General features: G+C 72.0%; 40 protein-coding genes. 17 read left to right on the forward strand and 23 right to left on the reverse strand.

Features of this window, described 5'->3' with window-relative positions:
* Both ACSIH6_RS30720 and ACSIH6_RS30725 read left to right on the forward strand, forming a co-directional pair.
* On the forward strand, nucleotides 1-1079 hold a 1079-nt coding region (locus tag ACSIH6_RS30720; protein WP_435111830.1), incomplete at its 5' end, for a tartrate dehydrogenase.
* 162 nt (nucleotides 1080-1241) lie between these two features.
* Nucleotides 1242-1628 (forward strand): pyridoxamine 5'-phosphate oxidase family protein, encoded by a 387-nt coding sequence (locus tag ACSIH6_RS30725; protein WP_435111831.1) that lies wholly within the window; start codon nucleotides 1242-1244, stop codon nucleotides 1626-1628.
* 98 nt (nucleotides 1629-1726) lie between these two features.
* On the opposite strand, the gene ACSIH6_RS30730 is transcribed toward ACSIH6_RS30725, so the two are convergent.
* Nucleotides 1727-3160 carry an MFS transporter gene (locus ACSIH6_RS30730; protein ID WP_435111832.1) on the reverse strand — a complete coding sequence of 478 codons (1434 nt, stop codon included), beginning with the start codon at nucleotides 3158-3160 and terminating at the stop codon, nucleotides 1727-1729.
* A gap of 107 nt (nucleotides 3161-3267) precedes the next feature.
* Between ACSIH6_RS30730 and ACSIH6_RS30735 the strand changes: the two genes are divergently transcribed.
* Nucleotides 3268-4191, forward strand: coding sequence for a LysR family transcriptional regulator (locus ACSIH6_RS30735; protein WP_435111833.1), 924 nt, complete (start codon nucleotides 3268-3270; stop codon nucleotides 4189-4191).
* Here the strand turns inward: ACSIH6_RS30735 and ACSIH6_RS30740 are convergent.
* The 4 genes from ACSIH6_RS30740 to ACSIH6_RS30755 all read right to left on the reverse strand — a co-directional run bounded on the left by ACSIH6_RS30740 (nucleotide 4136) and on the right by ACSIH6_RS30755 (nucleotide 8251).
* Nucleotides 4136-4519 carry an LbetaH domain-containing protein gene (locus ACSIH6_RS30740; RefSeq protein ID WP_435111834.1) on the reverse strand — a complete coding sequence of 128 codons (384 nt, stop codon included), beginning with the start codon at nucleotides 4517-4519 and terminating at the stop codon, nucleotides 4136-4138. The two genes, ACSIH6_RS30735 and ACSIH6_RS30740, sit on opposite strands and share 56 nt — an antisense overlap.
* A gap of 333 nt (nucleotides 4520-4852) precedes the next feature.
* Nucleotides 4853-7021, reverse strand: coding sequence for a heavy metal translocating P-type ATPase (locus ACSIH6_RS30745; RefSeq protein WP_435111835.1), 2169 nt, complete (start codon nucleotides 7019-7021; stop codon nucleotides 4853-4855).
* 3 nt (nucleotides 7022-7024) lie between these two features.
* A complete protein-coding gene (locus ACSIH6_RS30750) occupies nucleotides 7025-7390 on the reverse strand; it encodes an ArsR/SmtB family transcription factor (RefSeq protein WP_435111836.1) in 366 nt (121 codons plus the stop codon).
* A gap of 213 nt (nucleotides 7391-7603) precedes the next feature.
* Complete coding sequence (locus ACSIH6_RS30755; protein ID WP_435111867.1) at nucleotides 7604-8251, reverse strand: TetR/AcrR family transcriptional regulator; 648 nt, start codon at nucleotides 8249-8251, stop codon at nucleotides 7604-7606.
* A gap of 353 nt (nucleotides 8252-8604) precedes the next feature.
* Between ACSIH6_RS30755 and ACSIH6_RS30760 the strand changes: the two genes are divergently transcribed.
* Nucleotides 8605-10083: an MFS transporter gene (locus tag ACSIH6_RS30760; RefSeq protein WP_435111868.1), complete on the forward strand. Its 1479-nt coding sequence runs from the start codon at nucleotides 8605-8607 to the stop codon at nucleotides 10081-10083.
* Between the two features lie 325 nt (nucleotides 10084-10408).
* The gene (locus ACSIH6_RS30765; RefSeq protein ID WP_435111837.1) at nucleotides 10409-11431 is read left to right on the forward strand and encodes a zinc-dependent alcohol dehydrogenase family protein; all 1023 of its coding nucleotides are present in this window, start codon (nucleotides 10409-10411) and stop codon (nucleotides 11429-11431) included.
* A gap of 154 nt (nucleotides 11432-11585) precedes the next feature.
* Here the strand turns inward: ACSIH6_RS30765 and ACSIH6_RS30770 are convergent, their stop codons facing one another.
* From ACSIH6_RS30770 to ACSIH6_RS30785, 4 genes are all read right to left on the reverse strand, one after another.
* A complete protein-coding gene (locus tag ACSIH6_RS30770) occupies nucleotides 11586-12479 on the reverse strand; it encodes a helix-turn-helix transcriptional regulator (RefSeq protein ID WP_435111838.1) in 894 nt (297 codons plus the stop codon).
* 98 nt (nucleotides 12480-12577) lie between these two features.
* Nucleotides 12578-13204, reverse strand: coding sequence for a GyrI-like domain-containing protein (locus tag ACSIH6_RS30775; RefSeq protein WP_435111839.1), 627 nt, complete (start codon nucleotides 13202-13204; stop codon nucleotides 12578-12580).
* On the reverse strand, nucleotides 13188-13721 hold the full coding sequence (locus ACSIH6_RS30780) for a PadR family transcriptional regulator (protein ID WP_435111840.1): 534 nt from the start codon (nucleotides 13719-13721) through the stop codon (nucleotides 13188-13190). The genes ACSIH6_RS30775 and ACSIH6_RS30780 overlap by 17 nt, the downstream gene beginning before the upstream one ends.
* 169 nt (nucleotides 13722-13890) lie before the next feature.
* Nucleotides 13891-14196 (reverse strand): hypothetical protein, encoded by a 306-nt coding sequence (locus tag ACSIH6_RS30785; protein WP_435111841.1) that lies wholly within the window; start codon nucleotides 14194-14196, stop codon nucleotides 13891-13893.
* A 691-nt stretch (nucleotides 14197-14887) separates the two neighbouring features.
* Between ACSIH6_RS30785 and ACSIH6_RS30790 the strand changes: the two genes are divergently transcribed.
* Both ACSIH6_RS30790 and ACSIH6_RS30795 read left to right on the forward strand, forming a co-directional pair.
* On the forward strand, nucleotides 14888-16039 hold the full coding sequence (locus tag ACSIH6_RS30790; protein WP_435111842.1) for a serine hydrolase domain-containing protein: 1152 nt from the start codon (nucleotides 14888-14890) through the stop codon (nucleotides 16037-16039).
* A gap of 325 nt (nucleotides 16040-16364) precedes the next feature.
* On the forward strand, nucleotides 16365-17891 hold the full coding sequence (locus tag ACSIH6_RS30795) for an FAD-dependent monooxygenase (RefSeq protein ID WP_435111843.1): 1527 nt from the start codon (nucleotides 16365-16367) through the stop codon (nucleotides 17889-17891).
* 253 nt (nucleotides 17892-18144) lie between these two features.
* Here the strand turns inward: ACSIH6_RS30795 and ACSIH6_RS30800 are convergent, their stop codons facing one another.
* Together ACSIH6_RS30800 and ACSIH6_RS30805 are read right to left on the reverse strand one after the other, a co-directional pair.
* Nucleotides 18145-19008, reverse strand: coding sequence for a SigB/SigF/SigG family RNA polymerase sigma factor (locus tag ACSIH6_RS30800; RefSeq protein ID WP_435111844.1), 864 nt, complete (start codon nucleotides 19006-19008; stop codon nucleotides 18145-18147).
* A gap of 389 nt (nucleotides 19009-19397) precedes the next feature.
* Entirely contained in the window at nucleotides 19398-19808 is a 411-nt protein-coding gene (locus tag ACSIH6_RS30805) for a RidA family protein (RefSeq protein ID WP_435111845.1), read from the reverse strand.
* Nucleotides 19809-19890: 82 nt separating this feature from the next.
* Here ACSIH6_RS30805 and ACSIH6_RS30810 point away from each other — a divergent pair, with 82 nt between their 5' ends.
* The 3 genes from ACSIH6_RS30810 to ACSIH6_RS30820 all read left to right on the forward strand — a co-directional run bounded on the left by ACSIH6_RS30810 (nucleotide 19891) and on the right by ACSIH6_RS30820 (nucleotide 23571).
* Complete coding sequence (locus ACSIH6_RS30810; protein ID WP_435111846.1) at nucleotides 19891-20274, forward strand: winged helix-turn-helix transcriptional regulator; 384 nt, start codon at nucleotides 19891-19893, stop codon at nucleotides 20272-20274.
* 322 nt (nucleotides 20275-20596) lie between these two features.
* Nucleotides 20597-21649: a hypothetical protein gene (locus tag ACSIH6_RS30815; RefSeq protein ID WP_435111847.1), complete on the forward strand. Its 1053-nt coding sequence runs from the start codon at nucleotides 20597-20599 to the stop codon at nucleotides 21647-21649.
* Between the two features lie 299 nt (nucleotides 21650-21948).
* Nucleotides 21949-23571 (forward strand): alpha/beta hydrolase, encoded by a 1623-nt coding sequence (locus ACSIH6_RS30820; RefSeq protein WP_435111848.1) that lies wholly within the window; start codon nucleotides 21949-21951, stop codon nucleotides 23569-23571.
* A gap of 189 nt (nucleotides 23572-23760) precedes the next feature.
* Here the strand turns inward: ACSIH6_RS30820 and ACSIH6_RS30825 are convergent, their stop codons facing one another.
* The 7 genes from ACSIH6_RS30825 to ACSIH6_RS30855 form a co-directional block, all read right to left on the reverse strand.
* On the reverse strand, nucleotides 23761-25158 hold the full coding sequence (locus ACSIH6_RS30825) for a hypothetical protein (protein ID WP_435111849.1): 1398 nt from the start codon (nucleotides 25156-25158) through the stop codon (nucleotides 23761-23763).
* Nucleotides 25155-25868, reverse strand: coding sequence for a class I SAM-dependent methyltransferase (locus ACSIH6_RS30830; RefSeq protein ID WP_435111850.1), 714 nt, complete (start codon nucleotides 25866-25868; stop codon nucleotides 25155-25157). The genes ACSIH6_RS30825 and ACSIH6_RS30830 overlap by 4 nt, the downstream gene beginning before the upstream one ends.
* Complete coding sequence (locus ACSIH6_RS30835) at nucleotides 25865-26533, reverse strand: TIGR04282 family arsenosugar biosynthesis glycosyltransferase (RefSeq protein WP_435111851.1); 669 nt, start codon at nucleotides 26531-26533, stop codon at nucleotides 25865-25867. The genes ACSIH6_RS30830 and ACSIH6_RS30835 overlap by 4 nt, the downstream gene beginning before the upstream one ends.
* The gene (locus ACSIH6_RS30840) at nucleotides 26530-27300 is read right to left on the reverse strand and encodes a glycosyltransferase family 2 protein (RefSeq protein WP_435111852.1); all 771 of its coding nucleotides are present in this window, start codon (nucleotides 27298-27300) and stop codon (nucleotides 26530-26532) included. Before ACSIH6_RS30840 ends, ACSIH6_RS30835 begins: the two co-directional genes overlap by 4 nt.
* Nucleotides 27301-27318: 18 nt before the next feature.
* Nucleotides 27319-28440 carry an NAD-dependent epimerase/dehydratase family protein gene (locus tag ACSIH6_RS30845; RefSeq protein ID WP_435111853.1) on the reverse strand — a complete coding sequence of 374 codons (1122 nt, stop codon included), beginning with the start codon at nucleotides 28438-28440 and terminating at the stop codon, nucleotides 27319-27321.
* 133 nt (nucleotides 28441-28573) lie between these two features.
* Nucleotides 28574-29260, reverse strand: a complete 687-nt coding sequence (locus tag ACSIH6_RS30850) for a DsbA family protein (protein WP_435111854.1) — start codon at nucleotides 29258-29260, stop codon at nucleotides 28574-28576.
* A gap of 128 nt (nucleotides 29261-29388) precedes the next feature.
* Complete coding sequence (locus ACSIH6_RS30855) at nucleotides 29389-29850, reverse strand: hypothetical protein (protein WP_435111855.1); 462 nt, start codon at nucleotides 29848-29850, stop codon at nucleotides 29389-29391.
* A gap of 1056 nt (nucleotides 29851-30906) precedes the next feature.
* On the opposite strand from ACSIH6_RS30855, the gene ACSIH6_RS30860 reads away from it, so the two are divergent.
* Nucleotides 30907-31092: a hypothetical protein gene (locus ACSIH6_RS30860; RefSeq protein ID WP_435111856.1), complete on the forward strand. Its 186-nt coding sequence runs from the start codon at nucleotides 30907-30909 to the stop codon at nucleotides 31090-31092.
* An 8-nt stretch (nucleotides 31093-31100) separates the two neighbouring features.
* Complete coding sequence (locus tag ACSIH6_RS30865; protein ID WP_435111857.1) at nucleotides 31101-31880, forward strand: hypothetical protein; 780 nt, start codon at nucleotides 31101-31103, stop codon at nucleotides 31878-31880.
* A gap of 410 nt (nucleotides 31881-32290) precedes the next feature.
* On the opposite strand, the gene ACSIH6_RS30870 is transcribed toward ACSIH6_RS30865, so the two are convergent.
* The gene (locus ACSIH6_RS30870; RefSeq protein ID WP_435111858.1) at nucleotides 32291-32896 is read right to left on the reverse strand and encodes a TetR-like C-terminal domain-containing protein; all 606 of its coding nucleotides are present in this window, start codon (nucleotides 32894-32896) and stop codon (nucleotides 32291-32293) included.
* 243 nt (nucleotides 32897-33139) lie between these two features.
* Between ACSIH6_RS30870 and ACSIH6_RS30875 the strand changes: the two genes are divergently transcribed.
* Complete coding sequence (locus ACSIH6_RS30875) at nucleotides 33140-34150, forward strand: aldo/keto reductase (protein ID WP_435111859.1); 1011 nt, start codon at nucleotides 33140-33142, stop codon at nucleotides 34148-34150.
* 44 nt (nucleotides 34151-34194) lie between these two features.
* Here ACSIH6_RS30875 and ACSIH6_RS30880 read toward each other — a convergent pair whose 3' ends face one another.
* A complete protein-coding gene (locus tag ACSIH6_RS30880; RefSeq protein WP_435111860.1) occupies nucleotides 34195-35385 on the reverse strand; it encodes a mycothiol transferase in 1191 nt (396 codons plus the stop codon).
* A 178-nt stretch (nucleotides 35386-35563) separates the two neighbouring features.
* Entirely contained in the window at nucleotides 35564-36166 is a 603-nt protein-coding gene (locus ACSIH6_RS30885) for a helix-turn-helix domain-containing protein (protein WP_435111861.1), read from the reverse strand.
* A 371-nt stretch (nucleotides 36167-36537) separates the two neighbouring features.
* Between ACSIH6_RS30885 and ACSIH6_RS30890 the strand changes: the two genes are divergently transcribed.
* Nucleotides 36538-37113 carry a snapalysin family zinc-dependent metalloprotease gene (locus ACSIH6_RS30890; protein ID WP_150254507.1) on the forward strand — a complete coding sequence of 192 codons (576 nt, stop codon included), beginning with the start codon at nucleotides 36538-36540 and terminating at the stop codon, nucleotides 37111-37113.
* A 322-nt stretch (nucleotides 37114-37435) separates the two neighbouring features.
* On the opposite strand, the gene ACSIH6_RS30895 is transcribed toward ACSIH6_RS30890, so the two are convergent.
* The gene (locus ACSIH6_RS30895) at nucleotides 37436-37654 is read right to left on the reverse strand and encodes an Imm32 family immunity protein (protein WP_435111862.1); all 219 of its coding nucleotides are present in this window, start codon (nucleotides 37652-37654) and stop codon (nucleotides 37436-37438) included.
* 451 nt (nucleotides 37655-38105) lie between these two features.
* On the opposite strand from ACSIH6_RS30895, the gene ACSIH6_RS30900 reads away from it, so the two are divergent.
* Both ACSIH6_RS30900 and ACSIH6_RS30905 read left to right on the forward strand, forming a co-directional pair.
* Nucleotides 38106-38351, forward strand: coding sequence for a hypothetical protein (locus ACSIH6_RS30900; protein WP_435111863.1), 246 nt, complete (start codon nucleotides 38106-38108; stop codon nucleotides 38349-38351).
* Nucleotides 38290-38559: a hypothetical protein gene (locus ACSIH6_RS30905; protein WP_435111864.1), complete on the forward strand. Its 270-nt coding sequence runs from the start codon at nucleotides 38290-38292 to the stop codon at nucleotides 38557-38559. The genes ACSIH6_RS30900 and ACSIH6_RS30905 overlap by 62 nt, the downstream gene beginning before the upstream one ends.
* Before the next feature lie 274 nt (nucleotides 38560-38833).
* Here ACSIH6_RS30905 and ACSIH6_RS30910 read toward each other — a convergent pair whose 3' ends face one another.
* On the reverse strand, nucleotides 38834-39310 hold the full coding sequence (locus tag ACSIH6_RS30910) for a MarR family winged helix-turn-helix transcriptional regulator (RefSeq protein ID WP_435111865.1): 477 nt from the start codon (nucleotides 39308-39310) through the stop codon (nucleotides 38834-38836).
* Nucleotides 39311-39527: 217 nt separating this feature from the next.
* Between ACSIH6_RS30910 and ACSIH6_RS30915 the strand changes: the two genes are divergently transcribed.
* On the forward strand, nucleotides 39528-41345 hold the full coding sequence (locus ACSIH6_RS30915) for a flavin-containing monooxygenase (protein ID WP_435111866.1): 1818 nt from the start codon (nucleotides 39528-39530) through the stop codon (nucleotides 41343-41345).
* The last annotated feature ends 7 nt before the right edge of the window (nucleotides 41346-41352 follow it).

Here is a 41352-nt window from a genome sequence, read left to right on the forward strand (position 1 = left end):
CCCAGACCCGCCACTTCCGCATCGCCTCCATCCCCGGTGACGGCGTCGGAAGCGAGGTGGTCGACGCGGGCCGCCAGGTACTCGACGCCCTGGCCTCGGCCTCGCACGGCACCCTCGGCTTCACCTGGCAGGAGTTCCCGTGGGGCTCGGACTTCTATGCCCGCACCGGCAAGATGATCGACGACGACGGCCCCGAGCGGCTCAGGGAGTTCGACGCGATCTACTTCGGCGCCGTGGGCTGGCCCACCGTCCCCGACCACGTCAGCCTGTGGGGCCTGCGGCTGCGCCTGTGCCAGGGCTTCGACCAGTGGGCCAACGTCCGGCCCGTCCACTTCCTGCCCGGCGTCACCAGTCCCCTGCGCAAGGCCGACACCACCGAGCTGGACTGGGTCGTGGTCCGGGAGAACTCCGAGGGCGAGTACGGCGGGTTCGGCGGCCGCAACTTCTCCGCCCGCGGCCAGGGCGGCGAGGTGGCCGTGCAGTCGGCGGTCTTCACCGAGGCAGGCTGCGAGCGGATCGTCCGCTTCGCCTTCGACCTGGCCCGCACCCGCAGCCGACGCAAGGTGTCGTCGGTGACCAAGAGCAACGCCCAGCAGTACGGCATGGTGCTGTGGGACGAGGTGTTCGCGCGCGTGGCCGCCGACTACCCCGACGTGGAGACCGAGAGCGTGCTGGTCGACGCCATGTCCGCCAAGTTCGTCCTGCGCCCGGAGGACCTGTCGGTGGTGGTGGCCTCCAACCTCAACGCCGACATCCTCTCCGACCTGGGCAGCGCGCTGGCCGGGAGCCTGGGCCTGGCCGCCAGCGCCAACCTCAACCCCGAGCGCCGCTACCCCAGCATGTTCGAACCGGTCCACGGGTCGGCCCCCGACATCGCCGGAAAGGGCGTGTGCAACCCGATCGGCGCCATCGGCAGCGCCGCGCTCATGCTGGGGCACTTCGGCCTGGACGAGGAGGCCGCGCGGGTCCAGCGGGCGATCCGGGCGACGTGCGCGCAGGGCGTGCTGACCGCGGACGTGGGCGGCGGCGCCTCCACCAAGGACGTCACCTCCGCGCTGATCGACAACCTCGCCGACTGAGCGGAACACCCCGGAACGCGGTGGTCCCGGGCGCGGTGGTCCCGGCCGGGGCCACCGCGCCCGACCGTCAGCGCCGCGCAGGTCACAGCGGTGATCCCGCCCCGGCGGAGGATCGGAAAGGGGCGGTGGGATGCTGGGGTCGACCGGACCAGGAGGGACAGGATGGACAAGGACGAGTTCACGCGGTTCTGGGCGCAGCGCCGACTGTGCGTGTTGGCCTCACCGCGCCCGGACGGGTCCATCCACCAGGTCCCCGTGGGGGCGACCTACGACGCCGACGCGCGCCTGGTGCGGGTGATCTCCTCGGGCAGCAGCTACAAGGCGCGCAACCTCGCGGCGCACCCCGGCGCCAGGGTGTCGGTGTCGCAGGTGGAGGGGCGCTCCTGGTGCACGCTGGAGGGCTCCGCGACGGTCTCCGACGACCCCGAGCGGGTGGCGGAGGCGGTGCGTCGCTACGGCGAGCGCTACAAGGCGCCGCGGGAGAACCCGGGCCGGGTGGTCATCGAGATCGCCGTCGAGCGGTTCCTGGGCAACGTGCGTCCGGGCTGAGGGGCGGCAGGCCCAGCGGCGAGGAGAGCGAACGGTTCCGTGCACGCCGGTCCGCCTCCGCGCGTGCGGAACTCTGGCTGCGACTTTCCCGACAGGACCTATCCCTTGCGCGAGAGGCCGACGTGCTCTCCGCTGTGACGGTTTCCGGTGGTGCTGAGGAGGAGGACGCTGGCAGTGAGAGCGAAGCACGCGTAGAAGAAGGCGGCGACTCCCAGGGCGCTGTCGGTCCCGGCTCCGTAGACCGCTTCCGCGGAGGGAGCCCCGGTGGACGGTGCGTAACGGACGGCCATGACCCCGAGAACCGCGATACCGGTGCCTGCACCGAGCGCGAAGGCGCTTTCCTGGACAGCACCGGCGTCAGCGGTACGGTTCTCCGGCGCAGTGCTCATGACGGCGTTGGCTCCGATCACCATGACGATTCCGGACCCGAGCCCGAGGGTGGTCATCCCCGCCGGTCCACCGGTTCCCGGGGTGGTGGCCAACAGCAAAAACCCGACAGCGGCCAGGAACAGGCCGCAGATGATGACGTGCTGCTGGCGGAACCGCCCCTGCAACGCGGGGCCGACGAGTCCACCGGCGGCCATCGCGGCGGCCAGGGGGACGAGCGCGATTCCGGCCTCGACGGCCGAGAGACCGTCGACGGTCTGGTAGCGCAGCGTCAGCAGGTAGAGCGTGCCGTTGAACACGCCAAGGGTCGTCGCGATCGCCACTGCCGAGTTCGCCAGCAGGCCGTCGGCCAACAGGCGCACATCGAGGAACGGGCGCGGCAGGCGCAGCTGTCTGACCACGAACAGCACCGCGGCGACCGCGCCCGCGGCGACCGCCGTGGGGCCCAGCCACGGGGTGGCTTCGGGTTGCGCCAGGCCTTTCAGCCCGGCGATGGTCAGACCGACCGCTGCTGCCGACAGTCCCGCGCTCAACGCGTCAAGGCTCGGCGGGTCGGGATTGGTCGTCTCCCGCAGCACTGTCCAGGCCCCGATGAGGCATACCAGCAGTACCGGCACGTTGATCCAGAACACCCACCGCCACTGGGTCAGGTCGACGAGGACTCCCCCGAGCAGTGGCCCCAGGGCGGAGCCGGTGCTGAAACCAGCGGTCCAGACCCCATAGGCCAGGGCACGCAGCCGGATCCCGGGAAACGAGACCCGGATGATGGCGACCGTTCCGGCGATCAACAGGGCGGAGCCGGTTCCCTGCCCGATCCGCGCGGCGACCAGCACCGCACCGGTCGTCGCCAGACCCGCGAGTGCCGCGCTGACGACGGCCACGCCCAAGCCGAGCATGTAGACGCGTTTGCGGCCGAAGCGGTCTGCCGCCACCGCGCTGGGAACCAGGGCGACTCCGGCGGCGAGAGCGTAGACGTCGGCGATCCACAGGGCCTGCACCGTGTCCAGGTGCAGAGCATCGGTCAGCGTCGGCAACGCGACGGTGACCCTGGTCATGTCCGCACCGCCAACGAGCATCACCGTACCGAACACCGCCAGAACCCCGTACAGGTTGCGGTTCAGTGCGCGAGAGGTCGCATCGGTCATCGTGAACGCCGTCCAGTGGTGGAGATCAGGGATGTACTCCAGTTCTAGGAGCGACGATCACTGGCGTCCAGGTTCAACTTTTCACCGAATCCGTGCACCATGGGTGCATGATCGATCCCCGGCTACAGCTGTTGATCGCCGTGTGCGAGTACGGCACCGTCACCGCAGCGGCGGAAGCGCTGTACCGCAGTCCGTCCGGTGTCTCCAAGCAGCTCAAGGAACTGGCCGCGGAGTTGGACGTGGACCTGCTCGAACGTCACGGTCGCCGCGTCAGGCTGACTCCCGCGGGGCAGCGTCTGGTGACCCACGCCCGCAGGCTCAACGCTCATTGGGAGACGGCTCTGAGCGACACCACCGCCGCGGCCAGGCAACTCTGCGGACCGGTCACCATCGGCGGGTTTCCCACGGCGATCCCGTCGATCCTCACTCCCGCCGCGCTCCGGATGCGGGCCCAGCACCGCCTGCTGAGACCGGTCATCAAGGAGATCCACTCCAGCGAGATCCTCACCGCTCTGGAATCCGGGGCCATCGATCTGGGGCTCTTCGTCGCCGACGAGTCCACCAGCCACATCGCGGACAGCCACATCGAGGTGATCGGTGTCCTTGACGACCCCATCGACCTGCTCGTACCCGAAGAACACCGGTTCGCCGCCAACGACCGGATCCGCCTGGAAGACGCCGCGCAGGAGGAGTGGATCTCGGGCCATCCGCATCAGGACGCCTACATCGAACTCCTGGCCGCGACCCGAGCGGTCGGATACGCCCCTCGCGTGGCCCACTACGCGCAGGAACTCACCGCTACGACCGCCCTGGTGGCCGCCGGACTCGGCATCGCCGCGGTTCCCAGGATCGCCATGACCGTCCCCCACCCGAGGGTGGTCCAGATTCCCCTGTTCGGCGGCCAGACACCCCGACGCAGAATCCTGCTCGCCCTGCGCCGCGGCTCACATGACAACCCCCGCATCGCGGCGGCGGTCACCGCCGTGCGGGAGGTCCCACCCGCTCCGACCGCGTCGACAGGACGACGGTGAGCCCGCGCTTCATCACACCGAGGGCCGTGGCCGCCTCCGGGCCCTGGGGAACCGCGACAACCCGAGCGGGGCGGATTCCTGGACTGAGGGCGCCGAGTCCGCCGGAACCGGTGTCAGCGCGGTCCGGCGCTACCAGCGTCGGCGCACCGTGCCCTTGGACCCGGCCACCAGGCTCGCGGCCGATGCTGACGCCGGGCAGGATCGTCGCACCGGCACCGATCCACACGTTCTCCGCCACGTCGATGGGCGCGCCGCTGAGGAACCGGCGCCGCTCGCCGGGGTCCACCGGGTGGCCCACCGTGATGAACGTGGCCTTCGGGCCGACCATCACGCCCTCGCCCAGCCGGATGCCCGCGTAGTCGAGGAACGTGCAGCCCTGGTTGACGAAGACGCGCTCGGCCAGGTCCAGGCGAAGGCCGTGGTCGGTTTGACATCCTCTCCTGCCTGAAGGCGGGAGAATCCAGCTACCGGAACGTGTCCGCCGCTGGTGGTCTACGCTTCACAGCCCGCCTGACGGCGAGGGCTCCACGTCCTGGCACCCACCATGTCCTAGGTGTATTGACCTGAGACGTCGGTGACGCGCGAGACCGGCGAGGCCTTGGCGGTGGCCCACACGGCCGAGGCGGTCAGTCGGTCGGGTGGAGCAGGAGCGCGGTGGCGCTCATGCCCGCTCCGGCGTCCGCACGGCTTCCGTGTCCGAAGCCATGGGAGAGGAGGCGCTGCTCGCAGCGCGGCGACCGGCGCGCACCCCGTTGGCGATCACCAGGACCTCGGCCAGCTCGTGGGTGAGGATGACCGCCGCCAGGCCCAGCACCCCGAACGCGGACAGCGGGATGAGGACCAGCAGAATGGCCCCCGACAGCAGCAGGCTCTGGAGCATGATCCGCCGAGCCCGTCGGGCGTGGGCCAGGGCCCGGGGCAGCGCCCGCAGGTCCTCACCCATGAGGGCGACGTCGGCGGTCTCGATCGCGACGTCGGTGCCCATGGCGCCCATGGCCACGCCGGTGTCAGCGGTGGCCAGGGCGGGGGCGTCGTTGACACCGTCGCCGACCATCGCCACCGGCCCGTGGCGACGCAGACCGGTGACCAGGGCCGACTTGTCCTCGGGGCGCAGGTCGGCGTGGACCTCGTCGACGCCGACCCGGGCCGCCAGGGCGCGGGCGGTGCGCTCGTTGTCGCCGGTGAGCATCACGGTGCGCACGCCCATGCGGTGCAGGGCGGCGACCGCCTCGGCGGCCTCGCGGCGCAGCTCGTCGCGGATCGCGACGGCGCCGACCAGGCGGCCGTCGGCCTCGACCAGGACGATGGTGGCGCCCTCCTCCTGGAGGCGGGCCACCTCCGGCGCCAGCGGCCCAGGATCGATGTAGCCAGGGCGGCCGAGCCGCAGGGGCGTGCCGTCGGCCGAGGTGCCGGTCAGGCCGCTCCCGGCCACGGCCTCCACCTCCCGGGCGGGTACGGGGTCGGGGTGAGCGGCCAGGATCGCGGCGGCCAGCGGGTGTTCACTGCGCGCCTCCAGTGCGGCGGCCAGGGCCAGGACCTCCTCGCGGGTGCGCCCGTGCGCGGGCTCGACGGCCACCACGGCGGGCGCGTTGCGGGTGAGGGTGCCGGTCTTGTCCAGGGCGACCACCCGCACCGTCGCGAACACCTCCAGTGCGGCCCCGCCCTTGACCAGTACGCCCGACCGGCTCGCCGCGCCGATCGCGGCGACCACGGTGACCGGGACGGCGATGGCGAAGGCGCACGGGGAGGCGGCCACCAGCACCACCAGGGCGCGCTCGACCCACACTCCCGGGTCGCCGAACAGGGAACCGACAACGGCGATCAGGGCCGCCGCGACGAGGATGCCGGGCACCAGGGGGCGGGCGATCCGGGCGGCCAGGCGCTGGGCGGAGCCCTTGCGGGCCTGCTCGCGCTCGACGATGTGCACGACGCGGGACAGGGAGTTGTCGGCCACCCGGGCGCTGGCCTCGACCTCCAGGGCGCCACCGCCGTTGACGGTCCCGGCGAACACCTCGGCCCCCTCGACGGCCTCGACGGGGACGGACTCACCGGTGACGGTGGAGGTGTCCACGGTGGAGCGACCCGAGCGGACGACGCCGTCGGTGGCGATCCGCTCGCCGGGCCGGACCAGGAGCAGGTCCCCGACGCTGAGTTCGGCGGGGTCGACGGTGGCCTCGCGGCCCTCGCGCAGCACGGTGGCGCGGGGCGGGACCAGGTCGAGCAGAGCGCGCAGACCGTGGCGGGTACGGGCCACGGCATGGTCTTCCAGCGCCTCGGCCAGGGAGAACAGGAAGGCGAGCATGGCGGCCTCGCCCACCTCGCCGAGCAGGATCGCACCCACCATGGCCACGGTCATCAGCGTGCCCACGCCCAGCTTTCCGCGGACCAGGGCCCGCAGGGTGCCGGGGACGAAGGTCCATCCGCCCGCCGCGACCGCCCCGGCGAACAGGACCGTCTCGACCACGGGGATCCCGGTCAGCCATCCAGTGAGCATCCCGGCCAGCCAGAGTGCTCCGGCCAGGCCCGCCCATCGGACGGTGGCCGAGTCCCACCACGCACCCGGGTTCTCCTCCGGTTCCGGAGCACCGGCTCCGCAGGTGGGGTCGCCGCAGCCGTCGGCGTCGGCCGTCGCCCCGCTACCGGCGTGACCGCCGTCGGGAGCGCCATCGGTGGCGATCGGGCGGGGGCGCCCGCGGGCGTCGCCGCCCGAGCAGCAGGAGCACGTGACCGAGGCGGGTGCCTGGGACGGGGGTGCGGGTGTCAGGTTCAGCGTCGGGCGGTCCCGGCGGGGCTCAGGTGCCTCGCCGCCGCCGCAGCACAGGTCGGACACGGTTCAGCCCTCTCTGACAGCCGGTTCGGGGTCGGGCAGCAGCAGTGCCAGCAGGGCGTGTCCCGTGTCGGTGAGGCGGTACATGACGAGCTTGCCCTCGCGTCGGGAGGACGCCAGACCGGCGGTCCGCAGTTGGCGCACGTGGTGGGAGACGAGGTTCTGCGCGGCGGAGCAGACCCAGGCCAGGTCGCACACGCACAGTTCGTCGCCGACCGCCAGAGCGCGGGCGATGCGCAGCCGGGTGGGGTCGGCCAGGGCCCGGGCGCGGTCGGCGGCGAGCCGGACGTCCTCGTCGGCGGGCACGCGGGCGCGGACCGCCTCGGCCTGGGGGAGGTCGAGGCAGAGGAGTTCACAGGAGTCGGAAGACATACCAACAAACTAACGCTCGTTGATATGTTGGGTCAACAGGAGGCCCCGGCCCGAGCCGACGTGCGGGAATTCCTCATCCCACGGCGCGCCAAGGTCAGCCCGGAGCAGGTCGGGCCGCCGGCGAGTACGGGGACACCGCCTCGTCCGCGCCCGCCAGGACACGCGCCGACGGCTCGTAGGCACAGGGCCCGCCCTCCACGGGCGCGTCTCCCGTCAGGCCCGCGCCGCGGGCTCGGTGACGGGGGCGAGCCAGAGGCCGGTGAGGGCGTCGGTCAGTCCGACGGCGGCCCGGTGCCAGGAGTCCCTGGGGGTGTCGGCCCCCTCGGCCAGGGCGCGCTCGCGCTCGGCGATCATGTGGACCATGAGCTGACGCGCCATGTCCTGGCGTTCCCTGCGGACCTCGGTCGGCAGCTCGGGAAGGCACCTGAGCAGTTCCTCCCCCACCCGGACCAGGGAGGGGGAGTTGAGGGCCTCACCGGCCACGGTCTCCCGGTAGGCGGGGTCGCTCATGGCCTGGGCGCTGAACCTTCCGTACCAGCTGGGCGTGCCCAGGTCGGCGAGGTGCTGGGCGAGGGGTTCCACCATGCAGGCGATCCAGTCCCTCACCTGGTCGGACCCGTCGAACCTCAGCACCATGCGCAGGCGCAGCTTCTCGATCTGTTCGTTGTGCCTGCGCACGATCGCGCGCACCAGGCCGTCCCTGGAGCCGAAGTGGTAGCTGACCGCCGTGTTGTTCCCCTGCCCCGCCTCCTGGCTGATCTGGCGGTTGGAGACACCGGCCAGTCCGTGCTCGGCGAAGAGCCGCTCCGCCGCCGCCAGGATCGTCTCCCGCGTCGCGGCGACCCGCTCCGACCTCGCCACCCTGCCATTCACAGGGACCACCGTACCGATCCCGGGTTCCGTCCGCCCACCGGCTCCGGCCGCGCCGGGGCCTGACCCCGTCCCCGGCACCGGCCACGGCCCCGGGCACGGTCAGCACGGACGCTCCCCGCCGGGACGCGGGAGCCGTCGCCGAACGATCCGCCCACTGTGGCCCTCCTCACCTCTCCACCTGGCAGCGGGCGCTGTCCAGGTACGTACTGTTATCGTAAGTCATGCGCCTGACTTAAAAGTGGGCGCTTTCGTACGTCCGGAAACGGGGACCCACTCCTATGACCCATGCCCCTGGCGGAGCAGCAGCGCCCGGTGACGCCGCTCCTCCCGTGCGGCCGAACGTGATCGTCGCCGTCCTGGCCTTCGGCGGGATCGTCGTCTCGCTCATGCAGACCCTGGTCATCCCGCTCGTGCCCGTCCTGCCCGACCTGCTGGGCGCCACGCCCGGGGACACCGCGTGGGCGATCACCGCCACGCTGCTCGCGGCCGCGGTCGCCACCCCGACGGTCGGCCGCCTGGGCGACATGTACGGCAAGCGCCGCATGCTGCTGTTCAGCCTCGCCGTCCTCGTGGTCGGCTCGGTGCTGTGCGCCCTGGCCGACAGCCTGGTGCCGATGGTCGTCGGCCGCGCCCTCCAGGGCCTGGCGGCCGGGGTCATCCCCCTGGGCATCAGCATCATGCGCGACGTGCTGCCCCCCGAACGGCTCGGCGGGGCGACCGCGCTGATGAGCGCCTCGCTCGGGGTGGGCGGCGCGCTCGGGCTGCCCGCCGCCGCCCTCGTCGTGCAGAAGGCGGACTGGCACGTGCTGTTCTGGGTCGCCGCGGCGCTGGCGGCCGTCGCCGCCGTGCTGGTGCGCACCCTGATCCCGAACTCCGGTGTCCGTACCGGCGGCAGGTTCGACCTGCCCGGGTCGGTGGGCCTGTCCGTCGCGCTGCTCCTGCTGCTGCTCGCGGTCTCCAAGGGCTCGGACTGGGGCTGGGGCAGCGGTGTCCCCGGCACCATGCTCGCCGTCGCGGTCGCGGTGCTCCTGGTGTGGGGCTGGTGGGAGCTGCGCTCGCCGCACCCGCTGGTCGACCTGCGCGTCAGCGTGCGGCGCCAGGTCCTGCTCACCAACACCGCGTCCCTGGTGTTCGGCTTCTCCATGTTCGCCATGTCCCTGGTCGTCCCGCAGCTGCTCCAGATGCCGCAGGTCACGGGGTACGGCTTCGGGCAGACGATCCTGGTCGCGGGCCTGGTGATGGCGCCCAACGGGCTGGTGATGATGGCGATGTCCCCGGTCTCGGCGCGTATCTCCCGGACCCTGGGGCCGAAGACGACCCTGATGGTCGGCGCCCTGCTGGTCGCGCTCGGCTACGGCCTGAGCCTGGTGTTCATGTCCACCATCTGGCAGCTCGTGATCGCCTCCACCATCATCGGCGCGGGCGTGGGCCTGGCCTACGGGGCCATGCCCGCCCTGGTCATGGCGGCCGTCCCCCGGACCGAGACCGCGGCGGCCAACAGCCTCAACACCCTGATGCGCTCCATCGGCACCTCCGTGGCCAGCGCCGTCGCTGGCGTGGTCATCGCCAACGTGACCATGACCGCGGGCGGAGAGGTCTTCCCCGCCCGGGAGGCCTTCACCCTGGTCCTGGGCCTGGGCGCCCTCGCCGCGCTCACCGCCTTCGCCGTCGCCGCCTTCCTGCCCGGGCGCAAAGCGACCGCCGAGCGACCGGACCGGCCCGAACCCCTGCCCACGGCTCCCGACCTGTGCGAGGACCCCTCGGAGGATGGCGGGACCGGGCGCGACCAGGCGCGGGAGCACCCCAGCAGACTCAGTTGAATCAGTTGAATCAGTCGAAGCCGAGCACGCGGCTGGACGCGCGCCCTGGCCGCTTCCGCCTGTTCCGCGACCTGGAGGGATTCGGCGAGGGGATCGGGAGCGGCGCGGACTCACCCGGCCCGAGCGGCGGTGGGGGCGCCGCCGACGCGTTCGGGCGTCGGTTCCCCCATGGGTGGCGGACAGTCGCCGGGGGGATGTGACAGGACCTCCCAGACACCGGGGTCGGGTGTCTACCCTGGTCGGGCGGTGGTTCCCCGGGGAGCGCCCGAGCCCGAGGAGGGCGGCGGGACCCACCGCGCGGTCACACGAACACGAGGGGGAAACCGTGCGCGGTGTAGTGATGTACCAACCCGGAGACGTGCGGGTCGAGGAGCGCGAGGATCCGAGGATCATCGAACCCACCGACGCGGTCATCCGGATCTCCGCGACCTGTATCTGCGGGTCGGACCTGTGGCCCTACCGGGGCGTCGAGCCCGCCGACCACCAGGTGATGGGGCACGAGTACGTCGGCGTGGTCGAGGAGACCGGCTCGGACGTGCGCGACGTCAGGGTCGGCGACTTCGTCGTCGGCTCGTTCGTCATCTCCGACAACACCTGCGAGATCTGCCGGGCGGGCTACCAGTCCAGGTGCGTGCACGCCTCCTTCGTGGCCCAGGCGATCGGCACCCAGGCGGAGCGGGCCCGCATCCCTCACGCGGACGGCACCCTGGTCGCCACGCCGGGGCAGCCGGAACCGGAGCTGATCCCCTCACTGCTGGCCGTGTCCGACGTCCTCGGCACCGGCTGGTTCGCCGCCGACGCCGCCCAGGCGGGCCCGGGCCGGACCGTGGCGGTCGTCGGGGACGGAGCGGTGGGCCTCATGGGGGTGCTGGCCGCCAGGCAGCTCGGCGCGGAGCGCGTCATCGCGATGTCGCGCCACGCGGAACGGCAGGAACTCGCCCGCTTCTACGGGGCCACGGACATCGTCGCCGAGCGCGGCGACGAGGGCGTGGAGAGGATCCGGGAGCTGACGAACGGGCTCGGCGCGCACGCGGTGATCGAGGCGGTCGGCACGCAGGAGTCGATGATGCAGGCCATCCGGTCGACCCGCCCCGGGGGCCACGTGGGATACGTCGGCGTCTCGCACAACGTGGAACTGCCCGGCGACGAGCTCTTCTTCAGCGCCGTGCACCTGCACGGCGGCCCCGCCCCGGTGCGCCGGTTCCTGCCCGACCTGATCCGTCGGGTCTGGGACCGCGAGATCGACCCTGGCAGGGTCTTCGACCTGAGCCTGCCCCTGGAGCAGGCCGCCGAGGGCTACCGGGCGATGGACGAACGGCGCGCGATCAAGACGCTCCTGACGGTCTGAACCCGCCCGTGGAACACGGCGGCGGGTCGGGGTCCGGGCGGGTGAGTCCGGCCGGGCCCCGGCCGCTCGGAGACCCCGGCGCGTCGGTCGACCGCTCCCCCCACCGCCGTCGGAACGGCCGGGGTCCGGCGGACCGGGAACCGTCAGCGCCTTTTCAGGACCGGTCCGGCAGGTCGACGCCGGTGCCGCCGTGCCCGCGGTCGTTCTCCACGTGGGTGGCCGCGAGGGTGCCCAGCAGGGCGAAGGCGTCAGCCGAGGGGGTACCGGGTTCCACTGTGTAGGTGACGATCCACAACCGCTCCTCACCGGCCGGCTCGAACACGTCGAAGGTGACCTCGACGAGGCCGACGTCGGGGTGGCGGAACGCCTTGGTGCCGGTGCGGTGGCTGTGGACGTTGTGGCGGTCCCAGTCCTTCCTGAAGGTGGTGCTGAGCGCCGACAGCTCCCCGATCAGCGCGGTGAGTTCCCCGTCCAGCGGGTTGCGTCCCGCTTCCAGACGCATCATCGCGGAGGTGGTGCGCCTGGCCAGGGGCCAGTCGACGTAGTAGTCCCGGGCGCGGGGGTCCAGGAAGACGAACCGCGCCATGTTGGGCGGGCACCGTTCGGTGTCGAAGTGCGGCGCGTACAGGGCCCTGCCCAGGCGGTTGGCGGCCACCAGGTCCTGGCGGGCGTTGTGGACGATGGCGGGTGTGTCCATCGTGTCGAGCATCCGCTGCACCGAGGGCCGCACGGCCGGGACCGGTGGCTCGGCGGGGCGGGCACGGGCGCCGGAGGCGGCGCGCGCGAGGTCGAACAGGTGGGCGCGCTCGACATCGTCCAGCATCAGGGCCCGGGAGACCGCGTCCAGCACGCTGTCGGAGGCGCCGGCGATGTTGCCGCGTTCCAGCCGGGTGTAGTAGTCGGTGCTGACCCCCGCGAGCATCGCGACCTCCTCGCGGCGCAGCCCGGGCACCCGGCGGTCGTCCCCGTAGGCGGGAATCCCCACCTGCTCCGGTGTCACACGCGCTCGTCTGGTGACCAGGAACTCGCGCACGGTCTTCTTGTCCATAACCCCAGGTTAGGCAGGGCCACCACGGAGTGGCAGGCCCTGCCGGACCCCCTCAGGTGAGGCTCCGGCAGGGCCCGCCGGTCGACGCGTCCCCGGGCTCACCCCGTGAGGGCGCCGACCGGTTGCCTGAGGATGGTGCGCAGCTTCTCCGACGCGACCCTGCGGAAGTCGCTGAGGTAGATCTCGTGGTGCCTGCCAAGCATGCGCAGCCCGTTGTCCGGGATGAACTCGTGGTGCATCCGCCGGAGCACGTCCGCCTCGCCGTCGAAGGAGCCGACGTGCAGCGTCTGCACGCAGCGGCCCTCCGACAGCGGCTCCAGGCGGACGTCGCCGAGGCGCGCGGGCCTGTTCTTCGCCGCGACCCGCTCCACGGCGGCGGCGAACATGTCCTGGCCGATCCAGTCCGGGACCATGATCATCATCGTCCAGTCCCACCGCGACTTGTCGCGCGCCGCCGTGAAGGCGTCCATGTCCTCGGCCCACCACAGGCCCTCCAGGGGCATGACGACGTAGTCGCGCCCGAGGTCCCGCTTGCTGGCGAACTTGAGCTTGTAGGCCACCGGGTAGAGCGCCTGGACCGCCTCGGTGAAGGCCGGGGAGGTGTTGGGGTCCCCGTGGCCGTCGATCATGAGGTAGCGCAGGTCCGGCACCTCCGTGATCCGGAACCGGTCCCGTTGCGCCTGGTAGGCGTCGAGGGTCCTCTTGAAGTCAGTCTTGTCCGTCATCGGGCGCCTGGACTCGGCTGGCGAGCCACGACCTTTCCGCCTCCAGGAGGCTCAGTGAGTACGAGAACACCTCGCGCGCCGCGGGCGCGAAGGGGGCCTGCGCCCGCTCGGCCTCCCGGACCGCGGCGATGCGCTCCTCCACCCGGTCCAGCCGGGCGCGCAGCGCCCCGGCGTACTCGCGCTCGGAGAGCAGGGGCAGGTTGGCGACGCCCACCAGCAGCGGATGCGCCACCGGCCGCGGCTCCCGGATGAGGTCGAGCGCGCCGCGCCGCGCCGTCCGCCTTCCGGCTTCGGTGGCGTGGAACACGCGGCGGGACTTCGCGGCGGCGGGGGCCTCCGGGACGTGGACCAGGCCCCGCTTCTCCAGCTTGGTGAGCAGGTAGTAGATCGAGGAGAAGCCGATGTCCGTCCACTGGCGGACGCCGCGGCGCTCGATGACCTGTTCCAGGTCGTAGCCGTGTTGGGGGCGTTCGATGACCAGGCCCAGGACGGTGAGTTCGGCGGGTGTCAGTTCCACGCACGTATTCTAGTACTAGGATAGAACAGTGGAGAACCCCTCTCCGAGGAGTTCTCGTCCCCGCGGGACGCGTGGCGGCGCCCTGGCCGCCGGGACCCGCCGGATGGGGACGGACCGCGTCCCTCCGCGCAACGGAAGCATCCGCGCGGAGGGACGCGGAAGAACCCCCTCAGCGGCTGTTCGCCTCGCGCACCCAGCGGTGCGTCAGGAGGCGGTCACCGTGGCGGCGCCTGCGGTTGTCGGCTTTGACGTACCGCTGCCACTCCGCGGTGCATCCGCGCCTGTGGCACCCGGAGCAGCATCCGTGGCTCATCACCACCGAGTCAGGGTGGCTCCACTGGCACCGCGTGTCGGGCCTCGCACGCGTCGGCTCCGGCGGCAGGTCGCAGGGTCCGTGGCCGTGGTCGTGCAGCGCCACCGCTCCGTGTTCGCGCTGGCGCACCCACAGCGGTTTGGTCTTGTCCGTACGGGACATCTCGTTCCTTCCGGAACCCGCCGCCCTCCCGGACCCTCCGGGAGGGCGGCTAGGTCGACATCCCCATCACGACCACCTCCTCATACGGCGTTCACGGAACGGACCGATCCACCCTAGAACATCCGAACCCACGGCGGCGGCCCGGCCCCGGAGGCCAGTCCCAGGACATGCGGTGAGCGGTGGACACGTCGGTGGGCGCACCGCCGAAGCGGGCCGCGAGGAGTCCCGCGGGAGGACCTCGTGCCCCCGCCAGCACAGCAGCAGACCCCGCCCGGCCGGACCGACGCCATGGACCCCAGGCCCGACCACGACGAGGAGTCCTACCGGGGATCGGGGCGGCTCACCGGCAAACGAGGGCGGGCGACCGTAGCGTTCGATTCCCATCCATTGCAACGACCGGGGTGGAGTTTGTTGCATTAGATCCAGAACCATTGCAACAATTTCCCGGCTATCACCTGCAAATATGGAACTTATCCGCAAATCTCCTGTTGCCACAATCCTGAACGCAACGTAGCTTTTCCATCATCAGAAACAACGAGCCGCACCAGCGCCGCCAAACCCAGGCCACCCACGGCACCGCCGAACTGCGCACCGAATCCGGCGACATCACCGCCCGCGGCCTCTGACCGGCAGCACGGCGATCCCCTCCCTCCAGTCCAACCGCGTCACCGTTTCGAAGGAGCACACCACCATGTCCGTCACCCCCAACGAGCAGAACCGCCCGGAACTGCACAAGACCATGCAGGAGATCGTCGACTCCGGTTTCGTCGGAATGCAGCTGCGCGTGCACGACGAACAGGGCGAGTGGGTCGGCAGCGCCGGGGCGCGCAGGCTGGGCGAGTCGGAGAGGCCGCCGACCGACGGGCACTTCCGGATCGGTAGCGCCACCAAGAACTTCGTCGCGACCACGGTGCTCATGCTGGTGGCCGAGGGCAGGACCGGGCTGGAGGACCGGGTGGCCGACCACCTGCCCGAGTTCGGGCTGGACCGGCGGATCACGGTACGGATGCTGCTCCAGCACACCAGCGGGATCTTCAACCACACCGGCGAGTTCCACGAGGACGGGACGTTCGCGCCGGGGGTCACCTGGGCGGGCCGGGAGTGGGTGGAAAACCGGTTCCGGACCTACCCGCCGGAGGAGCTGGTGCGGCTGGCGCTGTCCAAGCCGTCCCGGTTCGAGCCGGGGACGGACTGGAGCTACGCCAACACCAACTACGTGGTGGCCAGGCTGCTGGTCGAGCGGGTCACCGGCCGCTCGTTCTCGGAGGAGCTGGAGCGGCTGATCCTGGGACCGCTGGGAATGGCCGGCACCGTGGCACCGGGCACCTCGCCGGAGGTCCCCGAGCCGCACGCCCACGCCTACTACCGGTACGAGGAGGACGGCCGGGAGAAGACGGTCGACGTCACCCGCCAGAACCCCTCCTGGATCTCGGCCGGTGGTGACATGATCTCGACCACCCGTGACCTGCACACGTACTTCTCCGCGCTGATGGGCGGCAAACTCCTGCCGACCGAGCTGCTGGACCAGATGCGCACGCCGGAGGCGAAGGCCGGCTACGGCCTGGGGGTGTTCGTCCAGGAGACCGACGGCGGCACCGTCTTCCACCACAACGGCGGCATCGCGGGCTCGGCGGCGCTGATGTACGCCACGGCCGACGGCGGCAGGACCCTGACCGCCTCGCTGACCTATGTGGACGACGCCGAGATGTCCCTGGCGCAGACGTTCCAGGAGACGACGCAGAGGCTCGTCGAGGAGGTGTTCGGCGGCAGGCGGTCCGAGGCTGGTGACGAGGCGGTCGAGCAGGGCGCCGAGGCGGCCAAGGCGGCTCAGCCGACGGGTTGAGCGCCACGGACCCGCGACCGCTGAGGACGGACTCCTCGCGGTGGCGCACCTGGCGCGACGTGGACCGGGCCGCACCGGACCCGACGGGTTCGGTGCGGCCCGTCCCCTCTGCTCCGGGCGCCCGGGCGGGCACACCGGAGGCTACGGGGACGAGTCCCTCACGGCGGTACCCCCCGTCCCCGTGGAGAGGGCGTCGGGGAGCCGGTCGACGCACCCGCCCAGCGGGACGGCCCGGGCCGTGCTTGACACCGACGCTCCGGCTCGGGCATTCTCCCCGAACGTCACGAAACGGCCCGTCTCGTGACGCCCCCTTGGAAGGACATGCATGGACGCTGACGTGATCGTCGTGGGCGCCGGTCCGACCGGCCTGACGCTGGCCGCCGAGCTGCGCCTGGCCGGGCTGCGGCCGCTGGTGCTGGAGCGGTACCCGCAGCGTCGAAGCGCCCCCAAGGCCGGTGGCCTCGGCGGTCAGATCCTCGAACTGCTGCGTCACCGGGGCCTGCTGGAGCGGTTCGAGGCAGCCTGCACCGGCCCCGCCCCGGCTCCCCGGTTCCCGTTCGGCGGTGTGCACCTGGACCTCACCCAGCTGGCCGATCCCCCGATGCACGCCCTGCCCCTCCCACAGCAGCGGCTGGAGCAGCTGCTCGACGAACGCGCCGCCGAACTCGGCGTCGACGTCCGTCGCGGACACGAGGTGGTCGGGCTGAGCCAGGACGACGCCGCCGTGACCGTGGACGTGCGCGGCCCGGACGGGCCGTACCGGGTGACCACCCGCTACCTCGCGGGGTGCGACGGTGCACGCAGCCGGGTCCGCGAGCGGGCCGGTATCCCCTTTCCCGGCACCACCTACCCGGAGGTCAACCGGCTGGCCCAGGTCGTCCTGCCCGACACGGTGACCGTGCTCGACAACGGCGACCTCGACGTTCCCGGTTTCGGCACGGTCCGCGCGGGCTTCACCCGGACCGAACACGGCCTCCTCGGGGTCAGCGCGTCGTCGGACTCCAGGGTCGCCTCCCTCTACACCGTCGAGGACGAGGCCACCGAGTACGACGACGACGCACCGATGACCGTGGCCGAACTCCAGGGCAGCCTCCGCCGCGTGCTCGGCATGGACATGCCCCTGGGAGAGCCGGTGCGGCTGTCGCGGTTCACCTTCAAGGCCCACCAGGCCGCGCGCTACCGTGACGGACGGATCCTGTTGGCCGGTGACGCGGCGCACCTGTTCCCCGCCACCGGTGTGGCGATCAGCGCGGGCATGCTCGACGCGGTCAACCTGGCCTGGAAGCTGGCCGCCGACGTCCACGGTTGGGCGCCGGAGGGCCTGCTGGACACCTACCACGACGAACGCCACCTCGCCGGGGCCCGCACCATGCTGCACACCCGGGCCCAGGTGGCGCTGCGGCGCGGGCACGACCCGGCCGCCGAAGCGCTCCGGGAGGTCTTCCAGGAACTGCTCGCCGACGAGCAGCCGCTGCGCCGCATGGGAGCGCTCGTCGCCGGGTCCGACATCCGCTATCCGGTGTCCGGCGCCGACCACCACGCGCTGGTCGGCGCCTTCGCACCCGACCTCACCCTGCACACCGACCAGGGCATGACCAGCGTCGCGGAACTCATGCGCACCGCGCGTCCCGTGCTCCTCGACCTCACCGGCCGCGGGGACCTGCACGAGACCGCCCGGGCCTGGCACCCGCGCGTCGACGTCCACACCGCCAAAACCGACGACCGGCCGGTCGACGCCCTCCTGATCCGCCCGGACGGCCACGTCGCCTGGGCCGCGAACGTCGACGAACCCGCTGGCGGCGCCGCGTCCGCGCTGCGCGAGGCGCTCTCCACGTGGTTCGGTGCTCCCTGAGAACCGGCCATGCCGACCACCGGTGGCAGACGGCACGCGAACAACTACGCCTGGACGGCCCCCGGTAGGGCCGGGGCACCTTGTTCTCCGTTGCGCCCACGGGTGCCATCGCCCCCTGCGGGGCTGCGCCTCTCCCTCACGGAGGCCGGGGAGCCGCGCGGGTGGAAGTTCCGCGACGAACAGGCCGACCGGGGCCGGGAGGCCCGGTCCCGGAGGGCGGCCCCCGTGGCGCCCTCCGGGACGGACCGGGTCCTCAGCCGCTGGCGGGCGTGCTCTCGCCCACGTCCTCGCGCAGCTGCTCCAGGGTGTTCTTCAGCAGCCGGGAGACGTGCATCTGGGAGTAGCCCATGCGGTCGGCGATCTCGGTCTGGGTGTGGTCGCCGAAGAAGCGCAGCTTGAGGATCTCGCGCTCGCGTTCGGGCAGGCGGGCCAGGGCGGGTTTGAGCGACTCCCGCTGCACGATCCGCTCCAGGCCCTCGTCCTCGCTGCCCAGGTGGTCCTCCAGGCGGGCGCCCTCCTGACCGTCGGAGTCGGAGGAGTCGGGGGCGTCCAACGAGAGGGAGCGGTAGGACTCCGAGGCCTGGACGAGCTCGACGACCTCCTCCTCGTCCAGCCCCATCTCCTTGGCGATCTCGGCGTTGGTGGGGACGCGCGCGTGGGTCTGCTGGAAGGTGTTGAGCACCTGGCGCAGCTTGATCCGGTTCTCCTGGTGGCGCCTGGGGACGCGGATGGCCCAGGTGTGGTCGCGGAAGTGCCGCTTGATCTCGCCGGTGACCGTGGGCATCAGGTAGGAGATGAAGGGCTTGCCGCGGTCGGGCTGGTAACCGTGGATGGCCTTGACCAGGCCGACCATGGCGGTCTGCTTGAGGTCCTCCAGCGGTTCGCCGCGGCCGTTGTAGCGGCGGGCGAGCTTGTTGACCAGCGGCTGGTAGCGGACCACGACCTGCTCGCGCAGCCTGACCGCGCGCGGGTCGTCCTCCTCCAGGCCGTGGAGTTCGGCGAGCAGTTCCTCGGCCGGGGTCTCCTTCTCCGAGGCGAACGCGCGCGCTCTGGGGATGAGGGTCGTGTGGTCGGCGGCGGTCTGGGACACGGTGTTTTGGTCCAACGTGGTGGACAAGAGAAAACCCCCGGTGCTCTGGTCCTGTGTGCTCCTGTCTGTCTGCCTGGGCAGGCACCGGTGCTCCAACCCGTTCCCGACCGCGGTTCGGGTGCTGCGGCCCGGTGGGCGGCGCCGGTGCGACCACTACCGTTCCCTCAGAAACGACTTCAAAAGCCGTAGGGCCACATTTTTGTTGTCGCGCGGCAAGTATCAACACAAGAGGGCCCTCACCAGCAGATAAGGGGCGCATAAGGGGCGGACGCGCCCGTGAACCGTCCACGATGGCCCGCCCCGTCCCGCCACCACCGCGGGAAGGCGCTCCCGGGCTTCGCATCCGGTCGGGTCCGCGCTCCAGGAGGCACGCGGCCCCCGTGAGGGACGGGTGCCGCGCCCGGTGGTGGCGGCCGTCAGTCGAGGATGGCCGTCGCCTCGACCTCGACGAGCACGTCGGGTTCGAAGAGGTGGTCCACGCCGATGAGCGACGACGGCGGAAGCGGCGTCGGGAGACCGATCTCCTCGGCGACCTCCGCGACCCCGGCCATGAAGGCGTCGATCTTGCCGGGCTCCCACGCCGTGACGTAGAAGGTCAGGCGCAGGACGTCGTCGAAGGTCGCCCCCGCTCCGGCCAGGCCCGTCGCGGTGTTGCGCAGCGCCTGGGCCACCTGCCCGGCGAGGTCACCCGGAGCCACCGGGGTCGCGTCGGCGCGGCGGGCGATCTGTCCGCTGACGTGCACGTGGCGCGTACCGGTGCCGACGGCGACGTGGTGGTACGGGGTGGGCCGCATCATGCCCTCGGGGGTGAAACGCTGAACGGTCATTCCTGTGTCCTCGCGACTGGTTCCGACTGGGTCTAATGTTGATACCTGGTATCAGAAGGAAACCGCAACGAGACTAGGTGTCATGACGGATACCGGGCAGGCAGCCCACGACGACCTCGGGATCACCGCGCCGCACCGCGAGCTCCTCAACCAGATCCTGGACAAGTGGTCGGTGGAGGTGCTCAACGTGCTCTGCGAGCGCCCCTCGCGCTTCAACGAACTGCGCCGCGCGATCCCCGCGGTGACCCAGAAGTCGCTCACCGCGACCCTGCGCCGCCTCGAACGCAACGGCATCGTCCACCGCGCGGTCGTCGGCTCGCGGCCGGTCGCCGTCGAGTACCGGATCACCCCGCTGGGCAAGACGCTCCGGCACCCGGTGGACGTGCTGCTCGACTGGATCTCGGCGCACACACCCGAGATCGAGCGGGCACGCGGGCGCTTCGACCTCGAACAGGACGGCGGCTGAGGCCCGGGGCGGCCGGACCGCCGCGTCGCTCGTCGGCGGCGCGGCCGACGCACACGGACCCCGGCGCTACCGCTCGGTGTGCGGCCCCCGGCAGGCGCCGCGTGCGGTGGCCAGGCGGGTTCCCGCCCACACACGGGGGCACGGTCAGCCCGGTACGCCCCGGTCAAGCGCTCATGCCGGAGGCCCTCGCAGCGGGGGTGGGAGGTGTGGGGGCGTGGCCGGTCCTCGGTGACGGGGCGCGGTGGTACCTTTCCTCCCAACGACCTACCTGATCCGCAGGGGAGTCCGCGCTCGCGCGCGCCCTGACCACGGAGCCAGGCCCATGCACCACTCCCCCGCCGTCACCGGCCCCACCGTCCAGTGGGACATGCTGGAGGGCACCACCCCGCGCGGCCTCCTCGGACTGAGCGACCCGAACGTGCACCGCGTCGGCGACCGCTGGTGCATGTTCGTCGGCGGTTTCTCCACCTCCTTCCGCAACCGCCTGTACCGGGCCGCGCTGCCGGTCGGCGCGGACCTGCGCCTCACCGGCTGGCGGATCGACGCCTCCACGCGGGGCCGCACGCTCGCGCTGGTCCCGGACGCCCCGCGCGGCGCCTGGGACGCCGGGGGGATGCACACCCCCTGCTACGTGCCGCCGCACCGGGGTGCGCCCGCACGCGTCTACTACGCCGGGCGGCGCACCGCCCATCACTACGGACCCGGCAGCCTCTACTCGATCGGTGTGCTCGAACAGCGGGCCGACGGCTCGTGGCGGCGCCGACCGCACCCCGTGCTGAGCGGTTCCGCGGACCGCCCCAGCGTGCTGGAACCCACCGTCATCGCCGTCGGGGGCGGCTACCGCATGTGGTTCCTGACGGCTCCCCACGAGGTGGGCCCCGGCGAGCAGCCCGACTTCGAACTGCGGGTCGCCGACAGCGCCGACGGCCTGCGCTGGTCCGCGTCCCGCACGTTCACGACCCGGGAGGAGGGCTTCTTCGACAACGCCCTGCACCGCGGCCCCGACGGCTGGACGATGCTGCTGGCCCGGGGCACCAACCTGCACGGCACCACGCCCTTCCCCGACCAGGGGCTGTGGGCGACGCGGGCGCGGTTCCCCTCGGCCGACCGGGCGGCGTGGTCCCCGCCGGTCCGGATCCTGGACACGGACCGGCCCGCGACGCCGCGCTGGATGGGGCGGGGAGTCTGCGGTCCCAGCGTCGCGGCCACCGGGGACGGAACGCTCCTGCTCTTCTTCACCGGCACGCACGCGGCCCGGCCCTGGTGGCGGGAGGCGGCCGGTCGCGTCGCCGCCCTGCGCCGCCCGCCCGTGCCCGCTCCGTACTTCCTCGCCACGGGCGGGGCGCGGCTGGCGCTCCCCGCTGAGGAGACGTGACCCCCGGACGCGTCAGTGGTGTGCATCCCGACCCGCCTCTCCCTGCCCGACCCGCGCGGAGCACCCGAACCCCCGTCGCACGCCGACACCACCCACGAACGATGTGTGCTTGTCACGGCTTTTCCATGAGGTTCACACCGCCATCCCATGACACGGTGCCACTGGTGGACTCGGCGGAGTGACAGCAGGCTGGACACGCGCCTCTGGCGACGGCGGCTCCGGACGTTCCGCGACGGACGGACGGCGGGGTGCCGCGCCAGCGGGGCGACGGTGAATCCGACATCCAGGAGGCTGGAGACATGGGACGAAGGTGGAGCGCGGGCCGAAGCCTGCCCCCGATGGTGGTGGTCTGTCTGGCCGGTTCGCTGGTCGCGGCGGCACCGGCCGCGGCCGAGGAGCGGGGCGAGGCGCCGACGACGGCACTGGAGTGGGGCGCCTGCCCCGAGGACGTCCAGGACGAGACGCACCCGCTGGAGTGCGCCACCGTGCCGGTGCCCATGGACTACGACGACCCTGAGGGCGCCGAGATCGAGATCATGGTGTCGCGGCTGGCCAGCACGGACCCGGACCAGAGGCGCGGCGTGCTGCTGCTCAACCCGGGCGGCCCGGGCGGGTCCGGGCTGTCGATGCCCGCGGGCCTGGCCTCCCTGGGCATACCCGCCAGTGTCCTGAACAGCTACGACCTGATCGGTATGGACACCCGCGGGGTCGGGCACTCGTCCGCGGTGAGCTGCGGCTTCACCACCGACCAGGAGTACCTCGGCAACATCCCGCCCTACGCGGTCGACGAGGCGGCGGTCACCGAGCGGGCCGGGGTCGCCGAAGCGGCGGCCGACCAGTGCGCGCGCAGCGACGACAACGAGCAGATACGCCACATCTCGACGGCCAACATGGCCCGCGACCTGGACCGGATCCGGGCCGCGCTCGGCGAGGAGAAGGCCAGCTTCTTCGGACTGTCCTACGGGTCGGCGCTGGGCGCCGCCTACGCCTCGATGTTCCCCGAGAGCACCGACCGGATCGTGCTCGACAGCAACATCGGCGACACCTTCCTCGACTACGACGGCATGCGCAGGTACGCCCTGGGCTTCGAGGAGACCTTCCCCGACTTCGCCGCGTGGGCAGCGGAGCGCGACGGCAGCTACGGCCTGGGCGACTCGCCCGAACAGGTCCGGGAGACCTACTTCGAGACCGCCACGCGGCTCGACGAGGAGGGGCCGGTGGCCGGTCTCGACGGTCACCTCTTCCGGCTGTCCATCTTCGCGGCGCTGTACAGCGAACGGAGCTACGCGCAGACGGCGCAGATGTGGCAGTCCGTGCGCCTGACGGACGAGGAGGCGGTACGGCAGCACCTGGAGGAGAGCGGGCTCGGCGGCGCGCCGGTCGGCGGCGCCGGGGCGGCGACGGGAGAGCTGTCGCCCGGCGACAACGCCTGGACGGTGTTCCTCGCGACGACCTGCAACGACGTCGAGTGGCCCGAGGACCTGGCCACCTACCAGGAGGGCGTGGCCGAGGACCGGGAGAAGTACCCGATGTACGGCGCGGCCAGCGCCAACGTCATGCCCTGCGCCTACTGGACCGAGCCGTCCGAGCCCGCCGTGGAGATCACCGGTGAGGGTCCGAGCAACGTCCTGATCATGCAGAACCTGCGCGACCCAGTGACGCCGCACCTCGGCGGCGTGCTGCTGGACGAGAAGTTCGGCCAGCGGTCCCGACTGGTGAGCGTCGACGACAGCGGTCACGGCACCTACGTCTACGGCGACAACCCCTGCGCCTGGGACGTGGCCACGAGCTACCTGGTCGACGGCGAGTTCCCGGAACAGGACGTCTCCTGCGGGGCGTCCGGGGCCTCCGGGCTGGGGCTGGACGGCCAGACCCAGCGGTCGCGGGCCGAGACCCTCGGCCAGTTTCAGGGCACCGCCTGAGCACACGGTTGGGGGAGACCGCCACCGCTGAGCGCTGAGGGACGGGACGGCACCGCTCGTCCCGTCCCTCGGCGCTCCTCACGGCCGGTCGCGCCCGGGGCGCGTTCCCGGGGCCGTGGCCGCGCCACGGACGCGTTCCTCCGCCGGTGCTTGCGAGGTTCGGGCACCGGCCCCGTGGAGCGCCCCGGTTCACCAGCCGGTGAGCAGCAGGTGGTTCACCAGAAGTGCCGTGGCCGCCTGGACGGCCAGCCAGGCCCTGTAGTGGCGGTCCGGCAGGAGGGCGGCGGCCGGGACGAGCCACAGCACGAACGGCAGCCAGATGCGCTCGGTCTCGCCCTTGCTCATCCCCGACAGGGTCGCGGCGACGACCGCGCAGAGCGCGGCGGCCACCAGCAGGGCCGTCGTCGCGGTCTCCCGGGACGGCGACCGGCGCAGACCGAGCACCGACCCGGGCACCCGCGCCAGCGCCCGGCGCAGACCCGCCGCGGTCGCGAGCCCGGTCGTCAGGCACGCGACGGCCAGGTTCGCCCAGACCCAGTAGCCGTAGGGCCGGACCGACGCCAACCCCTGGTAGTAGCGCTCCACGAGCAGCTGGTAGCCCTCCCACCACCAGAAACCGGCCGCCGTGAAGGCCGCGGCGACGGCCAGGGCGCCCAGCAGCGCGTAGGGCAGGGGGCGCGCGGTCCGCGCGCACAGGAGCACCGCAACGGCCGGGATCCCGATGAGGACGAGCCCGTAGGACAGGTACACCGACCACCCCAGGAGCAGACCGGCCGCCAGCGCGGTGGCGCGCGGCGCACGCGCGTCGGGCGCCGCGGCCACGGCGAGCAGGGCCAGACCCCACGCGGTGACCGCCGCGAAGTACCCGTCCGCCGACGTGCCCACCCACACCGCGGCGGGCAGCAGCACGAGGAACGGGGCCGCCCTGCGCGCCGTCGACTCCGCGCCGAGCGCGCGCATCGCGACCAGGACCGCGGCGGCGGCCGAGCCGCCGACCACGACGCACCAGAGCCCGGCCCACGCCCCGCCGCCCAGACCGACCCGGTCCAGCGCGACGAACGTCAGGACGGCGCCCGGCGGGTGCCCGGCCACGTGCGTGGGCCAGTTGTCGGGCTGCCCGATGAGGATGTGCCGGGTGAACGTGCTCAGCGCGGCGCCCACGTCCTGGAAGCGGTCGACCGAGGACAGGTACTCGTGGGGGGACAGCAGGCGGCTGACGATCCCGCGCCGCCAGCCGTCGACCAGCGCGAGCGCGGTGGTCCAGAGCGTGGACGCGGCCCAGACGGCCCACACCAGGGCGCGCCAGGGCAGGGCGCGCGCCGCCGAGGGTCCGCAGGCCACCACCGCCGCCGCCAGGGCGAGGGCGGGGACCGTGCCGGGTCCCATGTGGGGGAACCAGGACGCGTACAGCGGCGGCCAGTCCACGTGCAGGACGCCGTGGGCGCGCTCGATCCGGGTGCCGACGACGGCGGCCGACGCGAAGAGGAGCAGCGCCAGGGCCGCCACGGACAGGTCGGCGCGCAGACCCGTCCGGGAGGCGCCGACCGCGTCCCGGACCTCGCGCTGGTGGAGTTCGGGCCGCGTCACGCCGTCACCGCTGGGCGGACGCGTCCCGGCGTCGGGTTGCCCCGCGGCGCGCGCAGTGCCGCGAACCGGCGCCCCCGCACCTGCCAGGCCTCCGACCACTCCCACCCGGCCCCCCGCGCGCACCGCCGCAGGGCGTGGAGCCCGAGCCGCGCCCACGGGAACGGGGCGCCCGGTTCCCCCCGTCCGTCGGTGACCTGCACCGTCACGCACTCGTGGACCTCGTGGGCGGCGGTCTCGACGATGAGCAGACCGCCGGGCAGCACGACCTCCCGCATCCGGGCCAGCAGCTCCCCGGGGGCTCCGCCGATACCGATGTTGCCGTCGACCAGCAGCGCGGTACGCCAGGCGCCCTCTCCGGGTAGGGGATCGAACACCGAGGCGCACACCGCCCGGCCGCCCGCCTCGACCGCGCGTGACACGGCCACGGGGTTCATGTCCACGCCCAACGCCGTGCGGCCCCGGGCGGCGAGCGCCACGACCATGCGCCCGGGTCCGCACCCGGCGTCCAGGGTGTCGCCCTCGGAGCGCTCCAGCACGCTCTCGTCCGCGGCGTCGGTCTCCCCGCACCAGCGTTCGACGTCCAGGCGGAGCATCCACCCGTCGGGCCGTCGCAGGAAGAGGGGACCGCGGCCGTTGGCGAGCGCCTGGGAGTAGGGGTCGCACAGCCACGGAGCCGTCCTCGTGTCGATCCCGGTCTCGGTCGTGCTCACCGCCGACACCCCGCTCTCCCGAGCCCGACGGCCCTGCCGAAGCGGCTGCCGGGAACGAGCGAGGCCACCAGCGCGGCGTCGCGGGGCGTGTCGACGTCCGTGAGCACGTCCAGATCGCCCACACGCAGCCCGGCGTCGACCAGCCGCGCGCGTTGGAACCGTCCTGTGTGCTCCGTCGACATCGGGACGCCGCGCAGCAGGCGGGGGTCGGGTTCGGCCAGGCCGAGCGCCCAGAAGCCCCCGTCCTCGCTCGGACCGAACCACGCGTCGACGCGCTCCCACCCGTCCGGGGCCAGGGCGGGCGCCAGGAGCTCCCCGGTCACCTGGGGGGTGTCCATGCCGATCAGCAGAGAGGGGCCCGAGCACCGGGCGAACGCGTGCGCGAGCCGTTCGTCGAGCCCGCCGCCCGACTGCGGGACCACCTCGAACCCCGGCGGGAGCCAGGGTCCGGGCCGCCCCTCCAGCACCAGGAGTCTCCTGCGGGCGGGGAGCGAGCGCACCGTGTGCAGGGTGTCCGCCAGGGCGGCCTCGGCGACCGCGGCGGCCTCCCTCGGCGAGTACTCGGGGGTCAGCCGTGTCTTGACCCGCCCGGGAACGGGTTCCTTGGCGATCACCAGCAGGGTGGTGCCCCCTACCGGGAGGTCGGACTCAGCGGTCCGGGTCATGGCCGCCCTCCCCTCGCGCGCACGCCCTCCGAGGCCGCTGGCCCGCGCAGCACCGCCGTCATGTCGCGCACGGCGGTCCACGTGCCGCGCCACGTCCCCGTCACCTTGGAGGCCCCCGACCTCGGCAGGTAGGGAACGTCCACCTCGTCGACCCGCCACCCGGCGTCGGCGGCGCGCACGACCGTCTCCAACGGGTAGCCCGAGCGCCGGTCGGTCATCCCCAGTTTGAGGAGGTCCGTCCTACGGGCGGCGCGCATCGGGCCGATGTCGCGCACCCGCACCCCGGTCCGCGAGCGCAGCATCCGCGCGACGACGGCGTTGCCGATCCTGGCGTGCGTCGGCCAGGTCCCCCTGCGGACGGGGCGCCGCCTGCCCACGACCAGGTCCGCCCCGCCGACCCGCACCCGGTCCACCATCGCCGGGAGCAGGGCGGGGTCCAGGGAGGCGTCGCAGTCGCAGAAGCAGACGAACTCGGCGGTCGCGGCGGACAGGCCCGCGTGGCACGCCGCGCCGAAGCCCCTGCGCGGTTCGGAGACGACGAGGGCTCCCAGCGCCGCCGCGATGTCGGCCGATCCGTCCGTGGACCCGTTGTCCACGACGATCGCCCGCCACCCCGGTGGGACGCGTTCCATGACCCAGGGCAGGGCGGACGCCTCGTCCAGACAGGGCAGCACCACGTCGACCGGTGGCGGCGGGTCGCCGCCCGCCGTGTCGGGCGGCGCCTGCGCCGGTTCGTCCTGGCCGTACTCGTGTGGTTCTCTGATCACTCTGGTTACGCTACGAAGTCATGTGGACACAGAGCGGGAAAGGCGGTCGCGACACGCGGACACATCGGCCTTCGGTGCTCCGGACCCGGCCGAACCGCGCAGTTCGGCGCGGGCGAACTCGGCCATCCCCTCGGCGAAACCGATCCTCGGCCGCCAGGACAGCTCCTCCATCAGGCGGTCGGAGGAGGCGGTGATGTGCCGGACGTCGCCGAGCCGGTACTCGCCGGTGACGCGGGGTTCGGGGCCGCCGTGCGCGTCCGCCAGCGCACGGGCCATCTCGCCGATGGTGTGCGGCGTCCCGCTGCCGGTGTTGAAGGCGGACAGCTCCCCCCGGGCCCTGCCCGGTACGGCCTCCAGCGCCGCCACGTTGGCCCGCGCCACGTCGCCGACGTGCACGAAGTCGCGCCGCTGGCGGCCGTCCTCGAACACCCGGGGTGCCTCGCCCCGGGCCAGCGCCGAGCGGAAGAAGGAGGCCACGCCCGCGTACGGGGTGTCGCGCGGCATCCCCGGCCCGTACACGTTGTGGTAGCGCAGCGACACCGCGCGTCCGCCGACGGCCCGGGCCCACGACGCGCACAGGTGCTCCTGCGCCAGCTTCGTGGTGGCGTAGACGTTGCGCGGGTCGCTCGGCGCGTCCTCCCCCACCAGGCCGGGCACGAGCGGGGCCGCGCACCGGGGGCACGGGGGGTCGAACACCCCCGCCCGCAGGTCAGCCTCCGCCCTCGGGCCGGGACGGACGTCGCCGTGCTCGGGGCACGTGTACCGCCCCTCCCCGTAGACGACCATCGAACCGGCCATGACGATGTCGCGGACCCCGGTCCTGGCCATGGCGGCCAGCAGGACCGCCGTGCCCAGGTCGTTGCAGCGGACGTAGTCGGGGGCGTCCAGGAAGTCCGGCGAGCCCAGTCCCACCATCGCCGCCTGGTGGCAGACCGCGTCCACGCCCCTCAGGGCGCGCTCGACGATCTCGCCGTCGCGGACGTCACCCACGATGTCGACGGTTCTGTCCTCGGTGTCCCTCCCGTTGTGGGCCTGGGGCAGGTAGGCGTCGAGGGTGACCGCCTCGTGCCCGGCCAGGCGGAGTTCCTCCGCGACCCTCGATCCGATGAACCCGGCACCACCCGTGACCAGTACGCGCATGCGTCCAACCTACGTTTCGCGCACGCTCCGTCACGGGTTGCGCCACGCACGTCGGGGCATCGGCGCCGACGGGTGCTTCGGCCCCGGGCGGGGGCGCCGCGGCGCGTCGGGGCGCGTCGGGGCGCGGTGGGGGTCATCCCTCCAGCTCCCGGTCGATCATCGCCGAGAGCACCTCGTGGCTGGGCATGCTCGGAGTGGGACGGCCGTTGACGAAGATGGTCGGGGTGCCCCGCACGCCCAGGGCCACGCCGTCCTGGAAGTCGGACCGCACGCGCTCCAGCGTGGCGGGGTCCTCCATGGTCTGGACGAACTCCTCCGTGTCCAGGCCCAGGTCCTCGGCGAAGCCGACGAACACCTCGGCCTTGGAGTCCTGGGACTCGCCCCACTCGGCCTGGGTCTCGTACATCCGGACGTACATCCGCTCCAGCGCGCCCTGCTGGGCGGCGGCCTCCACGGCCGCGGCGGCGGGCTCGGCGTTGGTGTGCCCGGGCATGGGGAAGTAGCGGATGACCACGTTGATCCGCCCGTCGTAGTCCTCGCGGATCCGCTCCATGACCGGAAGCTGGGCGCGGCAGGCCTCGCACTCGAAGTCGAGGAACTCCACGACCGTCACCGGCGCCTCCTCCACCCGGTCGAGGTGGCGGCTGTCCTCGCGAACCAGGATTCCGGCCGGTGCGGTGGGCGCGGCCTGCGGGTCGGCGGAGTCGTTCGGGGCCGTGGGGGCGGCGGTGCCGCCCCGGTCGTCGAGGGCGATGAGGAGGCCGAGGCCGATGACGGCGACCATGATCAGGCCGAGGGTGATGCCGAGGTTCTTGCTCATGTGGATGTCCTGGGGTGCGGGGCGCGGCGGGGCGCGCCCGGGGAAACGGTCACGTGGAGGAGCCGCGCGCGGGGCGCGGCCGCGGACCTCCTCGCGCGGGGCGCGCGCAGGAGGCGGGTGACCGTGTTCTAGACCCGTTGGACGCAGAGCAGTGTCAGCAGCCCGTAACCGTGGGGGGCGAGTGGCGGGCGACTGACGGGGCGCGGGGCCGGTCCCGGCCGCGGGGCCAGCAGGAGCGCGAGTGTCAGGACGACGCCGAGCGCGACGAGGAACAGGGGCGGCGCGGTGGGCAGTCCGTGTCCCTCGGTGACCTCGCACGCGTGCGCGGCCTGCGGAACCTGCGGAGCCTGCGGGGCCGCGGCCGGGTCCACGGCTGGGGCCCCGGCGGCCTCACGGGTCTGCTCCGGACAGTCGGCGGCAGCGGACGCGGAGGCCGTGGCGGCGGAGGTGGCGGCAACGGCGGAAGCGGAGACGGCTTGGGCGACCGGGCCCGTGCTGTGGCACAGGGCGCACATGAAGCACATGAGCACCAGGGCGACCAGCGGCACCGCGAGGGTGCGCTGTCGCCGCGTGGAGGTGGGCCGGTCCATGCCAGGAACTGTAGCGGTGGTGTGGCCGAGGTGTTCGGCGGCCACCCGACAAGGCCCGCCCAAGCCCTCTCTGCGGCAGAGAACAACCGGTGCGTGCAGCGATCTCACGGTCGATCGGCAGAACACCCGCCTCCCGATTGCGCTCCCAGACTCTCATTCCCATGATCCGGCCCGAAACAGCGACGGGGCGGGCTCAGCGGTCGCCTCGGGCTCGGAGGAGGCGCGCCAGCATCGGGGGCGGGGATGCCCCCGAGGGGAAGGCTGGGCCGGTCAGGTAGTCCGTCCACCCGGCCCGAAACTCCCGCAGGATCCCCCGAACCCGTCCAGGAAGGAAATGCCCTGCTCGAAGAACCTGTACGTCGTCCACCCCGGTCAACCTGTGCGGTCACAGCACCGGCGGAGGCCTCCACCACGACGCGCGGAGACCGTCGACTTCCCCAGCACACCGGCATGCGTGGTGACCGTTCGTCCAGAGCCACGACGGCTCGCCCAGCGCTGCGGGCGAGCCGTCGCCTTGTCACAGGTCAGCGGCGACAGAACGAGCCCTGGCCTCTGGGTCCGCAGGGGATCAGGGTTGCCTGACGTGCCATGGCCGAGCACCTTGCGGAGTCTCTCTCCCGACCACGACCGTGCGGTTGTACGCCTCAAGGCTCCCCGTGACCCCTACATGGACTTATCTTATCGAAAGTGACAAAAAGGGTGACTGGCACCCATTTGTCAGTCTCTCACAAGAGAGATGCCCACAGAACCCCCGGTGTCGGTTGTTACAAAATGTTCCACTGACAGCAAGAGAAAATTTTGCACGAGTGGAGCGAAAGAATTTTCACCACATATGAGCAGGTGAGGGGGTGCGTTACATAATGATACGCCCATCTTCTCCCCGACGTTCCTCCGAGAGGCCAGCGGCCTGACATAGTTCCCCCAGGGAAAGAAGGCACTTCTCTCCCTATAGCAGCATCTGTGCCTGCATGCGGGCTCTCTCCCCGTTTTGGCATGGCCACAAATCAATCGAAACCTGACAAGAAGAAGCCTGCGCACCGATGAAGGAGCAAGTCCGTGTCCCATCCTCATGCCTGCGACGGAACGAGTGCCGTCCCCTGGTCCAAGGTCGTCGTCACCGTCGTCGTGATCGTTCTGGTCATGTACGCCATGGTTCTGGGTTACGAAGCGATCGGCGCCGTAGCCCTGGCCTCAGCGGCCGGTTACACGGCGGTGTCCGTGTCCCGACGCCTGGCACGGTAGCTCTCGGCATGGAAGAGAACTGCCACCCCCCGAAGACGGTCCACGACCTCCTGGAGGAGCACTTCCCCCTGCACCGTTACTCCCAGGAGGACCGCCTGAACGCCCTGCTCTTCGTGCTGCGCGTCGAAGGGCTGGTCGATGTCTTGCTGAAAGACCTCCTGAAGGAGGAGAAGAACTACCCCGTGGGCATTGTCCACGACCTGTTCAACGGGCGCACCGAGGCACTGCGCTCCCAGGTGCGCCAAGGACGTGGTCGCACACTCTTGGAGGCACTGTTCTTCACAGACGGCAAGAAGAAAACCCCCGAGCAGAAGAAGGAGAGGCAGAACGAGCCGAAGCCCGAACTGCGCATCGTTTTCGAGAGCGAGTTCACGCGGTTGCGGAACGACATTGGCCGACGAACCCACATCGGCACCGACGAACTGCACGAACGTGGCTACCGGTTGATGGGAAGGCGGGCCCAGCTGTCAGTGCACGAGCTCAGCGACCCCCGTAAGGTCAACTCCTTCCCCGAGCTGGTACAGGCGTTGCAGGCTCTGCACAGGACCCAAGGTTCTCCCAGCCTGAGGGAGATGGCGGCAGGGTCCGAGCAACACTTCCGTGGAAAGTACAGGAGCATGCACCAGACACGCTCCCACGCCGCGCTGCGCAGAGTCACCCTGCCCGGAGCGAAACCGACTCTGGCCGCGGTGCTGGCCTTCGTACGCGGATGCAACGTCCTCGGCTCCGACGAAGCCCAGGAGTGGATCCAGGCACATGCCCGCGCAGCGACGTTCACCGAGGAGTAGCGACTGAACCAGGCCCTGTTCTGTGGACCGGTGAGACCGCGGAGCCGGATCCGGGCCGGGGGCTCCGCGATCCGACCAGCACGGTCCCGCCGAAGAGCACGGTCCGCTTGTCCTAGCGGATCGCGACCGCCCGGTTCTGCTCGGACAGGTTGATACACCGCTCCACCGTGTTGCGACCCCGCCCCGGTAGGCCGCCCGGTCAAAGACCGGCGGCCTACCTTCCGCCGACCCTTCGCGGCGGTGGTGTGGCCGAGGTGTTCGGCGGCCACCCGACAGGGCCCGCTCAGGCCTGCGGTCGCCGCGCGTCCACGTCCACCGGGCCCGTCGCGGATCCGGCCTCCACCGCCGGGGGCCGCTGACGTCCTCGTCCCCTGCCGGGCCGGGGTCCCGACGGTGTTCTCCCCTCCCGCCTAGACGGCGCGGATCATCGGCAGGACGGCATCGTCGAGGATCGCCTCCAGGTAGGCGTCCGGGACGTCGGGGCCGTGGGTGACGAAGTGGTAGACGAGCATGGCCGGAGCGACGCTCACGGTCTGCTCGTTGGCCGCTCCCGGCCGGAACTCACCGGACTCGACACCCGCGCGGATGATCTCCAGGATGCGGGCACGGGTGGGTTCGACCACGCGTTCCTGGACCACCGGGCCCAAGCCGCCGTCGATGCCCTTCTTCGCGGCCCGGAAGGCGGCGTCCTGAGAGAGGGCGAAGGCCTCACGGACCCCGCGCATCAGTTCGAGCATGTCGGCACGGGCCTCACCGGTCAGCCGCACCTCGGACGGTTTGGGCAGCGCGCTGGTCAGTGCGTCCATGACCAGTTCGTCCTTGTTGCCCCAGCGCCGGTACAGCGCTGCCTTGCCGGTGCCCGCCGCGGCGGCCACCCCGTCCATGGTCAGGGCCGCGTAGCCGACCTCACGCAGCTGGTCCAGTGCGGCGGCGAGGATCGCGGCGACCAGGACCGCACCGCGGCGGCGGGGCCCCGACCGGCCGACCGGAACCGAGGCCGTGCCCGACGAACCCATCAAACCCTCCGATGACCGATTGTGCCCCTTGCGGGTACACAAGGGGCGTGCGATAGTGAACGAAGACGTTCACTATTTTCGAGCTCCTCCGTCATTATGTGACGCCCGGGAATCCGTGTCCACAGCACGGAGCACCGCCCGCGGCCACCCGCAAGACCTGGTCGACCGGGCACTCTCCCTCCAGAAGCCAGCGACGCCTGTCGGGTCCACCGGACAAGACGGGGTCCGTGAAAGGAAGCGGCAATGCGATCTGTTCCTCTCGGGGGTTCGGGGTCCGAGGTATCGGCCCTCGGCCTCGGCTGCATGAGCATGAGCGACCACTACGGTCCGGTCGACGACGAGGAGTCCCTGAGGACCCTGGCGCGCGCCGCCGACCTCGGCGTGACCTTCTGGGACACCGCCGACGTCTACGGGGCCGGCGCGAACGAGCGGCTGCTGGCGCGGTTCCTCGCCACCGACCGACGTGACGAGATCACCCTGGCGACCAAGTTCGGCGGCGTCGTGGACGACGACGGCGACATCACCATGGACGTCCGCGGCGAGGCCGCCTACGTCCCCCAGGCCTGCGACGCGAGCTTGCGACGCCTCGGCGTCGACCACATCGACCTGTACTACATCCACGTCCCCGACCCGAAGGTGGAGATCGCCGAGACCGTCGGCGCCATGGCCGAACTGGTCACCGCGGGCAAGGTCCGTGCGCTCGGCCTGTCCAACGTGTCCCCGGAGCAGATCCGTGCCGCCGCCCGGGTGCACCCCGTCGCCGCCGTGCAGATGGAGTGGTCGCTGTTCGACCGCGGCGTCGAGGAGTCCGTCCTGCCCGCCTGCGCCGAGGTCGGCGCCTCGCTGGTCGCCTACTCACCGCTCGGCAGGGGCTTCCTCACCGGTGTGCACACCTCTTCGGAGGGGCTTGACGAGACTGACGTGCGACGCGCCGTCCCCCGGTTCAACGAGGAGAACCGCGACCACAACACCTCCCTGCTGCGTCCGCTCCAGGAGGTCGCCAAGGCCCACGGTGCCACGCGCGCGCAGGTCGCCCTGGCCTGGCTCATGAGGCAGCGGGAGAGGTTCGGCACGCCCGTCGTCCCGATCCCGAGCATGCGCCGTCTGTCCCGGTTGGAGGAGAACTCGGGTGCGGCCGGGGTGGAGCTCACCGACGCGGACCTCGCCGCGCTGGAGCCCCTCGCCGACCAGGTCCGGGGCTCCAACCGTCCCCCGCTGCCTCCGGAGATCGCGGAGCGGTTCGGTCTGAAGTAGGGCCTCGGACGCACCCGTCCCGCTCCGGCACGTCGCGGTGGCGGTCAGCGTCCGGTGTGACCGTCGACCAGCTCGCGGAGGATGTCCAGGTGCCCGGCGTGGCGGCCGGTCTCCTCGATCATGTGCACGAGCGCCCACCGCATCGACGGGGCCGTTTTGTTACGGTGCCCCGCGTGCGCGGGCTGGCCGAGGTCGCCGCAGTCGGCGATGGCCCGGTCGGCGGCGGCGACGGCGTCGCGGTACCCCTCCAGAACGCCCGCCGTGGTCTCGCCCGTGTCGGCGTGGAACGTGGCCTGCCAGTCGTTGACCTCCTCCCCGAGGAAGAGGGAGCGCTCGACGTGGGCCAGGTGCTTGACCAGGCCGAGCAGGTTCGTGCCGGACGCGACGCCCGGGGCGCGCACGTGCTGCTCCGGCGCGCCGTCCAGCTTGGCGAGGACGCCCTCGCGCAGGTAGGACAGGAACCCGGTGAGGACCTCCTTCTCTCCGGGCCCGGTCCTGGGCGGGGGCTGGTCGCGTCGGCGCGGCGGTGCGGCGGGCGTCTTCGTGGGTCCCTCCGGCGTCGCCCCCGTGCGGCGCCGGGCCACCACCACGTTGTCGCTCACCCGCGCGCTCCGACCGTCGGGGCCGTGGGCCGTCCGCGAACGCCGCTCGCACACGAGGCCGGTCCAGTCGGTTCCCAGGTCCAACGACCGCCACAGGTCCTCGGGTGCGGGGAAGTCGTCGCGCTGTTCCCAGGACCAGGGCGCGCTGGACGCGTGGTCGAGCACGACCAGCAGCCCGCCCTCGCCCACCGACCGCGACACCCGTCGCAGAACGGCGTCACGGTCGATGTCCACCGTGGTGTGGAAGTAGTTCGCGTAGACGAGGTCCCACGACCCGGTGTCGGGGACGGACAGCGCCAGGTCGTGGCGCCGCGTGGTGAGGCGGTCCTCGACTCCGGCCCGGCGGGCCCGCTCGGTCAGCACGGCGAGGACGTGTTCCGAGACGTCGACGGCCGTGACGTTCCATCCCTGGGCCGCCAGCCACAGGGCGTCTCCGCCCCGGCCGCAGGCGAGTTCGAGGGCGCGGTGTGCGCCCGCTCCGCGTTCCGGCTCCCGCGGTGACACCAGAGCCAGTTCCCCGGCGAGTTCGGCGAAGGCCGCGTTCGGGCCGGGCGGTGGCGTCGAGGGGTCGTCGCCTCGGTAGTGGCGTTCCCAGAACTCCCGGCTGGGTGAGGCGTTCTTGTCTGTTTCCATGGACGCCAGTGTTCGCGCTGCCGACGCCGCGGGACCAGCTCCCGTGCAGAAGTGCAAGAGCGCGTGTGCGCGGCGCGACCCGGTGGTTCCCGGCCTCTCCCCCGGCGGCCCCGCTTCCGTCGTGCCGGGGACGGGATCGCCACGGTCGGGTGCCCGGCCGCTCCGTGCGACCGGCCCCTCAACTCCCGTGCAGGTGCACGCGTTCGCCCTGGGTCCCGAAGATCGCGATGGTCTCCGCCGGTCCGTGCTCGGCGGGGTTGCCGATCCAGTGCGGGGTCCGGGTGTCGAACTCGGCCGCCTCCCCCGCGCCCAGCAGCAGGTCCTGCTCGGCGCCGAGGACCAGCCGGATGGTTCCCGAGAGCACGTAGAACCACTCGTGTCCGTCGTGCGTGCGCAGCTCGGGCGGTGGCAGCGTCCGCGCTGGCGGGTAGAGGACCTTGTACGCCTGGACCCCGCCCGCGCGCTGGGTGAGGGGGATGAACGTCAGGCCGAAGCGGCGCACCGGGTGCAGGTGCACCCGCGGATCGCCCACCCTGGGCGCGTCCACCAGCTCGCCGATCGGCACCCGGTACGCGCGCGAGAGCGGGAGCAGCTGTCCCAGGGTCGGGTGCACGCGCCCGGTCTCCAGGCGCGACAGCGTGCTCGGGGTGATCCCCGTGCGCTCCGACAGCTCGGTGAGGGTCAGCCTCGCCCGGTTGCGCAGACGTCGCAGCCGCGCGCCCACGGCCCGGAGCACCTCGGCGTCGTCCTCGTCGGCACGGTGGTTCGCGTTCTCACCCATATCCGCAACCTACCTTGCGATGATGGGAACAGTGACCCGTCCGTCCGGGCGGCCTCGTCGTCGTGGTCGGTGCGGATCAGCGGTATGCCGGGCACGCGCACCGCGTCGCTGGGCGGCAGGGGCAGGGCAGGGGCAGAGCGGGACGATGCGCCAGGGGGCACCTCGCGAGGGTCATGGCGTACGGATTTCTCCGTCGTATCCGACGTTTCCGGCAGAACGGCGCCCTCTGGTCCCAGGACGTCCACACCGGTACGCGGTGCCTCAATTAGGCGTGCCGCACACCTTGTGACAGCACGCCACTACACATAGCATCAGGCCGACCCCACCGGGTCACCAAACAACATCAGCACCCTCACCCCCGGGAGACCCCCATGCTGAGACGCGTCCTCATGCCCCTCCTGATCGCCCTGAGCGCGCTGGCGCTGACGCTGGTGGGCACCGCACCGGCCACCGCCGCGCCCGCGGAGCAGTCCCAGCCGCTGCGCCAGACCGTCCTGTACTACGACGCCAGCCGGGCCGCGGAGTACACCTCCGCCGTCGCCTCGGCCGTGCGCGTGTGGAACTCCAGCGTCAGCAACGTTCGCCTGGAACCGGCCTCCGCCGGACGGCGCGCCGAGATCCGCGTCATCGCCGACGACGGCTGGCCCCGCGCCCACCTGGGTCCGGTGCGCCCGGGCGGGCAGGTCACCGTCTGGATGGGCCGCCAGGGCACCGCCCAGGGCTACGACGCGGTGCGCATCGCCGCGCACGAGCTCGGCCACAGCCTGGGGCTGCCCGACGCCAAGCCCGGCCCGTGCTCGTCGCTGATGTCGGGCTCCACCGGCGGCGTGGACTGCACCAGCGTCCACCCCAACGCCTCCGAGCGCTCGCGGGTGGAGGCCAACTACGGCAGCGGCCGGACCGGCCAGCGCGCCGCCGACGGGCAGCTCCTGGTCGACCGCTTCTGAGCCGACCGCGCCTGAACGGGCGCACCGGCCCCGGACCCGACGGCCCCGGGCGTGGGCCCGCACCGGCGGGTCGGCGCCCGGGGCGTCACGCTCCCGGTGCGCCCGTGCGGGACCGGTCCTCGCGGACAGCGAGGACGTCCGCCTTCCTCCACGCTCCCGATGCCACGGCGCCCGTACCGCCTGCGCACCGCACATCCCCGGACACCGCCCCCCTTTCCGAAGCCGGTCCCATCCCCAGCGAGAGCGCTTGGAGAAGGGAGCGGCGAAAGTCGCCCCCGGCACGGGAACAACCGCCTTCTTCCGGCGCGCACAAAGCACACGCCTACTCCTCGTCGCAGCGCTCCAGAACCAGATGTACGGAGCCCTCTTCGAGGCCGTCGTGCTCCTCCAGGTGCAGATGGGTTCCGTCCCGGGTCCCGTCTTCAGCGAGTGTCAGCAGATGACGGGCCGGGGGCGCAGTCCTGCGGCATTCGCCTCGATGACGATCTCGCTCCCGAGATTGCGAACCTCGATGTGCAGGCAGTACGACCAGGTGGGACATCCATTGGCATCGGGGATCCGAGGGCGGATCGTGAGAAGTAGTTTCCAGCCTTCACAAGAGGACGGGAGTCCGCACCCACCAAGACGGACAGTACGACCAGGGCTTGTGCAAGTTCGACGGTCGCCCGATATGCCTGAGACGACGAGAACCTACCAACGCACACGCAAGCAGGCACGAACCCCCGCGATCATGAAGCTGCCGGAGCCACACGAGCACGAATGCCTACCACGACTACCTCTCCGACGCCCCCGGTCTCCGCCGTTCTCACGAAACCGGGCCTCCACTCCCCCGAGGAAATCCCCGCCACCGGACTCCGTACTCTCGACCCCCGGCCACCCGACACCCTCACCACCCGACGCCGAGGCTCCCGACGAACCCAGAAGCCAGATGACGATAAGGTGTCCGCATCTTCCCCCCGGTGCCTTTGCGCCGCCGTTCCCTGGAGGGCGCCTTGCGAAGACGCGCGCCGTGGGTCGCGCTCACGCTCGTGGCCGTCCTCACCGTCCTCGTTCTGGGCGCCGGGTACCTGCTCGTACCGGCGAACCGTCCTTTCGAGTACGGCGGCGGGATCAGGCTCCAGCTCCTGAGCATCTCCCACGAGAACGTCAACGGGGAGGAAAGGGTCACGTGGGGGGGTGCAGGTCATCAACGGGACGGGCGCACCGCTGGACCTGAGCTTCTCCTCGACCTGCCGTGACGGCGTACCACCCCGCCAGTCCGGCCCCTCCGCCCTGGCCGAACGGGGCGGAGAGAGGGTCTGGCTACCGACGGGCCTGGTCACGAGTGTCGCGGACTCCTGCCCGTCATCGGCGTCGGGCCGGTGGTGGGCCTACACCCTCACGTTGGAGAGCGACACGGGCGACGTCGGCTCCCGCACCGTCACCTTCATGGGCAGGGCCCACTGACCCCGTCGAACGGCGCGGTCCCGGGTTCCTGCCAGGCTCGGACGAGGATCCCGACCATGGACGAGCGTTGAACCCGGGCCGGTAGAACGTCGCGGTTGGCGGCGGTCGCTCGCTGAGGTCCCCTGGTCACGTTCCCGCCAGGGGCTCGACCGGGCGGGCTTCACGGAGACGGCCGTCACCGCCACGGAGGTGCTGAGCACCGTCCGGATCCCCGCGCGCGGATGGCTGGTCACGGCCAGGGCCGCCCGGTGACCGGCGCGTTCGGCGGACGGGGTCAGTCCTGTGCGCCCAGCCGGGAGATCTGCCTGCTCACCGCGCGAAACCCCTGTTCGAGGGCGCGCAGGTCCTCCATGGGCAGGCCCATGAGGATGTCGTCGCGAAACGGCCGCGCCACCATCAGGCGCCGCACGACCGAGGCCCCCAGGGGTGTGGCACGGACGCGGCGGACGCGCTGGTCCTCGGGGTCGGCCGAGCGCACGGCGACACCGTGGGCCACGAGCCGGTCGAGCACGCCGGACATCGACGCCATGGAGACGCCGAACGAGTCCGACAGGCCCCTGCCCGTCGCGCCCTCCTTCGTGGTGACCAGGACCATGAGCACCCTGAGCTGTTGGATCGTGAGGTCCATCGACAGCAGGTTCTGGAGGAGGGCGGCCATCACGGTCTCCTCCATGACCCCGTTCAGGGTCTGGATCTCGCGCACGATGCGTTCGCGTTCGTGTTCGCCCTGTTCGGACACCTGTTGCCGCATGCCGCCATGATAGAGCGCCGCGACGGGCACCCCCGGACCCAAATACTTAGCCTGATGCTAACCTTTTTGGTGCACGGTTCAACGACACCGCCGCCGCATCGGGATGGCAGCCGCCCGGATCCCGTTCCACGCTCCCGTGAACACCACGGCCATCCCCCGCGCGAGCCCGGCGCCGCGTCCGCGTCGCGATGCGACGGCAACGAAGTGAGGACGGCACATGGGCACAGCCTCCGACACGACCGCCAACACCGACGACCGCACCGAGGAGATCGACCTCGACGCGCTGCGGGCCAGGTACGCCCGCGAGCGCGACCGCCGCGTCCGCCCCGACGGCACCGGCCAGTACCGCTCGGCCGCGGGCGAGTTCGGCTACTACGCCAAGGACCCCTACACCCCCTGGACCGAACGCGGGCCGCTGACCGACACCGTGGAGGTGCTCGTGGTCGGTGGCGGGTTCGGCGGCCTGGTCACCGGCGCGCGACTGCGCCAGGCCGGTGTGGAGTCGATCCGGATGATGGACGAGGCCGGCGACTTCGGCGGAACCTGGTACTGGAACCGCTACCCGGGCATCCACTGCGACATCGAGTCCTACTCCTACATGCCCCTGTTGGAGGAGGTCGGCTACGTGCCCCAGTGGCGCTACGCTCCCGGCGAGGAGATCCGCCGCCACGCCGTGGCCATCGCCGACACCTTCGGTCTGTACCGCGACGCGCTGTTCCACACCCGCGTCACCGGCCTGGACTGGGACGACGCGACGGACGAGTGGGTGGTGGAGACCGACCGCGGCGACCGGATGCGCGCGCGGTTCGTCATCACCTCCTCGGGCACGCTGACCCAGCCCAAGCTGCCGGGCATCCCGGGGATCGACACCTTCAAGGGCCACACCTTCCACACGAGCCGCTGGGACTACGGCTACACCGGCGGCGACGCAGGCGGCGGACTCACCGGCCTCGCCGACAAGAGGGTCGCGGTCGTGGGCACCGGGGCGACCGGCGTGCAGGTCATCCCACACCTGGGACGCGACGCCAAGCACCTGTACGTGTTCCAGCGCACCCCCTCCTCCGTGGACGTGCGCGACAACCGCCCCACCGACCCGGAGTGGGCGGCCTCCCTCAAGCCCGGCTGGCAGCGCGAGCGCATGGAGAACTTCCTGGCGATCGTCTCCGGCGAGCAGGTCGAGACCGACCTGACCCGGGACGGCTGGACCTCCACCGCGCGGCTCCAGCGCAAGATGATCTCCGGTGCGCTGGACACCAGCGTCTCCGCCGAGGAGCGCGAGCGGATCGACGAACTCGTCGACGCGCGGAAGATGAACCAGATCCGGGCGCGCGTGGACGAGGTCGTGGACGACCCGGCCACGGCCGAGGTGCTCAAGCCCTGGTACCGCTACATGTGCAAGCGGCCCTGCTTCAGCGACCACTACCTCCAGACCTTCAACCGGCCCAACGTGACCCTGGTGGACACCGCGGACCACGGCGGCATCACCCGCATGACCGAGGACGCGATCGTCGTCGGGGACACCGAGTACCCCGTGGACTGCGTCATCTTCGCCACCGGGTTCGACGTGGGCGTGTCCGGGGTGATGTCGGGCACGCTGCCGGTACGCGGGCGCGGCGGGCGCGGCCTGCTGGAGTCCTGGAGCCGGGGGCCCAACACGCTGCACGGCTTCTACAGCAACGGGTTCCCGAACCTGTTCCACCTGGGCGCGCTCCAGAACGCCAACTCGGTGAACTTCGCGCACATCCTGCTGGAGCAGGCCGGGCACATCGCCGCCGTCATCGCACGGGGCCGCAAGAGCGGTGTCCGCGTGGTCGAGCCCTCCCAGGAGGCGGCCGACGCGTGGAGCCGGACCGTCCGGGAGAACGCGCACGACAACTCCGCGTTCCAGGCCGAGTGCACGCCCGGCTACTACAACCGCGAGGGCGCGGGCGTGCACGGCGGGTTCTCCTACAGCCCCGGGCCCGTGGCCTTCCACCGGCTGCTGGCCGACTGGCGCGAGAGCCGCATGCACGAGGTCCTGGAGACACAGCCCTAGCTGGCCC

Origin of the sequence: Nocardiopsis synnemataformans (assembly GCF_965343085.1) — a bacterium.
In the GTDB taxonomy this organism is placed as follows: domain Bacteria; phylum Actinomycetota; class Actinomycetes; order Streptosporangiales; family Streptosporangiaceae; genus Nocardiopsis; species Nocardiopsis alborubida.

What these genes read in the sequence shown, in the direction of transcription:
- ACSIH6_RS30795 (WP_435111843.1), top strand. Translation starts at nt 16,365, where the DNA reads ATGGACGCTGACGTGATCGTCGTGGGCGCCGGTCCGACCGGCCTGACG.
- ACSIH6_RS30730 (WP_435111832.1), bottom strand. Translation starts at nt 3,160, where the DNA reads ATGACCGATGCGACCTCTCGCGCACTGAACCGCAACCTGTACGGGGTT.
- ACSIH6_RS30770 (WP_435111838.1), bottom strand. Translation starts at nt 12,479, where the DNA reads ATGGACAAGAAGACCGTGCGCGAGTTCCTGGTCACCAGACGAGCGCGT.
- ACSIH6_RS30805 (WP_435111845.1), bottom strand. Translation starts at nt 19,808, where the DNA reads ATGACCGTTCAGCGTTTCACCCCCGAGGGCATGATGCGGCCCACCCCG.
- ACSIH6_RS30750 (WP_435111836.1), bottom strand. Translation starts at nt 7,390, where the DNA reads ATGTCTTCCGACTCCTGTGAACTCCTCTGCCTCGACCTCCCCCAGGCC.
- ACSIH6_RS30870 (WP_435111858.1), bottom strand. Translation starts at nt 32,896, where the DNA reads ATGGGTTCGTCGGGCACGGCCTCGGTTCCGGTCGGCCGGTCGGGGCCC.
- ACSIH6_RS30855 (WP_435111855.1), bottom strand. Translation starts at nt 29,850, where the DNA reads ATGGACCGGCCCACCTCCACGCGGCGACAGCGCACCCTCGCGGTGCCG.
- ACSIH6_RS30740 (WP_435111834.1), bottom strand. Translation starts at nt 4,519, where the DNA reads ATGGTCGGCCCGAAGGCCACGTTCATCACGGTGGGCCACCCGGTGGAC.
- ACSIH6_RS30820 (WP_435111848.1), top strand. Translation starts at nt 21,949, where the DNA reads ATGGGACGAAGGTGGAGCGCGGGCCGAAGCCTGCCCCCGATGGTGGTG.
- ACSIH6_RS30895 (WP_435111862.1), bottom strand. Translation starts at nt 37,654, where the DNA reads ATGTCCCACCTGGTCGTACTGCCTGCACATCGAGGTTCGCAATCTCGG.
- ACSIH6_RS30845 (WP_435111853.1), bottom strand. Translation starts at nt 28,440, where the DNA reads ATGCGCGTACTGGTCACGGGTGGTGCCGGGTTCATCGGATCGAGGGTC.
- ACSIH6_RS30865 (WP_435111857.1), top strand. Translation starts at nt 31,101, where the DNA reads ATGGAAGAGAACTGCCACCCCCCGAAGACGGTCCACGACCTCCTGGAG.
- ACSIH6_RS30790 (WP_435111842.1), top strand. Translation starts at nt 14,888, where the DNA reads ATGTCCGTCACCCCCAACGAGCAGAACCGCCCGGAACTGCACAAGACC.
- ACSIH6_RS30880 (WP_435111860.1), bottom strand. Translation starts at nt 35,385, where the DNA reads ATGGAAACAGACAAGAACGCCTCACCCAGCCGGGAGTTCTGGGAACGC.
- ACSIH6_RS30910 (WP_435111865.1), bottom strand. Translation starts at nt 39,310, where the DNA reads ATGCGGCAACAGGTGTCCGAACAGGGCGAACACGAACGCGAACGCATC.
- ACSIH6_RS30725 (WP_435111831.1), top strand. Translation starts at nt 1,242, where the DNA reads ATGGACAAGGACGAGTTCACGCGGTTCTGGGCGCAGCGCCGACTGTGC.
- ACSIH6_RS30890 (WP_150254507.1), top strand. Translation starts at nt 36,538, where the DNA reads ATGCTGAGACGCGTCCTCATGCCCCTCCTGATCGCCCTGAGCGCGCTG.
- ACSIH6_RS30875 (WP_435111859.1), top strand. Translation starts at nt 33,140, where the DNA reads ATGCGATCTGTTCCTCTCGGGGGTTCGGGGTCCGAGGTATCGGCCCTC.
- ACSIH6_RS30775 (WP_435111839.1), bottom strand. Translation starts at nt 13,204, where the DNA reads ATGACGGACAAGACTGACTTCAAGAGGACCCTCGACGCCTACCAGGCG.
- ACSIH6_RS30885 (WP_435111861.1), bottom strand. Translation starts at nt 36,166, where the DNA reads ATGGGTGAGAACGCGAACCACCGTGCCGACGAGGACGACGCCGAGGTG.
- ACSIH6_RS30835 (WP_435111851.1), bottom strand. Translation starts at nt 26,533, where the DNA reads ATGACCCGGACCGCTGAGTCCGACCTCCCGGTAGGGGGCACCACCCTG.
- ACSIH6_RS30915 (WP_435111866.1), top strand. Translation starts at nt 39,528, where the DNA reads ATGGGCACAGCCTCCGACACGACCGCCAACACCGACGACCGCACCGAG.
- ACSIH6_RS30735 (WP_435111833.1), top strand. Translation starts at nt 3,268, where the DNA reads ATGATCGATCCCCGGCTACAGCTGTTGATCGCCGTGTGCGAGTACGGC.
- ACSIH6_RS30850 (WP_435111854.1), bottom strand. Translation starts at nt 29,260, where the DNA reads ATGAGCAAGAACCTCGGCATCACCCTCGGCCTGATCATGGTCGCCGTC.
- ACSIH6_RS30785 (WP_435111841.1), bottom strand. Translation starts at nt 14,196, where the DNA reads ATGTCCCGTACGGACAAGACCAAACCGCTGTGGGTGCGCCAGCGCGAA.
- ACSIH6_RS30815 (WP_435111847.1), top strand. Translation starts at nt 20,597, where the DNA reads ATGCACCACTCCCCCGCCGTCACCGGCCCCACCGTCCAGTGGGACATG.
- ACSIH6_RS30810 (WP_435111846.1), top strand. Translation starts at nt 19,891, where the DNA reads ATGACGGATACCGGGCAGGCAGCCCACGACGACCTCGGGATCACCGCG.